Source organism: Nonomuraea sp. IBHARD001 (assembly GCF_056106265.1).
In genome coordinates, this window is the sequence record NZ_JBWBBW010000002.1 from 5315582 (window position 1) to 5371481 (window position 55900).

Annotated in this window: 55 protein-coding genes (2 of these 55 cut by a window edge); 25 read left to right on the forward strand and 30 right to left on the reverse strand. The window is 71.4% G+C overall.

What is annotated here, in order from left to right; all coding sequences use genetic code 11:
* The 3 genes from ACTWNK_RS26285 to ACTWNK_RS26295 all read right to left on the reverse strand — a co-directional run.
* On the reverse strand, positions 1 to 507 hold the 5' portion of the coding sequence (locus ACTWNK_RS26285) for a helix-turn-helix transcriptional regulator (protein ID WP_474307207.1). It extends 471 nt beyond the left edge of the window; 507 of the gene's 978 nt are visible here — the first part of the coding sequence; it begins with the start codon at positions 505 to 507; its stop codon lies off the left edge, out of view.
* Between the two features lie 34 nt (positions 508 to 541).
* Entirely contained in the window at positions 542 to 1309 is a 768-nt protein-coding gene (locus tag ACTWNK_RS26290) for a sulfite exporter TauE/SafE family protein (RefSeq protein ID WP_474307208.1), read from the reverse strand.
* 61 nt (positions 1310 to 1370) lie between these two features.
* A complete protein-coding gene (locus ACTWNK_RS26295) occupies positions 1371 to 2060 on the reverse strand; it encodes a hypothetical protein (protein WP_474307209.1) in 690 nt (229 codons plus the stop codon).
* Between the two features lie 413 nt (positions 2061 to 2473).
* On the opposite strand from ACTWNK_RS26295, the gene ACTWNK_RS26300 reads away from it, so the two are divergent.
* Positions 2474 to 2890, forward strand: coding sequence for a hypothetical protein (locus tag ACTWNK_RS26300; protein ID WP_474307210.1), 417 nt, complete (start codon positions 2474 to 2476; stop codon positions 2888 to 2890).
* Between the two features lie 4 nt (positions 2891 to 2894).
* Here the strand turns inward: ACTWNK_RS26300 and ACTWNK_RS26305 are convergent, their stop codons facing one another.
* Together ACTWNK_RS26305 and ACTWNK_RS26310 are read right to left on the reverse strand one after the other, a co-directional pair.
* Complete coding sequence (locus tag ACTWNK_RS26305) at positions 2895 to 3515, reverse strand: ATP-dependent Clp protease proteolytic subunit (RefSeq protein WP_474307211.1); 621 nt, start codon at positions 3513 to 3515, stop codon at positions 2895 to 2897.
* Complete coding sequence (locus ACTWNK_RS26310; RefSeq protein WP_474307212.1) at positions 3512 to 4087, reverse strand: ATP-dependent Clp protease proteolytic subunit; 576 nt, start codon at positions 4085 to 4087, stop codon at positions 3512 to 3514. Before ACTWNK_RS26310 ends, ACTWNK_RS26305 begins: the two co-directional genes overlap by 4 nt.
* A gap of 153 nt (positions 4088 to 4240) precedes the next feature.
* On the opposite strand from ACTWNK_RS26310, the gene ACTWNK_RS26315 reads away from it, so the two are divergent.
* A complete protein-coding gene (locus tag ACTWNK_RS26315) occupies positions 4241 to 5449 on the forward strand; it encodes a sensor histidine kinase (RefSeq protein WP_474307213.1) in 1209 nt (402 codons plus the stop codon).
* Positions 5446 to 6117 carry a response regulator transcription factor gene (locus ACTWNK_RS26320; RefSeq protein ID WP_474307214.1) on the forward strand — a complete coding sequence of 224 codons (672 nt, stop codon included), beginning with the start codon at positions 5446 to 5448 and terminating at the stop codon, positions 6115 to 6117. The genes ACTWNK_RS26315 and ACTWNK_RS26320 overlap by 4 nt, the downstream gene beginning before the upstream one ends.
* Positions 6118 to 6192: 75 nt before the next feature.
* Here ACTWNK_RS26320 and ACTWNK_RS26325 read toward each other — a convergent pair whose 3' ends face one another.
* Positions 6193 to 7065 (reverse strand): DUF2268 domain-containing putative Zn-dependent protease, encoded by an 873-nt coding sequence (locus ACTWNK_RS26325; RefSeq protein ID WP_474307215.1) that lies wholly within the window; start codon positions 7063 to 7065, stop codon positions 6193 to 6195.
* Positions 7066 to 7141: 76 nt separating this feature from the next.
* Positions 7142 to 7918, reverse strand: a complete 777-nt coding sequence (locus ACTWNK_RS26330) for a hypothetical protein (RefSeq protein WP_474307216.1) — start codon at positions 7916 to 7918, stop codon at positions 7142 to 7144.
* A gap of 56 nt (positions 7919 to 7974) precedes the next feature.
* Here ACTWNK_RS26330 and ACTWNK_RS26335 point away from each other — a divergent pair, with 56 nt between their 5' ends.
* The 8 genes from ACTWNK_RS26335 (at position 7975) to ACTWNK_RS26370 (ending at position 14779) form a co-directional block, all read left to right on the forward strand.
* Positions 7975 to 8979, forward strand: coding sequence for an AAA family ATPase (locus tag ACTWNK_RS26335; protein ID WP_474307217.1), 1005 nt, complete (start codon positions 7975 to 7977; stop codon positions 8977 to 8979).
* Entirely contained in the window at positions 8976 to 9911 is a 936-nt protein-coding gene (locus ACTWNK_RS26340) for a DUF58 domain-containing protein (protein ID WP_474307218.1), read from the forward strand. Before ACTWNK_RS26335 ends, ACTWNK_RS26340 begins: the two co-directional genes overlap by 4 nt.
* On the forward strand, positions 9908 to 10855 hold the full coding sequence (locus ACTWNK_RS26345) for a VWA domain-containing protein (RefSeq protein WP_474307219.1): 948 nt from the start codon (positions 9908 to 9910) through the stop codon (positions 10853 to 10855). The genes ACTWNK_RS26340 and ACTWNK_RS26345 overlap by 4 nt, the downstream gene beginning before the upstream one ends.
* Positions 10856 to 10875: 20 nt before the next feature.
* Positions 10876 to 11469 (forward strand): class I SAM-dependent methyltransferase, encoded by a 594-nt coding sequence (locus ACTWNK_RS26350; RefSeq protein WP_474307220.1) that lies wholly within the window; start codon positions 10876 to 10878, stop codon positions 11467 to 11469.
* Between the two features lie 2 nt (positions 11470 to 11471).
* Positions 11472 to 12011 (forward strand): TrmH family RNA methyltransferase, encoded by a 540-nt coding sequence (locus tag ACTWNK_RS26355; protein ID WP_474307221.1) that lies wholly within the window; start codon positions 11472 to 11474, stop codon positions 12009 to 12011.
* Positions 12012 to 12096: 85 nt separating this feature from the next.
* A complete protein-coding gene (locus ACTWNK_RS26360; protein ID WP_474307222.1) occupies positions 12097 to 12894 on the forward strand; it encodes a glycerophosphodiester phosphodiesterase family protein in 798 nt (265 codons plus the stop codon).
* A gap of 15 nt (positions 12895 to 12909) precedes the next feature.
* Positions 12910 to 14274, forward strand: coding sequence for an MFS transporter (locus ACTWNK_RS26365; protein WP_474307223.1), 1365 nt, complete (start codon positions 12910 to 12912; stop codon positions 14272 to 14274).
* Positions 14275 to 14434: 160 nt separating this feature from the next.
* Positions 14435 to 14779, forward strand: coding sequence for an RNA polymerase-binding protein RbpA (locus tag ACTWNK_RS26370; RefSeq protein WP_474307224.1), 345 nt, complete (start codon positions 14435 to 14437; stop codon positions 14777 to 14779).
* Between the two features lie 85 nt (positions 14780 to 14864).
* Here the strand turns inward: ACTWNK_RS26370 and ACTWNK_RS26375 are convergent, their stop codons facing one another.
* The 4 genes from ACTWNK_RS26375 to ACTWNK_RS26390 all read right to left on the reverse strand — a co-directional run bounded on the left by ACTWNK_RS26375 (position 14865) and on the right by ACTWNK_RS26390 (position 20523).
* Positions 14865 to 15383: an FxsA family protein gene (locus tag ACTWNK_RS26375; protein ID WP_474307225.1), complete on the reverse strand. Its 519-nt coding sequence runs from the start codon at positions 15381 to 15383 to the stop codon at positions 14865 to 14867.
* 83 nt (positions 15384 to 15466) lie between these two features.
* The gene (locus ACTWNK_RS26380; RefSeq protein ID WP_474307226.1) at positions 15467 to 16219 is read right to left on the reverse strand and encodes a polyprenol monophosphomannose synthase; all 753 of its coding nucleotides are present in this window, start codon (positions 16217 to 16219) and stop codon (positions 15467 to 15469) included.
* Positions 16216 to 17784 (reverse strand): apolipoprotein N-acyltransferase, encoded by a 1569-nt coding sequence (lnt, locus tag ACTWNK_RS26385; RefSeq protein WP_474307227.1) that lies wholly within the window; start codon positions 17782 to 17784, stop codon positions 16216 to 16218. Before lnt ends, ACTWNK_RS26380 begins: the two co-directional genes overlap by 4 nt.
* A gap of 528 nt (positions 17785 to 18312) precedes the next feature.
* On the reverse strand, positions 18313 to 20523 hold the full coding sequence (locus ACTWNK_RS26390) for a HelD family protein (protein WP_474307228.1): 2211 nt from the start codon (positions 20521 to 20523) through the stop codon (positions 18313 to 18315).
* Between the two features lie 357 nt (positions 20524 to 20880).
* Here ACTWNK_RS26390 and ACTWNK_RS26395 point away from each other — a divergent pair, with 357 nt between their 5' ends.
* The 6 genes from ACTWNK_RS26395 to ACTWNK_RS26420 all read left to right on the forward strand — a co-directional run bounded on the left by ACTWNK_RS26395 (position 20881) and on the right by ACTWNK_RS26420 (position 27540).
* Positions 20881 to 22080, forward strand: a complete 1200-nt coding sequence (locus ACTWNK_RS26395; protein WP_474307229.1) for an ROK family transcriptional regulator — start codon at positions 20881 to 20883, stop codon at positions 22078 to 22080.
* A gap of 57 nt (positions 22081 to 22137) precedes the next feature.
* On the forward strand, positions 22138 to 23484 hold the full coding sequence (locus ACTWNK_RS26400; RefSeq protein ID WP_474307230.1) for an ABC transporter substrate-binding protein: 1347 nt from the start codon (positions 22138 to 22140) through the stop codon (positions 23482 to 23484).
* A gap of 69 nt (positions 23485 to 23553) precedes the next feature.
* Complete coding sequence (locus ACTWNK_RS26405) at positions 23554 to 24426, forward strand: carbohydrate ABC transporter permease (protein ID WP_474307231.1); 873 nt, start codon at positions 23554 to 23556, stop codon at positions 24424 to 24426.
* A complete protein-coding gene (locus ACTWNK_RS26410; protein WP_474307232.1) occupies positions 24423 to 25313 on the forward strand; it encodes a carbohydrate ABC transporter permease in 891 nt (296 codons plus the stop codon). Before ACTWNK_RS26405 ends, ACTWNK_RS26410 begins: the two co-directional genes overlap by 4 nt.
* Complete coding sequence (locus ACTWNK_RS26415) at positions 25310 to 26569, forward strand: 6-phospho-beta-glucosidase (protein ID WP_474307233.1); 1260 nt, start codon at positions 25310 to 25312, stop codon at positions 26567 to 26569. The genes ACTWNK_RS26410 and ACTWNK_RS26415 overlap by 4 nt, the downstream gene beginning before the upstream one ends.
* On the forward strand, positions 26569 to 27540 hold the full coding sequence (locus tag ACTWNK_RS26420) for an N-acetylglucosamine kinase (protein WP_474307234.1): 972 nt from the start codon (positions 26569 to 26571) through the stop codon (positions 27538 to 27540). The genes ACTWNK_RS26415 and ACTWNK_RS26420 overlap by 1 nt, the downstream gene beginning before the upstream one ends.
* A 127-nt stretch (positions 27541 to 27667) precedes the next feature.
* Here the strand turns inward: ACTWNK_RS26420 and ACTWNK_RS26425 are convergent, their stop codons facing one another.
* The 5 genes from ACTWNK_RS26425 to ACTWNK_RS26445 form a co-directional block, all read right to left on the reverse strand.
* Positions 27668 to 28129: an Lrp/AsnC family transcriptional regulator gene (locus tag ACTWNK_RS26425; RefSeq protein WP_474307235.1), complete on the reverse strand. Its 462-nt coding sequence runs from the start codon at positions 28127 to 28129 to the stop codon at positions 27668 to 27670.
* Positions 28130 to 28153: 24 nt separating this feature from the next.
* Entirely contained in the window at positions 28154 to 28762 is a 609-nt protein-coding gene (locus ACTWNK_RS26430) for a GTP-binding protein (protein ID WP_474307236.1), read from the reverse strand.
* Complete coding sequence (locus ACTWNK_RS26435) at positions 28743 to 29105, reverse strand: DUF742 domain-containing protein (protein ID WP_474307237.1); 363 nt, start codon at positions 29103 to 29105, stop codon at positions 28743 to 28745. The genes ACTWNK_RS26430 and ACTWNK_RS26435 overlap by 20 nt, the downstream gene beginning before the upstream one ends.
* On the reverse strand, positions 29102 to 31126 hold the full coding sequence (locus tag ACTWNK_RS26440; protein WP_474307238.1) for a sensor histidine kinase: 2025 nt from the start codon (positions 31124 to 31126) through the stop codon (positions 29102 to 29104). Before ACTWNK_RS26440 ends, ACTWNK_RS26435 begins: the two co-directional genes overlap by 4 nt.
* Positions 31127 to 31327: 201 nt before the next feature.
* On the reverse strand, positions 31328 to 32266 hold the full coding sequence (locus ACTWNK_RS26445; protein WP_474307239.1) for a zinc-binding dehydrogenase: 939 nt from the start codon (positions 32264 to 32266) through the stop codon (positions 31328 to 31330).
* 128 nt (positions 32267 to 32394) lie between these two features.
* Here ACTWNK_RS26445 and ACTWNK_RS26450 point away from each other — a divergent pair, with 128 nt between their 5' ends.
* Positions 32395 to 33261, forward strand: a complete 867-nt coding sequence (locus ACTWNK_RS26450; protein ID WP_474307240.1) for a LysR family transcriptional regulator — start codon at positions 32395 to 32397, stop codon at positions 33259 to 33261.
* 12 nt (positions 33262 to 33273) lie between these two features.
* Here the strand turns inward: ACTWNK_RS26450 and ACTWNK_RS26455 are convergent, their stop codons facing one another.
* Entirely contained in the window at positions 33274 to 34419 is a 1146-nt protein-coding gene (locus tag ACTWNK_RS26455) for an acyl-CoA dehydrogenase family protein (protein ID WP_474307241.1), read from the reverse strand.
* A gap of 65 nt (positions 34420 to 34484) precedes the next feature.
* Positions 34485 to 35594, reverse strand: a complete 1110-nt coding sequence (locus ACTWNK_RS26460; protein WP_474307242.1) for a M24 family metallopeptidase — start codon at positions 35592 to 35594, stop codon at positions 34485 to 34487.
* Positions 35595 to 35730: 136 nt separating this feature from the next.
* Between ACTWNK_RS26460 and ACTWNK_RS26465 the strand changes: the two genes are divergently transcribed.
* The 5 genes from ACTWNK_RS26465 to ACTWNK_RS26485 all read left to right on the forward strand — a co-directional run bounded on the left by ACTWNK_RS26465 (position 35731) and on the right by ACTWNK_RS26485 (position 42675).
* The gene (locus ACTWNK_RS26465) at positions 35731 to 37014 is read left to right on the forward strand and encodes a PP2C family protein-serine/threonine phosphatase (RefSeq protein WP_474307243.1); all 1284 of its coding nucleotides are present in this window, start codon (positions 35731 to 35733) and stop codon (positions 37012 to 37014) included.
* A gap of 26 nt (positions 37015 to 37040) precedes the next feature.
* On the forward strand, positions 37041 to 37937 hold the full coding sequence (locus ACTWNK_RS26470; RefSeq protein ID WP_474307244.1) for a 5'-3' exonuclease: 897 nt from the start codon (positions 37041 to 37043) through the stop codon (positions 37935 to 37937).
* Between the two features lie 64 nt (positions 37938 to 38001).
* Positions 38002 to 40425, forward strand: a complete 2424-nt coding sequence (locus tag ACTWNK_RS26475) for a LuxR C-terminal-related transcriptional regulator (protein ID WP_474307245.1) — start codon at positions 38002 to 38004, stop codon at positions 40423 to 40425.
* Between the two features lie 71 nt (positions 40426 to 40496).
* Entirely contained in the window at positions 40497 to 41216 is a 720-nt protein-coding gene (locus tag ACTWNK_RS26480; RefSeq protein WP_474307246.1) for an AMP-binding protein, read from the forward strand.
* Positions 41217 to 41226: 10 nt separating this feature from the next.
* A complete protein-coding gene (locus tag ACTWNK_RS26485) occupies positions 41227 to 42675 on the forward strand; it encodes an RNB domain-containing ribonuclease (RefSeq protein ID WP_474307247.1) in 1449 nt (482 codons plus the stop codon).
* A 106-nt stretch (positions 42676 to 42781) separates the two neighbouring features.
* Here the strand turns inward: ACTWNK_RS26485 and ACTWNK_RS26490 are convergent, their stop codons facing one another.
* From ACTWNK_RS26490 to ACTWNK_RS26505, 4 genes are all read right to left on the reverse strand, one after another.
* Positions 42782 to 42952 (reverse strand): hypothetical protein, encoded by a 171-nt coding sequence (locus tag ACTWNK_RS26490; RefSeq protein ID WP_474307248.1) that lies wholly within the window; start codon positions 42950 to 42952, stop codon positions 42782 to 42784.
* A gap of 196 nt (positions 42953 to 43148) precedes the next feature.
* A complete protein-coding gene (locus tag ACTWNK_RS26495) occupies positions 43149 to 43352 on the reverse strand; it encodes a hypothetical protein (RefSeq protein ID WP_474307249.1) in 204 nt (67 codons plus the stop codon).
* 149 nt (positions 43353 to 43501) lie between these two features.
* Entirely contained in the window at positions 43502 to 46231 is a 2730-nt protein-coding gene (locus ACTWNK_RS26500) for a DEAD/DEAH box helicase (RefSeq protein WP_474307250.1), read from the reverse strand.
* Between the two features lie 126 nt (positions 46232 to 46357).
* Complete coding sequence (locus ACTWNK_RS26505) at positions 46358 to 47023, reverse strand: TetR/AcrR family transcriptional regulator (RefSeq protein ID WP_474307251.1); 666 nt, start codon at positions 47021 to 47023, stop codon at positions 46358 to 46360.
* A 53-nt stretch (positions 47024 to 47076) separates the two neighbouring features.
* Here ACTWNK_RS26505 and ACTWNK_RS26510 point away from each other — a divergent pair, with 53 nt between their 5' ends.
* Entirely contained in the window at positions 47077 to 48564 is a 1488-nt protein-coding gene (locus tag ACTWNK_RS26510; RefSeq protein ID WP_474307252.1) for an MFS transporter, read from the forward strand.
* 5 nt (positions 48565 to 48569) lie between these two features.
* Here ACTWNK_RS26510 and ACTWNK_RS26515 read toward each other — a convergent pair whose 3' ends face one another.
* The 5 genes from ACTWNK_RS26515 to ACTWNK_RS26535 all read right to left on the reverse strand — a co-directional run bounded on the left by ACTWNK_RS26515 (position 48570) and on the right by ACTWNK_RS26535 (position 53154).
* A complete protein-coding gene (locus ACTWNK_RS26515; RefSeq protein WP_474307253.1) occupies positions 48570 to 49505 on the reverse strand; it encodes a diacylglycerol/lipid kinase family protein in 936 nt (311 codons plus the stop codon).
* Between the two features lie 17 nt (positions 49506 to 49522).
* Positions 49523 to 50392, reverse strand: a complete 870-nt coding sequence (tatC, locus tag ACTWNK_RS26520) for a twin-arginine translocase subunit TatC (protein WP_474307254.1) — start codon at positions 50390 to 50392, stop codon at positions 49523 to 49525.
* A gap of 26 nt (positions 50393 to 50418) precedes the next feature.
* Positions 50419 to 50775, reverse strand: a complete 357-nt coding sequence (gene tatA, locus ACTWNK_RS26525) for a Sec-independent protein translocase subunit TatA (RefSeq protein ID WP_474307255.1) — start codon at positions 50773 to 50775, stop codon at positions 50419 to 50421.
* 425 nt (positions 50776 to 51200) lie between these two features.
* Positions 51201 to 52157 carry a helix-turn-helix transcriptional regulator gene (locus ACTWNK_RS26530; protein ID WP_474307256.1) on the reverse strand — a complete coding sequence of 319 codons (957 nt, stop codon included), beginning with the start codon at positions 52155 to 52157 and terminating at the stop codon, positions 51201 to 51203.
* A gap of 49 nt (positions 52158 to 52206) precedes the next feature.
* A complete protein-coding gene (locus tag ACTWNK_RS26535) occupies positions 52207 to 53154 on the reverse strand; it encodes a helix-turn-helix transcriptional regulator (protein WP_474307257.1) in 948 nt (315 codons plus the stop codon).
* A 38-nt stretch (positions 53155 to 53192) separates the two neighbouring features.
* On the opposite strand from ACTWNK_RS26535, the gene ACTWNK_RS26540 reads away from it, so the two are divergent.
* Entirely contained in the window at positions 53193 to 54260 is a 1068-nt protein-coding gene (locus tag ACTWNK_RS26540; RefSeq protein ID WP_474307258.1) for a DUF3866 family protein, read from the forward strand.
* Here ACTWNK_RS26540 and ACTWNK_RS26545 read toward each other — a convergent pair.
* The 3 genes from ACTWNK_RS26545 to ACTWNK_RS26555 all read right to left on the reverse strand — a co-directional run.
* Positions 54206 to 54685: a DUF3291 domain-containing protein gene (locus ACTWNK_RS26545; RefSeq protein WP_474307259.1), complete on the reverse strand. Its 480-nt coding sequence runs from the start codon at positions 54683 to 54685 to the stop codon at positions 54206 to 54208. The genes ACTWNK_RS26540 and ACTWNK_RS26545 overlap by 55 nt on opposite strands.
* 12 nt (positions 54686 to 54697) lie before the next feature.
* Positions 54698 to 55339 carry a helix-turn-helix transcriptional regulator gene (locus ACTWNK_RS26550; RefSeq protein ID WP_474307260.1) on the reverse strand — a complete coding sequence of 214 codons (642 nt, stop codon included), beginning with the start codon at positions 55337 to 55339 and terminating at the stop codon, positions 54698 to 54700.
* Between the two features lie 86 nt (positions 55340 to 55425).
* Positions 55426 to 55900 carry the 3' portion of an FKBP-type peptidyl-prolyl cis-trans isomerase gene (locus ACTWNK_RS26555; RefSeq protein ID WP_474307261.1) on the reverse strand. It continues 446 nt past the right edge of the window, so 475 of the gene's 921 nt are visible here — the last part of the coding sequence; its start codon lies off the right edge, out of view; it ends in the stop codon at positions 55426 to 55428.

Consider the following 55900-nt stretch of genomic DNA (forward strand, 5'->3'; position numbering starts at 1 on the left):
CAGGCGCTCGACGACCTGCTGGCCCCAGCGCCTGTAGGTCATCCGCAGCCGCCGCTGGGCCCACACCGCCTCCGACACCTCGCCGAGGTAGGGCACGTCGTCGGCCGCCCGATACCACCCGGGCACGTCCAGGTGGAAGCGTTCGCGCATCCTGGCCGCCTGCGAGCGGGGTTCGGGCGGCAGGGCGGCCAGGATCTTGAGCTCGGCGTTGGCCGCCACATGGCCCAGGCCCATCTCGGCGGCCGGGCCCGGCAGGCCCGCGAGGAACAACGACGAGGCCTCCTCGGCCGTCAGTCCGTTGAGCCTGGTCCGGAACCCGTCGAGCAGTTGGTAGCCGCCCGCCGGGCCCCTGTCGGCATAGACCGGCACTCCGGCGGCCGACAGGGCCTCCATGTCGCGATAGACCGTCCTGACCGACACCTCCAGCTCCGCGGCCAGCTCGGGCGCGGTCATCCGCCCTCTGGCCTGCAGCAGCAGAAGCAAGGACAGCAACCGGCTCGCACGCACCCTGCCATTGTGCCCGCCGTACGGGCCGAGGGTGTCAGCGGCCGGTGAGCTGCTGGTAGCCGAGCCTGGCCACCATCGCCACCACCACACACAGCAGGACGATCCGCACGAACCCGGCGCCCTTGCGCAACGCCATCCGGGCGCCGATCTGCGCTCCGGCGATGTTGCACACCGCCATGCCGAGGCCCAGGGCCCACAGGACGTGTCCCTGCCAGGCGAACACCAGCAGCGCGCCCAGGTTCGTACCCGTGTTGAGCACTTTGGAGGTGGCCGAAGCGTGTACGAAGTCCATGCCGAGCACCGTGGTGAACACGATGATGAGGAAGGTGCCCGTGCCCGGCCCGATCAGCCCGTCGTAGAAGGCCACCACCACGCCGGACAGGGCGATCGCCGTCAGCCGCCTGCTACGCGTGCGCAGTGCGGGCTGCGGCAGCGCGCCGAACGAGGGCCGCACGGTCACGAACACCGCCACGCCGAGCAGCACCGCCATCACCACGGGCCGCAGCACCTGCGCCGACACGGCCGCCGCCGCCGAGGCGCCGAGCCCCGCCGACAGCACCGCGAGCACGCCCGCGGGCAGCGCCACCTCCCGCTCCAGCTTGACGCCTCTGGCGTAGGTGACCGCGGCCGAGGCGGTGCCGAAGATCGACGACAGCTTGTTCGTGGCCATCGCCTGCACCGGAGGCACGCCCGCCACCATCAGGGCGGGCAGCTGCAACAGCCCGCCGCCGCCCACGACCGCGTCGACCCACCCCGCACCCGCCGCCGCCACCAGCAACAGCAGCACCTGCTCCACCGACATCCCAGCCTCCGCCGCCCGAGGCTACCGGCCGCCTTCCCGCGCGCCGACACCGCTCCCCCGGTCAGTCCTGCGTGCCGCTCTGCCGTCCGAGGCGTCGCAGGCCGGCGGCGTTCAGCGCCACGCCCCAGATCAGCACCATCACCGCCCACTGCGCCCAGGCCGGCGCGTCCATCCGCCCGGTCAGCAACAACCGCGCGGAGGCATACGGCGTCAGCCAGCCCCGGACGGACCCGAGCGGACCCAGCACCAGCCACAGGCCGAGCGGCGCCACGATACTGGCCAGCGCCGCGACGGGGAACGAACGCAGCAGCAGCCCCAGCCCGACCCCCGTCAACTGGGCCACGCCCTGCACCAGCACCGCGCCCGCCACGATCGGCCCCACCCGCTCCCAGGCGTCCTGCGCACCCCCACCGGGCGCGAACACCAGCGCGAGCGCCGCCACGGCCGCCCCCACCAACGCGACGAACACCGCCACCACCACCGCCCCTGCGACCGTCGGCCCGAACCGCAGCTCCTCCGGCGCCCGCCGAAGATCATGAGCCAGCACGATCCCGATGAACGGCACGAACACCGACATCAAACTCTGCACCGGCCCCGCCACATCGGCATATGTCACCCCATCCGCCGCCACCACGATCGCCCCCGCCCCCACCACCCCGGCCCCGACCGTCCCCCCGACCAACCACCACCGCCCCACCGTCCCCACAGCCCGCCGCAGCGCCATCCCCACCCCGTCAGTGCTCCGCGCCATGTCCGCACCTCCTCACCCTTCATGATCGCGGAGGCGCACCACGGTGTCATGACCGTCGGTTGATTTCACGACATTTCAGGGGGTGGCCGACATGTCGGGGCACAGCATCGGCGAACACCTCGCGAGACGGCCACTGCGGGGGACGGCGCTCGCATTGCCTCGGGAGGCGGCCATCGCGGATTGCGGCGCTCGCAGCACACTGGGAGGCGGCCATTTCCTGGGCCTGCGCCTCATTGCGCCCGAGCCCAACCCCGCCCACCTCGCCATCCGTCACCAAAGCAATCGCCCCCGCCCCCACAACCCTCGACTTCCCCACCCCCGGCCAAGAAGGCGCAGTGACAAGACGGCATCGAATGGGCTTCGGGTGGGCGAAAGGCCTGAAAGGCGGTGGGGGGATGGGCAGACTGGCGGGCATGTCCGAATGCGACTTCGGGGAGAGCGTCTCGGTCGAGGCCCTCCATCTGGTGGCGGTGCTGCAGAGTCTGGTCGACGCCGCTGCGTTCGCGGTGCCGGGGAGCGGGCTGGAGTTGCGGGAGGCGGCCAGGCAGGTGGCCGAGGTGATCGCGGGGCAGGACCAGGACGCCGCGCAGTGGCAGGTCCCGGCTCAGCCGCTGTGGCTGCTGGCCCACCATGCCGACGCCATGGTGGTCTACGGGCTGGACGAGGAGCAGGAGGCCTCCTATCGCCATCCGGCGGTCCTCGCCCAGCACTGGATCATGCATCAGCTCGACGAGCACGCCCCGCGCACGGCCACCGCGATGCACGCCCGGGTCGCCGCCGAGCTGCGCGATCTCCTGACCGACGCGCCGGGCGGCGAACAGCACCCGTGACGCGTCAGCGCGTCGCGACGAGGGTGCGCTTGCGCCCGGTGTAGACGTCGTCGATCAGCCCGTAGGTCCGCGCCTGCTCGGGAGTGAAGAACCGGTCGCGCTCGATGTCCTTCCTGACCTGCTCGGGAGTACGGCCGGTGTGCCGGCCGAGAATGGTCTCCTGCAGATCGCGCATGCGCAGGATCTCGCCCGCCTGGATCTCCAGGTCGCTCGACGATCCCCGCGTGGCCCCCTGCGTGGCGGGCTGGTGCAGCAGGATCCGCGCATGCGGCAGTGCGGCGCGCTTGCCGGGCGCCCCGGCCGCCAGCAGGACGGCGGCGGCCGAGGAGGCCTCCCCGATGCACACGGTGCCCACCTGCGGCCTGATGAACTGCATCGTGTCGTAGATGGCCGTCATCGCGGTGAACGACCCGCCCGGCGAGTTGATGTAGAGATGCACGTCGGCATCGGGATCGGCCGACTCCAGCGTCAGCAGCTGGGCCATGACGTCATTGGCGCAGGTGTCGTCGATCGGCGTGCCGAGGAAGATGATCCGATCCTCGAACAGCTTGTTGTACGGCGTGCTCTCCTTGACCCCGTAGGAGGTGCGCTCGACGAAGGACGGCAGCACGTAGCGGGAGTTCACGCCGACACCGCCCCGGCACGCGTGATGACACGGTCGACCATGCCGTAGTCGACCGCCTCCTGGGCGGTGAACCAGCGATCCCGGTCGGAGTCGGCCTCGACCCGCTCCAGCGGCTGCCCGGTGTGGAAGGCGGTGCGCTCGGCCAGGATGCGCTTGGTGTAGATCATCTGCTCGGCCTGGATGGCGATGTCGGCCGCCGTGCCGCCGATGCCGCCGATGGGCTGGTGCATCATCACCCGGGCGTGCGGCAGCACGTAACGCTTGCCCGGCGTGCCGGCGCACAGCAGCACCTGCCCCATCGAGGCGGCCATGCCCATCGCCACCGTCGCCACGTCGTTGGGGATGAACTGCATCATGTCGTAAACGGCGAGCCCGGCCGAGACCACGCCGCCCGGCGAATTGATGTACAGGAAAATGTCGCGCTCGGGGTCGGCCGCGGAGAGCAGGAGCAATTCCGCGCAGAGGCGATTGGCGATGTCGTCGTCGACCTCCTTGCCGAGGACCACGATGCGCTCCTTGAGCAGGCGATCGCTGAGTTGTTCCGGGAACTGAACACGCTGGGCGTCCGACATGATGCCCCTTTCCGGAGAACGGTGAAGGCTAAATAACGGCTACCGACGAAGCTACTCCCGGCTTTCGGAATGGCCGACTGCTTTTCACCGTGAGCACATTTCTCGCAAAGCCGAATATGCCCTGCGTGAAATGCGGTGTGGGACAATTGACACATGCGCACGACGTATCGCGGCTGGGCCTGGCTGATTCTCGGCGGCGCCCTGCTGATGCCGTACATGCTGGCCGGGTCGGTCGTCAGCGCCGTCACCGGCGGCGGGACGGCGGTGGGCAACACGCTCGACCCCAGGGTGTTCCTCGCGGTGCTTCCGCTGCTCTGGCTCACGGGGCTGTTCCTGCCGGTGCGCGCGCTGGAGAGCACCGCGGCGGCGGGACTGCTGGGCGCGGTCGTGCCCGCGCCGGGCGACGGGGAGCGCACGTGGGAGGAGCGCAGGCGCACGGCGAGCTGGTTCACGCTGCATCTGGCGCTCGGCGGCGTGCTGAGCGGCACGACGCTGGCGCTGGTGCCGTTCGCCGTGTGGACGTTCACGGTGCCGTTCGTCGGCAGTTCGATGGCGGTGGTGGGGCTGCGGGCCGAGCCGGGCTGGGGGTCGATCGGGTGGCCGCTCGCCGGGCTCACCCTGCTGGCGCTGCTGCAGGCGCTCGCCTGGGTGGTGGTCAGGCTGATGGGCGGGCTCGCCGGGAAGCTGCTCGGCCCCTCCACCCGTGAAAGGCTCGCCGCCGCCGAGGAGCGGGCGCGTGCGCTGGCCGAGCGCAACCGGCTGGCCAGGGAGTTGCACGACTCCGTCGGCCACGCGCTCAGCGTGGTCACCCTGCAGGCCGCTGCCGCCGCCCGCGTGCTGGAGCGCGACCCGCCCACCGCACGGCGCGCGCTGTCGGCCATCGAGGAGGTGGCACGCGCGGCGCTGACCGACCTCGACCACGTGCTCGGCGTCCTGCGCACGGCGGCGGACGAGGCGCCGGGCGAGTCGGGCACCGCGCCGCAGGCCACGCTGGCCGACCTAGGCCCGCTCATCGCCGCCAGCGGCGCCGACGTCGAGACCGACGTGGGCGAGCTCGACGGCGTGCCCGCGGTCGTCTCGCGCGAGGCCTACCGCATCGTCCAGGAGGCGCTCACCAACGCCATCAGGCACGGCGAGGGCCGCATCCAGCTGGCCGCCGCCGTACGCGAGGGCGGTCTGGAGCTCGAGCTGGCCAACGACCGCGCCGCGCCCGCGCAGGCCGGGCCCGGCGGGCGCGACGGGCGCGGTGTGACCGGCATGCGCGAGCGGGCGGCGCTGCTGGGCGGCACGGTCGAGGCGGGACCGTGCGGAGCGGGCCGATGGCGGGTACGGGTGCGGGTGCCGCTACGGTCGGGATCATGAGCGAGGAGACCGGGAGCACGGGCGAGGGACGGCACGTGCGCGTGGTGATCGCCGACGACGAGGATCTGATCAGGACGGGACTGCGCATCATCCTGGAGTCGGAGCCCGGCATCACCGTCGTCGGCGAGGCGGCCGACGGGGCCGCCGTGCTGCCCGTGGTGCGCAGGCAGCGGCCCGACGTCGTGCTCATGGACGTCCGCATGCCCGCGATGGACGGCATCGAGGCCACCCGGCTGCTGGTGGCGCTTCCCGAGCCGCCCAAGGTGCTGGTGGTGACCACGTTCGAGAACGACGACCACGTCTACGACGCGCTACGGGCGGGCGCCGACGGGTTCCTGCTGAAGCGCACGCGACCGGACGAGCTGATCTCGGCCGTACGCCTGGTGGCCAGGGGCGACTCGCTGCTGTTCCCCTCGGCGATCAGGGCGCTGGCCGCCCGCAGGCCGATCGCGCAGGCACCGGGCATCGCCAGGCTGACCGCACGCGAGGGCGACGTGCTGCGGCTGATGAGCAGGGGTCTGTCCAACGGCGAGATCGCCGCCGAACTGGTGGTCAGCGCCGAGACGGTCAAGACGCACGTGGGCAACGTGCTGACCAAGCTCGGCGCACGCGACCGCACCCAGGCCGTGATCGCCGCCTACGAATCGGGCTTCGTCGCCCCGCACTAGACGTACTTGGCCGAGAGCACACCCGCACTAGAGCACACCAGCCCTAAAGCACTCCCGCTCTGGAGCGTTCGCGCACTAGAGCACACCGGCGCTGCGCAGGATCTCCTCGCCCGTCAGCACCGAACTGGCCGCCGCGCTCATCCCGGACGCCGCCAGATGGGCGTCCACGATGCTCAGCCCCACCGCGTAACCCGCCAGGTCGGGGATGCCGCGCGGCTGCCCGCCGAAGCGTGCGGCGGCCGTGTCGCCCAGGACGTAGCCGGGCGTGTGACGCATACCGGCGAGCGACACATCGGCGACGATCTTCGCGTAGGCCTCGTCGAAGGCGGTCCCGGTGACCCTGGCCGACCACGGCCCCATCGCGTCCGGCCCGGACAGCTCCCTGACGAACGCCTCGGCCAGCCCTTCGGCCACCACGTGCTCGCCCACCGTGACCGTGTCCGGGTCCCACTCGACGTTGGCGTACCGCACGTTGTGGTGGAACTCGTGCACGGCGCAGTGCGCGATGCGCGAGATGACGTGCTCGTCCGGCCAGGCCACCAGGTAGAGCCAGCCGGGCGTGCCGCCCATGCCGTAGTAGCCGCCCACGACGTCCATCAGGTAGGAGTCGCCGGGATCGCCCAGGACGAACATCACCTGGAGGCTCGGCGGATGCCGCAGACCGGGCACCTCGGCCGACAGGTACGCGAACGCCTCGCCCAGGCGCAGCCGTACCTGGCCGAGCACGTCCGCCTCCGCCAGCGCGGTCAGGGCGGGCAGGTGGCGCGGGTCGTCGCGGTCGATGCGGAAACCGCCGCCCATGTGGTGCAGGTCGACGATGTCGCCGGGCAGGCGCACGGCCTCCGCCATCGGCGCCAGCATGCGCCCGAGCGCGCCGGGCCGTTCGGCCGCCGGGCCCCTGAGCAGCTCGGCCATCGCCGAGACCGTGTCGTGCACGATGAACTCCATGCCGCGAACGCTAGGCACTCACGTCGCGTGAGGGTCAAGAAGCGCACCGGAGCGGCCGACCAGGCCGAGGCGCGGCTCAGAGCGGGTCGCCCTCGCCCGGCTCCTCGCCGCCCTCGCCCGGGGTGGGCGCGCCGCTGTCCTGCTCGGTCGGCTCCTCCGACGGGATGGGCTCGGGCTCAGGCTCGGGTTCGGGCTCGGTCGGCACGGGCGGCGGGGTCGGCACGAACTCGGTGGCCGGCAGCGGCAGCGGCGTCTCGGTCTGCTCGTCGGCGCCGCGGAACAGCAGCAGCACGATGAGCGTGCCGATCAGCAGCAGCGCCGCCAGCACGGCCGCCGCGACCAGCACGGCCTTCTGCGTCTCGGTCAGCGGTCTCGGCCTGGCCCGCACGGGCACGGCGGGCGCACGGTCGCCCAGCCAGTACGGCACGAAGTCGGGGCCGTGCGCCTCGCCGATGAGCGTGCCGCCGACCAGCACGGGTTCGAGGAACCGCTCGGCCCCCTGAGTGCCCGGCGCGTAGGCGGTCGCCACCCAGGGCGCCGCGCCGAGGTCCATGGCCAGGACGCCCGGCGTGCCGTCGAGCACGGCGGCGCGCCCCCTGGCCCGGTCCATCCAGCTGCGCAGGCCGGAGCGCTGCCCGCCTGCCGCCTCCCTGATCCCGGTGACGAACCGGTCGCGAGCGGCGGGGTCGAGGGCGGCTCCCCGGGTCAGCACCGCCAGCGAGACGGCCCTGTGGTCGGGCGCCTGCGCCAGGTAGACCAGACCTCCGGGCGCGGTGTGCAACCTCGCCTGCACCACGAAGGGCCCCAGCCTGGGCGGATCGCCATACTGCAGCGGACTTGCCACATCAGCCATGAAAACACACGCGCGGTGCCGTGCGCGCATCCGACGCGTTTGATGGAATGTCCCCCATGAGTGTCGCCGAAGAGTTGCCGGCCCCCGACGACGCGACCGTGCTGCGTCACACGCTCGACGAGGTGCGCCGGGTCATCGTGGGGCAGGACCACATGGTCGAGCGTCTGGTCCTCGCGCTCATGGCCAGGGGCCACTGCCTGCTGGAGGGCGTGCCGGGTGTGGCCAAGACGCTGGCCGCCTCGACGCTGGCCACCGTGGTCGGGGGCACGTTCGCACGCATCCAGTTCACACCCGACCTGGTGCCGAGCGACATCGTCGGCACGCGTGTCTTCCATCCCTCCAGCGAGAAGTTCGACGTCGAACTCGGTCCGGTCTTCGTCAACTTCCTGCTCGCCGACGAGATCAACAGGGCTCCCGCCAAGGTGCAGTCGGCGCTGCTGGAGGTGATGGCCGAGCGGCAGGTCACGCTCGCCGGTGTCACCCATCCGCTGCCCAGGCCCTTCATCGTGCTGGCCACCCAGAACCCGATCGAGTCCGAGGGCGTCTACCCGCTGCCCGAGGTGCAGCGCGACCGCTTCCTGTTCCGGGTGCGGGTGCCGCATCCCAGTGCGCACGAGGAGCTGGAGATCCTGCACCGGATGAGCGTCACGCCGCCGGTGCCGCGCCGCGTGCTCGACCCCGACCGGCTGATGGCGCTGCAGAACGCGGCCGAGCAGGTCTCGGTGCACCAGCTGGTCGCCGACTATGTCGTCCGCCTGGTGATGGCCACCCGGGCTCCGGCCGAGTACGGCCTGGCCGATCTGGCCGACACGATCGAGATCGGCGTCAGTCCCCGTGCGACGCTCGGGCTGGTGGCGGCGGGACGGGCGCTGGCGCTGCTGCGCGGGCGCGACTACCTGCTGCCCGACGACGTGCGCGACGTGGCGGTCGACGTGATGGGCCACCGGATCATGCTCACGTTCGACGCGCTGGCCGACGGCGTCGACCCCGACACGGTCGTGCGTCAGGTGCTGGCCGTGGTCCCGCCGCCGCTCGTGGTGTGGAACCAGGCCAGGTCGTGACCGGCACGGCGGAGACCGCGCTGCGCAAGCTGGAGCTCACGGTCCTGCGCCGCCTGGACGGCATGCTGCACGGCGCGCACAACGGCCTGCTGCCGGGCCCCGGCTCCGAGGCGGGCGACAGCCGCGTCTACGTGCCGGGCGAGGACGACGTGCGCCGCATGGACTGGGCGGTCACCGCCCGCACCACCGTCCCGCACGTGCGTGACCTCATCGCCGACAGGGAGCTGGAGACCTGGGCGCTGGCCGACCTGTCGCCGAGCATGGACTTCGGCACGGCCGAGATGGACAAACGCGAACTCGTCGTGGCCGCGATCGGCGCGATCGGCTTCCTGTCCAGCCGGATCGGCGACAGGTTCGGCCTGTTCGTCCTGCACGACGACGCCGTGCACCGCATGCCCGCCCGCACCGGCAGACCGGCCCTGTACGGCCTGCTGCACTCGCTGACCGACGCGCCGCGCGGCTCGGCCGTACCTGGGGCGCCCGATCTGGCCGAGGCGATCGAGGTGATGGCGGTCTCGCGCAGGCGGCGCGGGATGCGGGTGGTCGTGTCGGACTTCATCGACGCGGCGCCCTCGCTCGACCCTTCGGCCGAGCGGCCGTGGGAGCGGCCGATCAGGCGGCTGGCGGCCAGGCACCAGGTGCTGGCCGTCGAGGTGATCGACCCGCGCGAGCTGGAACTCCCGGACATCGGCACGATCGCGTTCAGCGACCCGGAAACGGGAAGGACTCGTCAGGTGCACCTTTCCCGCAGGCTACGCGACGACTACGCCGAGGCCGCCGCGCTGCAACGTGAGGGCACCAGGGCGGCGCTGCGCCGGGCCGGGGTGGCCCACCTCGTGCTGCGCACCGACCGCGACTGGGTGTTCGACGTGGCGCAGTTCGTGCTGCGTCAGCGCCGCACCGCCCATCTGACCCACCGGAGGGGCACGTGACCTTTCTCGCCCCCGGCTGGCTGTGGCTGCTGGTGCTGCTCCCGGCGCTCGTCGCGGTGTACGTCGCCGCCCAGTTCGCGCGCCGCCGCTACACCGTGCGCTTCACCAACCTGCCGCTGCTGACGCTGGTGGCGCCCGAGGGACCGGGCTGGCGCAGGCACGTGCCGCCCGCGCTGTTCCTCGTCATGATGAGCCTGCTGGTCGTCGGCGCGGCCAAACCGGCCGACGAGGTACGCGTGCCGCGCGACCGGGCGACCATCATGATCGCCTTGGACGTGTCGCTGTCGATGGAGGCCGACGACGTCTCGCCCAACCGCCTGGCCGCGGCCAAGGACGCGGCCCAGCGCTTCACCCGTGACCTGCCCGAGCGCTTCAACGTGGGGCTGGTGGCGTTCGCCAGGTCGGCCAATGTGGTCGTCTCGCCGACCACCGACCACCAGGCCGTGGTCAGCGCCATCGGCGCGCTGTCGACGCGGGCGGGCACGGCGATCGGCGAGGCGGTCTTCAGCTCGATCGACTCGGTGCGCTCCTTCGACCAGCGCGCGGTCACCGACCCGCCGCCCGCCGCCGTGGTGCTGCTGTCCGACGGCGACAACACCTCCGGCCGCTCGGTCAGCGAGGCCATCGGCGCGGCGACCGAGTCGCGGGTGCCGGTCTCGACCATCGCCTACGGCACCCAGGAGGGCACGGTGATGATCGACGGCAAGCCGGTGCAGGTGCCGGTGAACAAGACGACGCTGCAGACGCTCTCCGACGGCACGGGCGGCCGGGCCTACGCCGCCGAGTCCGGCAACGAGCTGCGTGAGGTCTACGAGCAGATCGGCACGTCGCTGGGGTTCAGGACGGTGAGCCAGGAGATCACCCAGTGGTTCATCGTGGCCGCGGTGCTCGTCGGCGTGGCGGTCGCGGCGGCGGGCCTGCTGCTGGGCGTCCGCATCCCCTGACCACGGTAACGTCTTCCCACGTGGCCCACTACTTCGAGGAGCAGCCCGCCGCGGCGAGCAGACCGGGCTCGGTCAACCTGGTGCTGCCCGACCTGCATCTGCGGCTCGACACCGACAGCGGCGTGTTCTCGCCGGGACAGATCGACCTCGGCACCAGGATCCTGCTGGAGAGCGTGCCCGCTCCCCCGCCGGAGGGCGACCTGCTCGACCTGGGCTGCGGCTACGGTCCCATCGCGCTGACGATGGCCGCGCGGGCGCCGGGCGCGACCGTGTGGGCGGTCGACGTCAACAGGCGCAGTGTGGAGCTCACCGAGCGCAACGCCGAGGCCGCCGGGCTGCACGGCGTGCGGGCCTGTCATGTCGACGACGTGCCCGACGACGTGCGTTTCGCCGCCATCTGGTCCAATCCGGCGATCCGCATCGGCAAGCCGGCCATGCACGCGATGCTCACCCGGTGGCTGTCCAGGCTTGAGCCGGGCGCCGCCGCGCACCTGGTCGTGCAGAAGCACCTGGGCTCCGACTCGTTGCAGCGCTGGCTGACCGAGCAGGGCTGGCCCACCACCCGTCACACCTCCCGTGCCGCCTACCGCATCCTGAAAGCGATCCGAACGTGAACATGAGAAGGCAGCTGCGCCCGACCGACGTCAAGCGCCTCAACCGCACCTGGCGCCGCAACACCGGCAACAGGATCGCGCTCATCGTCGAGTCGGTCACCGGCCCCTTCAACATCGGCTCGATCTTCCGCAGCGCCGCGGCGTTCGGCGTCGACGAGATCTGGCTCGCAGGCAACGCCACCCCGCCGACCAATCCCAAGGCGGGCAAGACCGCGCTCGGCACCGAGCGGCTGGTGACCTGGCACGAGGCCGTGCCCGCGCTGGAGGCGGTCGCCTCGGCCAAGGCCGACGGCTACGCGGTCGTGGCGATCGAGCTGACCGGCGACGCGGTGCCGCTGCACGAGGCGCGCCTGGACCGCGACGTGTGCCTGGTGGTCGGCAGCGAGGACCACGGCTGCTCGCCCGCGCTGCTGGAGGCGGCCGACGCGGTCGGCTACATCCCGCAGGTCGGCAAGGTGGGGTCGTTCAACGTCTCGGTCGCGGCGGCCATCGCACTGGCCGAGGCCAGGCGGCAGGAATGGGCCAGGGCACAGGATTCATGACACGGTGGAATCTGACCGATTCGTGACCCAAACGTTCACCACGCCGCCATGACGAGGCGGACGGACAAGAGGCATACTCACGCTCGTGTACAGCCGATTCGCCTTCCTCGACCACCCCGGGCCGCTGGCCTTCGCCCACCGCGGAGGAGCCGCGGAAGGACGCGAGAACACCCTCGCCGCCTTCGAGCGCGCGGTCGGGCTCGGCTACACCTATCTGGAGACCGACGCGCAGGCCACCTCCGACGGTGTGCTCGTCGCCTTCCACGACCACACGCTCGACCGGGTCACCGACAGGCGCGGGCGCATCGCCGAACTGCCCTACCGTGAGGTCAGCAGGGCCCGCATCGGCGGCTCGGAGGAGATCCCGCTGCTGGAGGACCTGCTCGGCGCCTGGCCCGACGTGCGCTTCAACATCGACGTCAAGGAGGCGGGCGTCATCGGCCCGCTGGCCGAGGCGGTCAGGCGCACCTCGGCCTACGACCGGATCTGCCTGACCTCCTTCTCCGACCTGCGGCTGATCAGGGCGCGTGCGGCGATGGGCCGCGAGGTCTGTTCGGCGCTCGGCCCGCGCGGCGTCGCCGCCCTGCGCGCCGCCGCGGCGACGTCCGGCTACGGCCGGATGATGGGCCGCCTGGCCCGCGCGGGCGTGCCGTGCGCGCAGGTGCCGGTGGGCTTCAGGGGCCTTCGCGTCACCACCCGTTCCCTGGTACGCACCGCGCACGCGCTCGGCATGCAGGTGCACGTGTGGACGGTCAACGACCCGGCCCGTATGAACACGCTGCTCGACCTCGGCGTCGACGGCATCATGACCGACAACATCTCCGGCCTGCGCGACGTCCTCGCAGCCCGCGACCAGTGGCATCCCGGCACACTCGCCGCCTGACAGGAGCCCCCCTCCATGACAGTCCCCGCACCCCCTGCGGTCTTCGACGAATCCCCCGAGGCCAGGCGTCGCGAGCAGCGCGGCTGGTACTGGTACGACTGGGCCAACTCCGCCTTCCCCACGACGGTCCTGACGGTCTTCCTCGGGCCCTACCTGACCGACATCGCGGAGAAGGCGGCTGCGGGCGCGGCCTACGTGCCGGTCTTCGGCATCGACGTGCGGCCGAGCGCCTACTACTCCTTCGTGGTCGGCGCGGCGGCGATCCTGCAGATCCTGGTGATGCCGATCGCGGGCGCGCTGGCCGACCACACCGGGCGCAAGCGCGAGCTGATGGGCGCGTTCGCCTTCCTCGGCGCGCTGGCCACGGTCTGCTTCTGGTTCGTCGGCGACGGGCGCTACCTGCTGGGCGGGGTGCTGTTCCTGGTCGCCAACATCGGGTTCGCCTGCGCGTTCGTCATCTACAACTCCTTCCTGCCCGACATCTCGACCGCCGACGAGCGCGACCGGGTCTCGGCGATGGGCTGGGGGTTCGGCTATCTGGGCGGCGGGCTGCTGCTGGCCGTACACCTGGGGCTCTTCCTCAACGCCGAGGCGCTGGGCCTTGAGGGGGGAACGGCGGTGCGGATCGCGCTGGCGTCGGCCGGGTTGTGGTGGGGCGGGTTCACGCTGATCCCGATGATGCGGCTGCGCAACAGGCACGCGCGTGCGCGCAGGAGCGAGACGGCCGGGCAGGCGGTCAGCGGGTCGTTCAGGCAGCTGTGGCGCACGCTCAAGGACCTGCGGCGCTATCCGCTGACGCTCGGGTTCCTGGTGGCCTATCTCATCTACAACGACGGCGTGCAGACCGTCATCTCCTTCTCGGCCACCTATGCCGACAAGGAGCTCGGGCTCGACCAGACGGTGCGCATCGGGGCCATCCTCATGGTGCAGTTCGTCGCGTTCGGCGGGGCGCTGCTGCTGGGGCGGCTGGCGCGCAGTCTGGGCGCCAAGCGGGTGGTGCTGGGCGCGCTGGTCGGGTGGACGGCCGTGGTCGCGGTGGCGTACTTCCTGCCGAAGGGGTCGGCGCTGCCGTTCTTCGCGCTGGGCTTCGCGATCGCGATCGTCATGGGCGGCACCCAGGCGCTGTCGCGCTCGCTGTTCTCGCACGTGATCCCCAAGGGCAAGGAGGCGGAGTACTACAGCCTCTACGAGATCAGCGACAAGGGCTCGACCTTCCTCGGCTCGTTCACCCTCGGCCTGGCGCTGCAGCTGACCGACAGCTACCGGCTCGGCATCATCTCACTGGTGATCTTCTTCGTGGTCGGCGGCGTGCTGCTCGCCATGATCAACCTGCCGAAGGCCATCCGCGCGGCGGGCAACGACGTGCCCGAACGCCTCTGAGGCCCGGCCCGCGCGGCGCTCCATGCGAGATCGTGACACGCGACGTCGGGAAAGCGCGATTGGATCACCACTTGGGTGGGAATCCCTTCACGGTATCAAGCGTTAGACACCGTGGGAGACAGACCCCTCACAATGGGGGCCCTGTAGGAGGCATTTAGACATGGGCGAGCGCGCGCTTCGCGGTACCCGACTCGGGGCAACCAGCTACGAGAACGACCGTAACACGGATCTGGCTCCGCGCCAGGAGGTGTCCTACACCTGCTCAAAGGGTCATCGCTTCGAGGTGCCACTTGCCGCGGAGGCCGAGATCCCGGCGACATGGGAGTGCCGCATGTGCGGTGCGACCGCGGTACGCCTGGACGGCGAACAGCCTGAGGCCAAGAAGGCCAAGCCGGCCAGGACACACTGGGACATGCTTCTCGAACGGCGATCGATCGAGGATCTGGAAGAAGTCCTGAACGAGAGGCTTGCGATTCTGCGCGCACAACGCCGCAAGAGCGCCTGACCTCTGACACCACGTCGAAAGCCCCCGGCCACTACGGCCGGGGGCTTTCGACGTCCAGGCACCGGACGTCCAAGCAGCGCGCGTCTCAGGCGTCGCGGTCCTCGCGGATCACCTCGCCGGTCACGACCTTGCCCGCGCCCGGGTGCGCCCGCTCGCCCTGCGCCTGCTCGGGCCCCTGCCCCTGTACGGAGAACGGCGGCATGGCGCCCAGACCGGAGTAGGGCGAGGCGGCGGCCATCGCCTTCAGCCGCCTGGCGAAGAACCACGAGCCGAGGCTGCGCACCAGCGGCCTGGTGAACGGCAGCAGGAACAGCAGGCCCGCGACGTCGCCGACGAAGCCGGGCACGGCCAGCAGCGCGCCGCCCGCCATGATCAGCCCGGCGTCGCCGAGCTCCCTGTCGGGCATCCGGCCCTCGTTGAGCGCGCCCTGGAGGTTGCGCCAGGCCCTGCGGCCCTCACGCCGCATGATCCAGCCGCCGAGCAGGGCGCCGCCGAGCAGCAGCGCCACCGTCGGCCACGCGCCGATCGCGCCGCCCACCTGGATGATCACCCAGATCTCCAGCACCGGGACGGCCAGGAAGGCCAGGAATAGCAGGAGCCGCATCACATGTCCTCGTTCAACCGCGTCAGCCGTACACCCTGTCCAACGTACGGCACGGCCAGGACGTTCCGGTGATCATCGGGCTCTCAGCGCGCGCCCTTGTTGCGGCTCCTCGTGGGCAGGCCGGTGACGCCCCACATCGTGATGCGCCACAGCGCCTCGGCCATGATGGCCCTGCTCATCTTGCTGGCGCCGATCGTGCGCTCGACGAACGTGATGGGCACCTCGGTGATGCGCAGGCCGTGCCTGGCCGTACGCAGGGTGAGGTCGATCTGGAAGCAGTAGCCCTGCGACTCGACGTCGGACAGGCCGATCTTCTCCAGCGCCGAGGCGCGGTAGGCGCGAAAGCCCGCGGTGGCGTCGCGCACGGGCAGGCCGAGCATGATCCTGGTGTAGAGGTTGGCGCCCCTGGACAGCAGCTCGCGCCTGCCAGGCCAGTTGACGACCTTGCCGCCCGGCACCCAGCGCGAGCCGATCACCAGGTCCGAGCCCTCCGACAGGGCCTGCAGCAGCTTGGGCAGCTCCTCGGGCTGGTGCGAGCCGTCGGCGTCGATCTCCACCATGACGTCGTAGCCCTGGCCGAGCCCCCAGCGGAAGCCCGCGATGTAGGCCGTGCCGAGTCCCTGCTTGCCCTCGCGGTGCAGCACGTGCACGTGCTCGTCGGCCGCCGCGATCTCGTCGGCCGCCCGGCCGGTGCCGTCGGGGCTGTTGTCGTCCGCCACCAGGATGTGCGCCTCGGGCACGGCCGCCCGCAACCGCTCGACGATCAGCGGCAGGTTCTCACGCTCGTTGTAGGTGGGGACGATGACGAGCACCCGGCCCAGCATCCGCTCCGTCATCGATCGCTCCTCGTCCTCCTGCGCCGCCACCAGGCCAGAGCCACGGCGCCCGCGCCCACCGATATCAATGCCCACTCGGGAGCCGCCCCCACCTGGGTGGCGATGGTGGAGCGGGTGCGGACGGGGACCTTCACGACCGTCATGTCGGCCACGCGTTCCTTCGTCTGCCAGGAGACCTTACCGTCCGGAGTCACGAAAGCCGAGATCCCTGTCGTGGCGGCTGTCACGACGGCCCTGTTGTGCTCGACGGCGCGCAGTTTGGACATGGCCAGCTGCTGGGGAGGCAGGTTCGACAATGCGTAACTGGCGTTGTTCGTCTGCACCACCAGCGGCGTGCCGCCGGCCCTGACCGTGCCGCGTACGACGCCGTCGAAGGCGACCTCGTAGCAGTTGACCGCGCCGACCGTGACCGGGCCCAGCTTCAGGTCGCCGTCGCGTGTCCCGGCCACCGACTGCCTGCCGACCAGGTTGGCCCGCTCGAACAGGGCCAGCACGATCTCCTTGAACGGCGTGAACTCGCCGAACGGCACGAGCTGCTGCTTGTCGTAGTAGGCGCCTGGGCCCGTCACCGGGTCCCACACCAGGCTGCGTGTCGCGCGGTGCTCGGCGCCGACGGCCACGACCGCGCCGACGAGCGTGGGCACGCCGACGTCCTTGACCGAGTCGTCGATCAGGGCACGGGCGAACTCACTGCGGTAGGGGTCGATGTCGGTGGAGTTCTCGGGCAGCACGACCAGGTCGGGTCTGGGCAGCCTGCCCTCGCGCACGGCCTTGGCCATGGCCTTGGTGGTGTCGGTGTGGTTCCTGAGCACGACGGCGGGCTCGTCGCCGAACGGGTACATGCCCTCGCCCGGCACGTTGCCCTGGACGATGCCCACATTGACCGTGCGCCCCTCGTCGCCCGGCCTGGGCAGGGCGAACGTCAGCAGCGGCACCGCGACCACGCCGAGCAGCGGCAGCGCGACCACCCTGGCTCCCGGCAGCCCGCCCGCGGCCCCGACCCGTGCGGCCGCGACCACCAGCAGCCCGCCGGTCAGCGCGACGGCGAAACTCACCAGCGGCGCGCCGCCGAGCGCCGCGTAGCCGGTGAAGGGCGACTCCCCCTGGCTGAAGGCGACCCGGGCCCACGGGAACCCGCCGACGGGGAACACGCCTCGCGCCCACTCCATGGCGACCCACAGCGCGGCCCCCCAGAGGGGCCACAGAGGCAGCCGGGACACCAGGGCGACCCCGGCAGCCAGAACGGCGTAGAAGAGGCTCTCGATCGCCACCAGGCCCAGCCAGGCGTCAACACCGATCGGCGTCACCCAGTGCAACGTCGGCAGCAGGAAGACCAACCCGGACAGATAGCCGAGCCACAGGGCCCTGCGCACGCGCACCCCGACGACGGCCCCGAAGAACAGCGCGAGCCCGAACGGCGCGCACCACCACCAGTCGAGCGGCGGGAAGGCCAGGAACAGCAGCACGCCGCCCACGGCTCCCGCGACGGCACGCGCCACCGCGCCCCGGGCCCGTGCGGGGCGGCCCGGCCCGGCGACCGGCTCGGCGGCCGGCACACCCGTCATCTCCTGCACCACTGCCGCGCCTCGTTCCTGTGTGCCGCACGCCCGGCGCCCCTGCTGGGTGCGCGCCCGTTCAAACGTACCGCCAAGGACACGGCGGGGTGGCCCCGCGGCAGACGGATGCCGCGGGACCACCCGGCGCATGCGGTGGTCCGCGCACGGGAACGGGAAGAGGGCCCGGAAACCCTTCGGACCGGACCCGTCTCGTCGGCGGCGAGCGCGGAGTTCCGTTGTCTACTGGGCATCCGGGCCCGTCCCGGGTCCAACCCCCCGCCCGGTTGGGGTGCCCCGACTCGACGGACCGACGGCCCTGCACCTGGCTGTAAGGACGAAGTCACGCTCCGTCACGGACGCAGGATCCGACGATGTCAGAGACGGCCAACCGGCCAAGTCCCATGCTGGACTGGGCAGCAAACTACCGACTCAAGCTCAGATGTCAACCGTGTCCCGATCAGCGGAAACCTCAAGTTTTCGCAGCTAGGACATGCTCGGCGAGCCACCTCAATGCCGCCATGTGAGGTGATGTCCCCATCAGGAGATACGGGGCTCCAGGCGCTGCAACCCCGGTGGGAGCGGGGCTTCGTGCACCACGCCGAGCCGCTGGGTGGCCCGGGTCAGCGCGACGTAAAGATCGTTGGCGCCGCGCGGCGACTCGCCGACGATCGCCTCCGGCTCTGCCACGATCACCGAGTCGAACTCGAGCCCCTTGGCGTCGGTGACGCCCATCACGGCCACCGGCGCGTCCAGCGTGTCGGAGGCGGGCCGCTCGCCGCCCCCGAGCACCGACACGCCGTCGATCTCGGCCGCGACCGCCGCGCCGATCTCCGCGATCCTGGCGACCGGCGCCAGCACGACGAGCTTGCCGCCCTCGCCGGCCTCCGCCTTGACCAGTGCGGGCAGCGCGGCCAGCGGGGCCGACCACGGCACCGCGCCGCTCTCGCGCACCGACGTCGGCGCCTGCAGCGAGGGGTCGATGGTGGCCAGCACGTCGGCGGCCACGGCCATGAGCTCGACCGGTGTGCGGTAGTTGACCGTCAGCCGCTCCTGCCGCCAGCGCCCGGCCACGTACGGGTCGAGCACCTGGCCCCACGAGCGCGCCCCGCCGACCGCGCCGGTCTGCGCGATGTCGCCGACGATGGTCATCGACCGGTTCGGGCAGCGCCGCATCACCGAGCGCCAGGCCATGGCCGACAGCTCCTGCGCCTCGTCCACGATGACGTGCGCGTAGGCCCACGAGCGGTCGGCCGCGGCGCGCTCGGCCGTGGTGAGGTACGGCTCGTCGCCCCGGTGCCGTTCGGCCAGCCGTTCGGCGTCCATCACGTCCGACAGGCCGGTGAGCTCCAGGACCTCCTTGGCGTACTTGATCTCGTAGTCGCGTTCCTGCTCGGCCAGCGCCCTGGCGGCGGCGAGCTCCTCCTCGGCCTGCAGGGCGGTGGCGCGCAGCACCTGCTCGTCGATGTCGCCGAGCAGTTCGGCGGCCTCGTCGAGCAGCGGCACGTCCGACTCGGTCCACTTCGCCGAGGGCGCGCGCCGCAGCAGGTCGCGCTCGGCCTGCGTGAGGTCCTGCCCGGCCTGGGCCAGGCGCTCGGGCGAGGCGTAGAGGCCGGCCAGCAGGCGCTGCGGCGTCAGGTAGGGCCACAGCCGGTTGAGCGCGGTCTTGACCGAGGGCTCGGTGCGCAGCTCCTCGCGCAGGTCGGCGAGCTCGTCCTCGTCGATCATGCCGCGGCCGAGCTTCTTGGCCGCCTGGCGGGCCAGCGCGTTGAGTATCGACCTGACGAAGATCGAACGGGCCTGGTTGTGCGGGCGCTTGGCCCTGACGGCCTTGTTCTTGGCGCCTTCGAGCATGTTCCTGTCGACGGTCAGCGCGTAGCGGCCGAGCTTGATCTCGATCGCCTGGCGCGGCACCCGCTGCCAGTCGCGTACGGCCCTGGCCACGACGTCGGCCATGCGCGCGTCGCCCTTGAGCGCGGCGACGGCGGGGGTGTCCCTGGCGGTGGCGACCAGGCCGGGCATCAGCTCGCCGACGGTGGCCAGCAGCACGTCGGTCTCGCCGAGCGAGGGCAGCACCTGCTCGATGTAGCGCAGGAAGGTCAGATTGGGCCCGACGATGAGGATGCCCCGGCGCTCCAGCTTCTGCCGGTGGGTGTAGAGCAGGTAGGCGGCACGGTGCAGGGCGACCACGGTCTTGCCGGTGCCGGGCCCGCCCTGGACCACGAGCACGCCGTTCAGGTCGGCCCGGATGACGCGGTCCTGCTCGGCCTGGATGGTGGCGACGATGTCGCGCATGCGGCCGGTGCGGTTCTCGTCGAGCGCGGCCAGCAGGGCGGCCTCGCCGTTGAGCGTGGCGCGGTCGTCGTCGGTCAGGCCCTCCACGTCAAGCAGGTCGTCGTCGACGCCGACCACGACCCGGCCCTTGGTCTGCAGGTGGCGGCGGCGCGTCACCCCCATGTGGGTGGCGGGTGTCGCGCGGTAGAACGGCTGGGCCACGGGCGCGCGCCAGTCGATGAGGAGGCGCTCCTGCTCGTCGTCGGAGATGCCCAGCTTGCCGATGTAGAGCGAGATGCGGTCCTCGGCGAGGTCGAGCCTGCCGAACACCAGGCCGCGCTCGACGGCCCACAGCCTGGCCAGCCTGGCGGCGTACATGCCGGCGAAGGAGTCGCGCTCGGACCTGTTCTGCTGGGTGCCGACGGCGCCCTGCGCCAGGACGTCCTTCAGCTGCTTCTGGGTACGCTCGCGCAGCACGTCCAGGCGGGCATAGAGCCTGGAGACGTAGTCTTGCTCTTTTGCCAGCTCGGTTTGACGAGTGGCGGTCGTTCCATTAGTCTCGGTATTAATGGGACGCTCCGGGCCATTTAGCTAGTTGTCACGACAAATCACTACACTAGCAGCTCCGTCGAGCCACTCACATCTTCCATCGCGACCACACCGGCACACGTGTCGCCACGGCACGGTCACAGCTTGGTTTCCTTCGCCTTCCCCCCTTGACCAAGGCGGGGACGACTCCGTACGTTCTCCCCAAGTTAGGAAAGTTTCCTAACTCCGAAGAGCCTCCCGACGTGCGGGAGCGTGATTCGGATGAGGCTGGGGGGCATCACTGAGATGAGCGTACCGACACCGGGCACGCCGAGCCTGCTGCGGGCCATCAACGACAAGGCCGCGCTGCAGGCGCTGCTCGACCGCGGGCCGCTCACCCGCCCCGAGATCGGCACCCTCACCGGGCTGTCCAAGCCCACCGCCTCCCAACTGCTGGCCCGCCTGCAGGAGGCCGGGCTCGTCGTCCTCGACGGCATCCGCGAGGGACTGCCCGGGCGCACCGCCGAGGTCTACCGCATCAATCCGCACGCCGCGTACGTGGCGGGGCTCGACGTCACACCCTCTCGCATCCTCGCCTCCGTCGCCGACATCACCGGCGCGGTGGTCGGCGAGCACCGGCACAACACACCGGGCCGCGCGGGCGGCGACGTGGTGGCGAAGGTGCGCGCCGCGCTCGAAGGCGCGTGCGGGCAGGCGGGCATCGGCCTGGACTCGCTGCGCAGGGCCGTCATCGGCATCCCCGGCGCGCTCGACCCGCAGACCGGCAGGCTCGGCTACGCCACGCCGCCCATCCCCGGCTGGCACATCCCGCACCTGGTGCCCACCCTGCGCGACGGCCTCGGCGTGTCCGTCGACGTCGAGAACGACGTCAACCTCGTCGCCCTGGCCGAACTCGCCGGCGGCATCGCGCACGGCCACCCCGACTTCGTGCTGCTGTGGGCCGACGAGGGCATCGGCTCGGCCGTCGTGCTCGGCGGCAGGCTGCACCGGGGCGCGACCGGAGGCGCGGGCGAGGTCGGCTACATGCCGACGCCGGGCGCGCCGACGGCCAGGGACACCGGCAGGCACGCCGACCACGGCTTCCAGAGCCTGGCGGGCGGCCCGACCGTGCGCACGCTGCTGCGCTCCTACGGCATCCGCGGCGCCAACCCGGCCACCGCACTGCACAACGCGGTCAAGGCAGCCGAGTCCGGCGGCCAGGAGGCGGCCGAGGGCCTGCGCGAGGTCGCCAAGCGCCTGGCCACCGGCCTGGCCGCCATCACCGCCGTCCTCGACCCCGAACTCGTCGTGCTGAGCGGCGCCATGCTGCTGGCCGGCGGCACCTCCCTGTGCGAACTCGTCGAACACGAACTGCACGCGCTCACCATCCCGCGGCCCAAGCTGCGGCTGTCCAGCGTCGAGGGCAACCCCGTCCTCGCCGGAGCGCTCGACCTCGCTCTCGACACCACCCGCGACGAGGTCTTCAGCTCCACCGTTCCCGCCTGATCCCCCGCTCCCCCTCCTGAGAACCCATCTCAACCCCCTTTGCTAGGAGGCACCCCCGTGCACCGACGGTTCATCCCCATGGCCGCCGCCGGGCTCATGGCCCTCGCGCTGACCGCCTGTACGGCGGGCAAGCAGGCCGCGCCCTCACTCGGCGCGCCCAAGCCCTCGGGCGCCGCCTCACAGGCGCTGCCCGCCGCGACCATCGAGTTCTGGCACGGCGTCGTGGCCGAGAGCGAGATCAAGGCCTTCGAGGACGCCATCAAGGGCTTCGAGGCCAAGTTCCCCCAGATCAAGGTCAAGCTCACCAAGGGCGTGCAGGACGACCAGATCACCGCGGCCGTCCGCGGCGGCAAGGCCCCCGACGTGGCCGCCTCCTTCACCACCGACAACGTCGCCCAGTGGTGCAAGAGCGGCGTCTTCCAGGACCTCAACGCCGTGATCAAGGCCGACGGCATCGACCTGTCGATCCTGCCCGCCGCCGCACGCGCCTACACCGAGTTCGAGGGCAAGCGCTGTGCGATGCCGCTGCTGGCCGACGCCTACGGCCTGTACTACAACAAGGCCCTGATGAAGGGCAACGAGCCGCCCAAGACGCTCACCGAGCTGACCGAGCTGACCAAGAAGCTCACGGTCAGGAACCCCGACGGCTCGATCAAGGTCGCCGGTTTCATCCCCAGCTTCCAGTACTACGAGAACTCCCCCTCCCACCTCGGCCCGATGACCGGCGCCAAGTGGTACAACGAGGACGGCACCTCCGCCATCGGCTCGGACCCCGCCTGGAAGCAGCTGCTCACCTGGCAGAAGGACCTCGTCGACTGGTACGGCTACGCCAACCTCGACAAGTTCCGCAAGAGCCTGGGCGACGAGTGGGGCGCCGACCACCCGTTCTTCAAGGGCAAGGTCGCCATGGTCCTGGACGGCGAGTGGCGCAACGCCATGATCGCCGCCGACTCCAAGGCCAAGGACCTGGACTACGGCACGGCCCCGCTGCCGGTCGCCGACGACAAGCCCGACCTGTACGGCTCCGGCTTCACCGCGGGCACCGTGATCGCCGTGCCCAAGGGCTCGAAGAACCCGCAGCACGCCTGGGAGTTCGTCAAGTACCTCACCACCGACACCGACAGCCTGGTGGGCCTGTCCAACGTGCTGCGCAACGTGCCGACGACCCAGGCGGCCATGGAGTCGCCCGCGCTGGCCGCCGACCCGCAGTTCAAGACCTTCCTCGACATCTTCGCCCACCCGAAGACCAGCACGCTGCCCGCGACCGTGAACAGCGTGTTCAACCAGGACGTCTTCTCCACCTTCCTCACCTCGTGGGAGAAGGGCGGTGTCAAGGACCTCGACGCCGGTCTCGCCGACGTCGACAAGCGCATCAACGACAAGCTGAAGCTGTCCGGGGGCTGATCGGCGATGGCTGCCACCCACGCGGCGCCGCGATGGCGGCGCCGCGAGGGCCTCCGTGCCCTCGTCTGGATGTCGCCGTGGCTGCTCGGCTTCGGCGTCTTCTTCCTCTACCCGCTGCTGGCGACCGTCTACTTCTCCTTCCACCGCTACGACCTGTTCGAGCTGGAGTTCATCGGCCTGGACAACTACGCGTACATGCTGAAGGACGACCGGGTCTGGATCTCGGCCAGGAACACGCTGTGGCTGGTGGCGTTCATGGTCCCGGCCCAGCTGGTGTTCGCCCTGGCGCTGGCCCAGCTGGTGACCAGGCTCAAGGCCGGGGTCGGGCTGTTCCGCACGATCTTCTACCTGCCCTCGCTGGTGCCGATGGTGGCCGGGACCGTGGCGTTCGTGTTCCTGATGAACCCGGCGACCGGGCCGTGGAACCAGCTGCTCGCGGCCGTGGGCATCACCGGGCCTGACTGGTTCGGCGACCCCTCGTGGTCGAAGCCCTCGCTGACGCTGCTGGGCATGTGGGGCATCGGCAACACGATGGTCATCTTCCTGGCGGCGCTGCTGGACGTGCCCAAGCACCTGTACGAGGCCGCGGCCATCGACGGGGCGGGCGCCTGGCGGCAGTTCCGCAGCATCACGCTGCCGACGATCTCGCCGGTGCTGATGTTCTCGGCGGTGACCGGCGTCATCTACGCCCTGCAGTACTTCACCCAGGCGATGATCGCCTCAAGGGTGGCGTCGGGCGCGACCGACTCGGCGGGCACCACGTTCACGCCCGGCTATCCGGAGATGTCGTTGCTGACGCTTCCGCAGTGGCTCTTCCACGCCGGGTTCCGCGACTACTCCATGGGGTACGCGTGCGTGCTCGCGCTGCTGCTCTTCGGCGCGTCGATGATCTTCACCCTGATCCTGCTGCGGCAGTTCAGGAAGGTCGAGGAGGCCTCGTGACCGTCACCGCACCCGCGCGGCCCCAGGCCGCCCCGCGACCGGCCCTCACCGTACGCCGCCATCGCCTGCGCGCCCGGCTGTCGTGGCTGGCCACGCACGCGATCGCGGTCGCGGTCGCGCTGATGTTCCTCGGGCCGCTGGTGTTCGTGGCGCTGACCGCGTTGATGACCGACGAGCAGGCGCTGACCAGCAGCCTGTGGCCCGAGACGTGGCAGTGGAGCAACTTCGCCGACATCTTCGTCAGGTCGCCGCTGCTGACCTGGACGCTCAACAGCTTCATGTACGCCGGGCTCGGCACCGCCTTCATGCTGCTGTCGTCGGTGCCGGTGGCCTACGCGCTGGCCAGGTTCCGCTTCCGCGGGCGCAAGGCGGCCTTCCTCATGGTCATCACCATGATGATGCTGCCGCCGCAGGTCATCGCGGTGCCGGTCTACCTCATCTGGGCCAGGGCCGACCTCACCGGCACGCTGTGGCCGCTGATCCTGCCCATGCTGTGCGGCGACGCGTTCTCCATCTTCCTGCTGCGCCAGTTCCTGGTCACGATCCCGAAGGAGTACACCGAGGCGGCCAGGGTGGACGGCTGCTCGGACTTCACCACCCTCGTCCGGGTCGTGCTGCCGATGGCCAGGCCCGCCATCGCGGCAGTCGCTTTGTTCCAGTTCTTCTATTGCTGGAATGATTACTACGGTCCCCTGCTGTACGCCCAGATCAACGAACAGAACTGGACCCTGTCCATCGGTCTGGCGTCCTTCAAGGCCCTGCACAGCGTGCAGTGGAACCTCACCATGGCGGCGACCCTGCTCGTCATGGCCCCAGTGATCATCGTGTTCTTCTTCGCCCAGAAGGTTTTCATCGAGGGCGTGACTTTGACAGGAGTGAAGGGTTGAAACTCGCCGTTATCGGGGGCGGCTCGACATACACGCCGGAGCTGATCGATGGCTTCGCCAGGCTGCGGGACGAGCTTCCGCTGACCGAGATCACCTTGATCGACCCCAACGAGGAGCGGCTCGCCCTCATCGCGGGCATGGCCACCAGGATGCTGGCGCACGCCGGCAGCCCGGCTGCGGTCAGCACCACGACGAGCGTCGAGGAGGGCGTCGCGGGCGCCGCCGCGGTGCTGCTGCAACTGCGCGTGGGCGGCCAGGCCGCACGCAACGTGGACGAGACGCTGCCGCTGGAGTGCGGCTGCGTCGGCCAGGAGACCACCGGCGCCGGCGGTCTGGCCAAGGCGTTGCGCACGGTCCCCGTGGTCCTCGACATCGCCGAGAAGATCCGCGAGCACGCCCCCGACGCCTGGATCGTCGACTTCACCAACCCGGTCGGCATCGTCACCAAGGCGCTGCTGGACGCGGGGCACCGGGCGATCGGCCTGTGCAACGTGGCGATCGGCTTCCAGCGCAGGTTCGCCAAGCACCTGGGCGTCGAGCCGGGCCGCGTCGAACTCGGCCATGTCGGGCTGAACCACCTGACCTGGGAGCGCTCCGTTCTCGTCGACGGCGAGGACGTGCTGCCCAGGCTCATCGCCGAGCACGGCCAGGAGATCGCCGACGACATCGGCCTGCCGCTGTCGCTGGTCGAGCGCCTGGGCGTGGTGCCCTCCTACTACCTGCGGTACTTCTACGCCCACGACATCGTGGTGGAGGAGCAGCGCAGCAAGCCGTCGAGGGCGGCCGAGGTGGCGGCGATGGAGGCCCAGCTCCTGGAGATCTACGCCGATCCCACGGTCGAGACCAAGCCCGCCCTGCTGGACAAGCGCGGCGGCGCCTACTACTCCGAGGCCGCCGTCGCGCTCATCGCCTCCCTGCTCGGCGACCGCGGCGACGTGCAGGTGGTCAATGTGCGCAACAACGGCACGCTGCCCTTCCTCGCCGACGACGCCGTGATCGAGGTGCCCGCGACCATCACCGCGACGGGAGCGGTCCCACTGCCCGTCGCGCCGGTCGAACCCCTGTACGCCGGGCTCATCGCGCACGTCACCGCGTACGAGAGCCTGGCTCTGGACGCGGCTGTGCACGGCGGCGCCGACCGGGTGCGCAACGCCCTGCTGGCCCACCCGCTCGTCGGGCAGGACGCGATCGGCGACGAGCTGACCAGGCTGCTGCTCGAGGCCAACCGCGCCTACCTGCCCTGGACGGTGTCATAGTGCGCACCGTGCTCGCGGTCGACGGCGGCAACAGCAAGACCGCCGTCGCCCTGGTGGCCGAGGACGGCTCGGTCCTGGCCACCGGCCGCGCGGGCGCCTTCACGCCGCAGAGCTCCGGCGTCGGCGCGGCCGTCGACGTCGTGACCGAGGCCGTACGGCGGGCGCTGGGGCAGGACACGGCGCCGCCGTACGCCGACCTGGTGGCCGCCTACGTGGCGGGCGCCGACCTGCCGGTCGAGGAGGAGGCGCTGCGCGACGAGATGCTCGCGCGCGGGCTCGGCGGCGACGTCCTGGTGGCCAACGACACGTTCGCGCTGCTGCGCGCGGGCGCGTCGGGGCCGAGCGGCGTGGCCGTGGTGTGCGGCGCCGGGATCAACGCGGTCGGCGTCTCGCCCACGGGCGAGGTGGCCCGCTTCCCCGCGCTCGGCCGGATCAGCGGCGACTGGGGCGGCGGCATCGGCCTGGGCGAGGAGGCGCTGTGGCACGCGGTGCGCGCCGAGGACGGGCGCGGTCCGGCCACGGTGCTGGCCGAGGTGGTCAAGGCGCACTTCGGCACGCCGACGGTCGAGGCGTTCGTGCTCGACCTGCACTTCGGCGAGCAGGACCCGGTCAGGCTCGCCGAGCTGACCCGCCCGCTGTTCGCCGCGGCGGCCGACGGCGACGAGGTGGCCGTCTCGCTGCTGCGGCGGCTGGCCGACGAGGTGACGGTGCTGGCCGAGGTGGCGCTGCGCCGCCTGGACCTGCTCGACACGCCGACCGAGGTGGTGCTGGGCGGCGGCGTGCTGACCGCGCGCGACCCGCTGCTGATGAGCATGCTCGACACCGCCTTCGCCGCCAGGGCGCCCAGGGCCAAGCTGGTGGTGGCGGACGTGCCGCCGATCGTGGGCGCCGCGCTCAACGGGCTGGACCGGCTCGGCGCGGGCGAGGAGGCCAGGGCCAGGCTGCGGGCCGCGTTCGACGGCGGCCGCTAGGGCGGCACGCGGGACGGGCGCGGCGGCGACACGCGCGGAGGCGGGGCCGGTCGGACCGGCCCCGCCTCCGCGCGTTCACCCGCCTTGCGGCGTCACTGCCCCTTGCGGGGTCACTGCTTCCTACGGGTCACTGCTCCTTGCCCGGCTCCTCGATCCTCGGCGCCCGGTGCTCGTAGGGGGTGCTCAGCACGACCGTGGTGCGGGTGGAGACGTTGGCCACCTCCCTGATCTGCTGCAGCACCTCCTCCAGCCCGATCGGCGAGGCGACGCGGACCTTGAGGATGTAGCTCTCGTCGCCCGCGACGCTGTGGCACGCCTCGATCGCACTCAGGTGCGCGAGCCTGTCGGGCGCGTCGTCCGGCGCGGCGGGATCGATCGGCTTGATCGACACGAACGCGGTCATCGGCAGCCCGATCGCGTCGTAGTCGACGTGGGCCGCGTAACCCCGCAGCACCCCGCGCTTCTCCAGCCGCCTGACCCTCTGGTGGACGGCGGAAACCGACAGGCCCGTCTCTCTGGCCAGATCGGTGAAGCTCATCCGGCCGTCGGCGGCCAGCAGCGTGACGATCCGGCGATCGATCTCCTCCATCCGATCAAAGGTAGCGGTACATGGTCACGGCATGGTCCCGACCGCGACCTCGTCCTGGCCGCGCGCCCGCATCTCCATCGCATGCCCGACCAGCGAGATCAGGACCTCCTTGGTCGAGTCGCGCCTGCGCGCGTCGCACAACATGATCGGGATGTGGGTCTCCAGGCCGAGCGCCATCCGCACCTCGTCGAGGGCGAACTCCTCGGCCCCCTCGAAGCAGTTGACCGCCACCACGAACGGCGTGCCGCGCCGCTCGAAGTAGTCGACCGAGGGAAAGCAGTCGGCGAGCCTGCGGGTGTCTGCCAACACGACCGCGCCGAGCGCGCCCATCGCCAGCTCGTCCCACACGAACCAGAACCGCTCCTGGCCCGGCGTCCCGAACAGGTAGAGCATGTAGTCCTTGTTGACCGTGATTCTGCCGAAGTCCATCGCCACGGTCGTGGTCATCTTCGCCTCGACGCCCGACATGTCGTCGACGCCGAGGCTGCGCACTGTCATCAGCTCCTCGGTGCGCAGTGGCCGGGTCTCGGACACGGCACCGACCATCGTGGTCTTGCCCGCGCCGAAACCGCCGGCGATCAGAATCTTGATCGCGGTGGGCAGCCGCCGCGGATCAGAGCGACCGAAGTCCATCGAGCACCGCCCTGTACATGTTCTCGTCTTGACCGTCCACTTCAGGCCGGGGTTCGCGCACCGTCACGAACCCCTTGTCAAGCAGGTCGCCCAGCAGCACCCTGACCGTGCCCGCAGGCAGGTCGAGCTCCGCGGCCAGCTCGGCGACCGATGTCGGGCGCGGGCACAGCCGCACGAGTGCGGCATGCTCCGGCTCGAACCCAGCCTCCCCACCCGGAACCTGCCGCAGCGCCACGACCAGGGTGATGAGGTCGAAGGTGCCGCGGGTCGGCTGGGTGCGCCCGCGCGTCATGACGAACGGCCGGACGATCTCGGGATCGACCCACTCCTCCTCGTTCGTCATGGGCCGTCCTCCGTTCGGCCACGTTCGGTCCCGCGCTGGAAGGCGCCCATGATGTCGCGGATCTCCTCGGGGGAGCGGTCACGGCTCTCGATGGCCGTCTGCGTCCCCTCTCCGCGCAACTCGGGCACCAGGTTGGTCTGGGGGACGCGCAGCGGCAGGCCGCCGGGGGTGAACCCGGCCGTCGGCTCGACGCGTCGTACGCTGACCGCTTGCTCTCGCGGCAGCTCGTCGGCTTCCCTGTTCGCTTCTTCGGCGACCTCCTGTTCCTCGGCCGCGGGCGCGGCCACGACATGGGTGCTGACCAGCTCGGCGGGCACCCGCACCACGACGGTCGTGCCGCCGTACGGCGAGGCGCCGAGTTCGACGCGCACGCCGTGCCTTTCGGCGAGCCTGGCCACGACGTACAGTCCGAGCCTGGCCGCGCCGCCGAGTGTGATCTCGTGCGGCGCCGACAGGCGTTCGTTGGCCTCCTTGAGGTCCTCGGGCGACATGCCGAGGCCCCTGTCCTCGATCTCGAACGCGAAGCCGTCGGCGACCAGGTCGCCCGTCACCTGCACCATCGTGTACGGCGGCGAGAAGGAGACGGCGTTCTCGATGAGCTCGGCGAGCAGGTGCACGACATCGCCGACGGCCCTGCCCTCGAGCTGGACCTCTCCCATCGGCGAGAGCGTGACGCGCGTGTAGTCCTCGACCTCGGCCAGCGAGCCGCGCACGACGTCGATCATCGGCACCGGCCTGCGCCAGGTACGGCCGGGCGAGGCGCCCGACAGCACGATGAGGTTCTCGGCGTTGCGCCGCATCCGGGTGGCCAGGTGGTCGAGCCTGAACAGGTCGCGCAGTTCCTGGGGGTCGTGCTCGCGGCGCTCCATGGCGTCGAGCACGGTGAGCTGGCGCTGCACGAGCGACTGCGAGCGCCTGGCCAGGCTGAGCAGGATCTCGCGGATGCCGCGCCGCAGCTCGGCCTGTTCGACGGCGACCCTGACCGCGGTCTCGCGCACGGTGTTGAAGGCGTCGCCGACCGCGCCGATCTGGCCGTCGCCGAAGGCCAGCGGCGGCGCCTCGGCCGCCACGTCGACGTGCTCGCCCCGGCCGAGCCGTTCGACGACGTCGGGCAGGCGCTGGTCCGACAGTTCGTGCGCCGCGGTCTTGAGCGTGTCGAGCTGGGCGAGCATGGTGCGCGCCGTGGTGATGGAGGCGACGGCCGCCGCGCCGACGGCCAGCAGTCCGAGGCCGACGGCCAGCACCAGCCTGAACACGATCGCGTCGCCTTCGGGCGCCTGGCGCGCGGCGCCGAGCGCCCTGGCCACGCGCAGGTCCTCGTCGAGGCGGGCCATGGCGGGCCTGGCCGCGGCGGCCCACTGGGAGGAGCTGGCGACGCCGTCGGCGGTGAGGTCTTCGAGCACCTGGAGCCTGGCCAGCTCGTAGCTGCTGGCCACCGGCAGGTCGAACATGGCCTGGCGCCGCGCGCCGACGGCCTGGGCGAAGGTGAACCTGCCCGCCTCGCCCTCGATGCCGGCCGCCACCAGCGCGTCCTCGGCCGACAGCAGCTCCCGCGCCCTGCTGTGGGCCACGACGTTGCGCGCGCTGTCGGCATCGAGCGTCGGCACGGCCTCCTGGGCGCGGTGCAGGGCCGCGACGGCCTTGCCGATGGCCCAGGTCCTGGTCGGCAGCCCACGGGCCACCACAGCCGCGTCCAGGGCGCCCAGCGCCTCGGCCACCCGCCTTTGCAGATCGGGTTCGGCGGCGAGCTGGGTGAACTCCTTGGTCGCCGACTGCCGGAAGGCGGCGATGGCGGCGTCGGTGGCCACGCGCCTGGCCGAGTCGGCGGGCGCCTTGCGCTCGTGCTGCAGCGCGAGGATGACACGGCCCGCGGGAACCGCCACATCGCGGTCGAGGCTGCTTGCGGCGTGCAGGTCGAGGCCGTCGCGCACGGTCACCCACACAGCGAGTGCCCAGAGCGCGACCAGAGACAGCAGCAGCGCTGCGACCTTGGTCCGCACGCGGGAGTCGCGCAAACGCATGGGCATCCGTCCCGGCGAAGTTCTTGAGGAACCCGCTGCACAGTAGCAATGCCACCAAACTCCCTCAAGACAACATTCGCCCCCCGAATATCTGCCTGTCCTACTTTGTGGGCTTATGTAGCTCTTTTCGGGTCGAATATATTCGCGCGCCGGACGGGAAAAGCGCCCCATGCGAAACAGCGGCCCCACGCGTCCCCGCCGTCATGGCCGCAGCACCAGCTTGCCCGTCGTACGGCGAGCGGTGAGATCGGCCAGCGCGCGGCCCGCGTCGCCCAGGTCGTACTCGCCTCCCACGATCGGCCGCAGCCTGCCGTCGAGCGTCAGCTCCAGCAGCTCCCGCAGCGGGGCGAGCGCGCCCGGCGTGCCCATGAGCGGGCCGAGCCAGAACCCGGCCACCGCGATGTTGCGCTCGGTGAGCAGATCGGGCGAGACGGGCTCGGGGGCGGCGCCCGACGACGTGCCGTAGGCGATCAGCCTGCCGAACGGCGCCAGCGCGCCCAGCGCCGCGTCGAACACCTTGCCGCCGACCGCGTCGAGCACCACGTCGGCCCCCGCTCCCCCGTTGGCCGCCAGCACGCGCTCGGCGTATCCCGCCGCCTCGCCGTCCACGGCCGCGTGCGCGCCGAGCTCGACGGCCAGGGCGCGTTTGGCCTCGTCCGAGGCCGTGGCGACGACCCGGCCCGCGCCGTACACCCTGGCCAGTTGGACCGCCAGGTGGCCGACGCCGCCCGCGCCCGCGTTGACCACGACGCTCTCGCCCGTCGTCAGGCGCGCGGCCGTGCGCAGCAGGTGCCAGGCCGTCAGGCCCTGCACCAGCAGGGCCAGCGCCTGGCCCGCGCCGACCTCGCCGGGCACCTCGACGGCACCCGCCCGGCTCAGCAGCGCCCTGGAGGCGTAGCCGCCCTGGGTGAAGCCCATCAGCCTGCGCCCGTCCGCCGTGCGCCCGATCACCTCCGAGCCGGGCACGAACGGCAGTTCGGGGCGCCGGTAGGAGCCCTTGAGGCGCTCGGCGTCGGCGAAGTTCACCCCGGCCGCCTCCACCTCGACGAGCACGGTGTCCTCGCCCGCCACCGGGTCCGGCGCCTCGGTCTGCTCCAGGACCTCGGGACCGCCCAGCCGCAATGCCCGCACCACACGCATGTCACGACCTCCGCCTTCGCGATTGCTGCTTCGGCAACCACCCTAGGAAGGCACGCGTCCCGGCATAACGGGCCCGCGTCAATGGCTGGAGCCACTTGCATGAATGCCGTTCATATAAGTTGAGCGGTATGAGCGGTGACGACCTGACGCCGGGCGAGCTGCGCGTGCTCGTCGCCGTCGAGCGCGAGCGCGCCTTCTCCGCGGCGGCCGTGCGGCTCGGCCTGACCCAGTCGGCCGTCTCGCACGCCGTGCGCGCGGCCGAGCGCAAGATCGGCGCGGTGCTGTTCGACAGGGGCAGGCACGGCGCGCGGCCCACACCCGCGGGCGAGGCGGCCGTCGGGCACGCGCGGGGCGTGCTGCGGCTGCTCGACCTGCTGAAGGCCGAGGCGCTCGGCGCGGCGGGCGGGCACGGCGTCGGCTCGATCAGGGTGGCGGCGTTCCGGAGCGCGGCCTTCCACCTGCTGCCGGGCGTGCTGTCGAGGTTCGGCGTGCGCAGGCCGAAGGTCACCGTCGACGTGCGCGTCGTGCAGGACCTCGGGCCGGGCATCGCGGGCGAGGTACGCGCCGGGCGGGCCGACGTGGGGATCGTGTCGCTGCCCGTGCGGGTGGAGGGGCTGGTCGTCAGGGAGTTGTTCGCCGAGCCGTACGTGCTGGCGCATCCGGCCGGGCATCCCGACCCGCGCGCGCTGCCGATGATCGACTGGCACGAGAACTGCTCGAAGGAGACGCAGCGCTGGCTCAGGAGCCAGGACTGGATCCCGCCTGGCGACATGACGGTCGAGGACGACGGCGTCGTGATGTCGATGGTCGGCCACGGGCTCGGCGCGGCGATCGTGCCGCTGCTGTCGGTCGCCGGCGCGCCCGCGAAGGTCGCCACCGCCGCGCTCGGCGCCGATCCGCCGCTGCGCCGCGTCGGCTACGTGACGACGGCCGAGCTCGCCCGCTCGGCCGTCGTACGCGACCTGATCACCGAGTTGCGCGCCGGGGTCGGCTGAGGCGCGGGGGTCTCAGCCCTTGGCCAGGGCCCTGCTGATCACCACGCGCTGGATCTGGTTGGTGCCCTCGACGATCTGCAGCACCTTGGCCTCGCGCATGTAGCGCTCGACGGGGAAGTCCTCCACATAGCCGTAGCCGCCGAGCACCTGCACCGCGTCCGTGGTGACCTTCATGCACGCGTCGGTGGCGAACAGCTTGGCCATCGCCGCCTGCGTGCCGTACGGGCGACCGGCGTCGCGCAGCCTGGCGGCGTCGAGGTAGAGCGCCCTGGCCGCGGCGATCTGGGTGGCCATGTCGGCCAGCATGAAGCCCACGCCCTGGAAGTCGACGATGCGCGTGCCGAACTGCTGCCGCTCCTTGGCGTAGGCCGTGGCCGCTTCGAGGGCGGCCTGGGCGACGCCCACCGCGCAGGCGGCGATGCCGAGCCTGCCGCCGTCGAGCGCCGCCATCGCGATCCGGAAGCCCTCGCCCTCGGCCCCGATCAGGGCGTCGGGCGCCAGCCGTACCTCGTCGAAGCGCACCTGGGCCGTCGGGGAGGAGCGCATGCCCATCTTGTGCTCGGGCAGGCCGAACGACACGCCCGGGGTGCCCGCGGGCACGTGCAGGCAGGAGATGCCGCGTGTGCCCTCGGCGCCGGTGCGGGCCATGAGCATGTAGAAGTCGGCGGCGCCGCCGTGTGTGATCCACGCCTTGACGCCGTCGACGGTGTAGCCGTCGGGACCGGGCACGGCCTTGGTGGCGAGCGCGGCGGCGTCCGAGCCCGACTGCGGCTCCGAAAGACAGTACGCGCCCAGCAGGTCGCCGCCGAGCATCGCCGGGAGCAGGGCCTGCTTCTGCTCGGGCGTGCCGTAGGCGGCCACCGGGAAGCACGACAGCGTGTGCACCGAGAGCCCGAGGCCGACCGTCAGCCAGCCCTTGGCCAGCTCCTCGATCACCTGGAGGTAGACCTCCTGCGGCTGGGCCGCTCCCCCGTGCTCCTCGGGATAGGGCAGGCCGAGCAGTCCGGAGGCGCCGAGCGTGGCGAAGACCTCGCGGGGGAAACGCGCGGCGGCCTCGTCGGCCGACGCCCGGGGCGCGACCTCCTTGGCCACCAGTTCGCGGACCAGGTCGATGAGGTCGTGCGCTTCGGGGGTGGGAAGGACGCGCTCCACGGTCAATCTCCTGTTCGGCAAGGGTGAAGGGGCGACCGGGATCGCCGGTCACCCCCGCATTGTGGCAGCCGCTAGACGATCACCAGATCCCGGTCGGTGTCGTTGAGCCGCTCGACGCCGTCGGCGGTGCACACGACGATGTCCTCGATCCTGGCGCCGTGCTCGCCCCGCAGGTAGATGCCGGGCTCGACGGAGAAGGCGAAGCCCGGCTCAAGGGGCTCGCGGTTGCCCGAGACGATGTAGGGCTCCTCGTGCGTCTCGATGCCGATGCCGTGGCCGGTGCGGTGGATGAAGTGCTCGCCGTAGCCGCCCTCCGCGATCACCTCACGGGCCGCCGCGTCGATCGACTCGCACGAGACGCCCGGCCGTACGGCCTGGCAGGCGGCGTCCTGGGCACGGCGCAGCACCTCGTAGTAGGCCCGGTAGGCGGCGGGCGGCTCGCCGATGCAGTAGTTGCGCGTGGAGTCCGAGCAGTAGCCGTTGAGCAGCTGCCCGCCGATGTCGACCACGACGGGCTCGCCCGCCTGGATCACGCGGTCGGACAGCTCGTGGTGCGGACTGGCCCCGTTGGGCCCCGAGGCGACGATGACGAAGTCGACCGTCGAGTGGCCCGCGGCCAGGATGGCGTCGTGGATGTCGCGCCCGACCTCGCGCTCGGTGCGCCCGGCGCGCAGGAAACCGGGGACCTGGCGGTGCACGGCGTCGATCGCGGCCCCGGCCTCACGCAGCGCGGCCACCTCGGCGGGCGACTTGCGCATGCGCAGCTCGCGCAGCACGCTTCCGGCCAGCACCTGGGAGGCGCCGGGCATCGCGGCGGCGAACCTCAGCGAGGCCATCGCCCACATCCGGTCGGCGAGCCCGACGCTCGCCACCTCGCCCAGCCGCTCGGCCACCACCTGGTAGGGGTCGTCGGTCTCGTCCCAGGCGACGAACTCGAGGCCGAGCCGCGAGGCGGGCGAGTGCTCGGCCGCGGGCAGCTCAAGGCGTGGCACCATCATGAACGAATCGCCCGAGGCCGGAACGACCAGGCAGGTCAGTCGCTCAAGCGGCAAAGCCTCGTAACCGCTCACATAGCGCAGATCTGGCCCCGGCGTGAGCAGAAGGGCGTCGATACCGGCCTTGGCGGTGGCCTCTTGGACGGCCGCGAGGCGGCTTACCGGATACAAGTCTGTGGACGTCACGCCAGTCAATCTACCCCCGTGCTCTTGTACGAAAAGCTCTCACGACTGGCCGTCGATCGCTACACTCCGTGGAAGCACGATCACGCAAGGTGGGGCAAATGTCCCCGATCCCGTCTCCCTTGAGAGTGAGCCTCCAATGGTCGGCGTCGTGGGCGGCCACCAGCCACCCCTCCCCAGCAAAGACGACCGGCAGCCCGACCGCCCCATGACGGCGGCCGAGCTGATCCAGCGCCTGTGCGAGCAACTGGACCAGCGCGAGGCCACCAGCCGCGACTCCGAGCTGCTGGCCGTGCAACTGGCCCACGCCCAGCGCCTGGGCAACATGGGATGGGCGGAGTGGAATCTGCACACCGGCGAGGCCAACTGGTCCGACCACGTCTACGTGATCTTCGGCCGTGACCCCGGCCAGGGCCCGATCAGCCTGCCCGAGCTGGCCGCCCACGTCGAGCCGAGCGACCTGGCCGCACTCGACCAGCTGCTGTGGAGCGTCGTGCAGGGCGTCGAGCCGGTCCAGGCCGAGTTCCGCATCAGGCGCAGGGGCGAGCAGCGCAACCTGCGCGCCGTGCTCGAACCCGTGCTCGGCCCCAGCGGCCCCACCGGTGTGCACGGCGTCGTCCAGGACATCACCGGCAGGCGCCGCGCCGAGCGCATCATGTCGGAGTCGCGCCGCCAGCTCCTGGAGGCCCGCGAGCGCTCGGCCGAGGAGCGTCGCGTCATGCTGGCCCTGCGCGAGGCCATCCTGCCCGAGCCGGGCGGCTGCATGGACCTGCCGCGCACCCGCATCGCCGTGCGCTACGTGCCCGCCGAGAAGACCGCCAACCTCGGCGGCGACTGGTACGAAGCGGCGGCGCTGCCCGACGGCCGGGTCCTGCTGGCCATCGGCGACGTCTCGGGGCACGGTCTGCCCGCGATCGCCCACATGGCCCAGCTGCGGCACGCCCTCATCGGCCTGACCATGTCGGGCGAGGGCGCCGACCGGCTGCTGAGCTGGCTCAACGACCTGGTCCTGCACCGCCTCGACGAGACCACGGCCACCGCCGTCGTCGGCCACCTCGACACCGCCAGCGGCGTCTTCACCTGGGGCCAGGCCGGGCACCTCGCGCCGATCCTGGTGCGCGACGGCGTCGCCAGCCAGCTCAAGCCGCCCTCCGGCATCCTGCTCGGCGCGACCAACGAGGAGTCCTACCAGCTGGCCAGCGTCCAGCTGCACAGCGGCGACCTGCTGCTCCTGTACACCGACGGCCTCGTCGAACGGCGCACGCGCGACATCGACGAGGGCCTGCGACTGGCCATGGCCGCCGCCTGCGAGGTGCCGCGCTACGACCTCGACGCGGGCCTCGACCGGCTGCTGACCTCCATCGGCGGCCCCAACCCCGAGGACGACGCGTGCCTGCTCGCGGTGGGCATGCTCGGGCGCTGAGCCGCCGCTGCTGACAGACTGGGCCCGTGCGCCTTCTACTCGACACGCCATCGCTGTACTTCCGGGCCTTCTACGGCATCCCGGAGTCGATGACCGCACCCGACGGCATGCCCGTCAACGCCGTGCGCGGCCTCATCGACATGATCGCCACCCTGATCCGCGAGCACGGCCCGGCCGAGGTCGCCGCCTGCATGGACGCCGACTGGCGTCCCGCCTTCCGGGTCGCGGCCATCCCGACCTACAAGGCGCACCGCGTCGCGCACGGCGACACCGAGGAGGTGCCCGACACGCTGCTCCCGCAGATCCCGGTCATCGAGCAGGTGCTCGACGCGATCGGCCTGGCCAGGGTCGAGTCGGCGGGCTACGAGGCCGACGACGTCATCGGCACGCTCACCGCGCGGGCCACCGGCCCGGTCGACATCATCACCGGCGACCGCGACCTGTTCCAGCTCGTCGACGACGAGCGCGGTGTCCGCGTGCTCTACACCCAGCGCGGCATCCGCAACCTGCAGACGATCGACGAGGCCGCCGTCACCGCCAAGTACGGCATTCCCGGCCGTGGCTACGCCGACTTCGCCACCCTGCGCGGCGACCCCAGCGACGGCCTGCCCGGCGTCGCGGGGGTCGGCGAGAAGACCGCCGCCGCGCTCATCACGCGCTTCGGCTCGCTCCCGGCCCTGCTGCAGGCGCTCGACGCGGGCACGACCGAGGGCTTCCCCGCGGGGGCGCGCACCAAGCTGACCTCGGCACGCGACTACCTGCGGGTCGCGCCCGCCGTGGTCCAGGTCGCATCGGACGCGCCGCTGCCCGACGTCGACCTGACGCTGCCCACGAGCCCGCGTGATCCGGAGGAACTGCTGCGCCTGTCGGACCGCTACGGTCTCGACAGCCCGCTGAACCGGTTGCTCAAGGCGATTGGCTGAGAAAATGGCGTCGAGAATGTCACACTCTGGGTAGCAGCTTCGTCACCCTGTCCCGAGAGGTGCCATGTCCGCACTCCCCGTGGAACCGAACTCCTTCATCGGCCGCCAATCCGACGTCGAGGAGCTGGTGAACCTGGTGGAGGCGGCTCGCGCCGTGACGCTGTGCGGCACCGGCGGCATCGGCAAGACCCGGCTCGCCCTCCAGGTGGCCCGCGAGGTGACGCCGATCTTCAGCGACGGGGTCTGGCTGGTGGAGCTGGCCGACCTGGAGTCGGGCGAGCGGCTGGCCGAGCGGGTGGCCGCCGCCCTGCACGTGCCCGCCGTCCTGCGCGCCGACGGCTCCAGCGCCACCACCGTCGAGGCCGTCGTCGCCGCGGTGGCCGCCGGGCGGCACCTGCTGGTGTTCGACAACTGCGAGCACGTCATCGACGCCGCCGCCGCGCTGTGCTCCTCCCTGCTGTCGGCCTGTCCCCATCTGACCGTGCTGGCCACCAGCCGCGAGCCGCTGCGGGTGCCCGGCGAGACGCTGTGGCGGGTGCCGCCGCTGTCGCTGGCCGCACCGGCGGACGGGCAGAGCGAGGCCATGCGGCTGTTCGTCGAGCGTGCGCTGTCGGCCGATCCCATGACGCGCTGGAGCGAGGCCGACGACGCCGCCGTCGCCGCGCTCTGCGCCGACCTGGAGGGCATACCGCTGGCCATCGAGTTGGCCGCGGCGATGACCAGGGTGCTGTCGGTCGAGCAGATCACCGCCAGGCTGTCGGACCGCTTCAAGCTGCTCAGCAGCGGCGCCCGCACCGCGCCCGAACGCCAGCGCACCCTGCTGGCCACCGTCGAGTGGAGCCACCGCACCCTCAGCCGCGAGGCCCAGGTGCTGCTCAGCCACCTCACCACGTTCAGGGGCGGCTGGACGCTCGAACTCGCCGAGGCCGTCGCCCCCTCCGACGAACTCGACGCGGGCCAGGTGCTCACCGCCATCACCGAACTCGTCGACAAGTCGCTGGTCCTGGCCGAGGGCAAGGTCGGCGGCCAGATCCGCTACCGCATGCTGGAGACCGTACGCGACTACGCCTGGAGGCGGCTGGCCGAGGGCGGCACCGAGCAGGCGCTGCGCGAGCGGCACCTGGAGTGCATCCGCGTCATGATGGCCCAGGCCGTCGCCCTGGTCGAGACGCAGAGCAGGCAGAACCGCTCGAAGATGCACCGCGCCTGGTCGGTCATCGAGGCGATGCGCCCCAACGTCTACGCCGCCCTGCACTACGCCACCGAGTCCGGCCAGATCGAGACCGCGTTGCGCATCTGCGCCGACGCCCAGTGGGGCATCATCGCCTCCGGCCACTACGAGGAGTACGTCGTCGTGACCGACAGGCTCTTCCTGGAGGCCGAAGGCGTGCCGGGCGAGCTCGTCGGGCGGGTCAAGGCGATCAGGTCGGTGCTCGCGCTGTTCTCGGGCGACCTCGGCACCGCGATCGAGTTCGGCGGCCAGGCCCTGGAGGCCACCAGGGGGCTCGACGCCGAGGGCGAGGTGACCGCCGCCGTCACGCTGGCCATGCTCGGCCACGGCGACGAGACGCTCCTGGAACGTGCCGACGAGGTCGCCGCCGCATCGGGCCGCGCCTATCTGCAGGCGTACGTGGCCTACGGCCGAGGCGGGATCGCGTTCGGCGCGGGGTTGCTGCGTGAGGCACAACGCCACTTCGAGCACGCGATCGTGCTGCAGGACGAGGCCAACGACTGGGGCATCGCACTGGCGGCCATCGGCCTGGCCGAGGTGGCCAAGGCGCGCAACGACCTGACGGCGGCGCTGGCCCACTACGAGCGCGCCCAGCGGCTCCTGCACGACGACGAGTACCCCATCGACTACCGCGGCGAGCGCATCCGCTGCCTGATCGGCCTGGGCTGCCTCATGATCGAGTTCGACGAGTTCGAGAGCGCCAAGTCCAGGCTCGCCGAAGGCCTCGCCCTCAGCCACGGGCTCGGCCAGCGGGCGTTCGCCATCGACCTGGTCGAGGCCTCGGCCCTGCTGGCCGGAAAGCAGGGCGACCACCGCCGGGCCGTACGCCTGGCGGGCTCGGCCACCGCACTGCGCGAGCGCATGGGAGGCGCGCACGCGCTGGGGGTGGGGGCCAGGGCCGAGGAGGTGCTCGAACCGGCCAGGCGCAAGCTGGGGCCGCCCGAGGTCGCCCTGCTGTGGCGTGAGGGGCTGGCGCTGCCGTGGGCCAAGACGGTCGACTACGTGCTGTCGGGCCAGCTGCCGCCCGCGCCCGCCGCCTCGCCGACCCTGTCGGTGGCCAAGCCGACCAGCACACTGACCATGCGCGAGCACGAGATCGCCCTGCTCATCGCCAGTGGCCTGTCCAACAAGTCGCTGGCCGACGAGCTGGTCATCAGCCCGGCCACGGTGGCGCGGCACGTCTCCAACATCCTGGCCAAGCTCGGCTTCTCCTCCAGGGCGCAGATCGCCGCCTGGGTGGCCGAGCAGCGGCCCTGACAGGGGCTACATACGTTTCTACACACATCAGCCGATGCAGCCGCTTCGCCGACTGCCCTACCTTTCAGGCCATGACCGCCAGCGTGTACGACGAGGTGTTCGGGGCGGCGCGGGGACTCGGCGAGCGCCCCGCGCTCATCGACGAGGGCAGGGTGCTGGGCTACCGGCATCTGGCCGAGCAGGTGGAGCGCATCGCGAGCGGACTGCTGCGCCGGGGGGCGAGACCCGGCCAGGTGGTCGGCGTGCTCGTCGGCGCCACCTGGGCGCAGACGCTGGCCGTACACGCCGTGATGGCGGCCGGTGGGGTGGCCGCGCCGCTGGATCCGCTGATGCCGCCCTCGCGGCTCGGGCAGTTGCTCTACGACTGGGACGCGCGTGCGGTGTTCACCACGCCGGACCTCGCGGCCAGTGCGGTGCTGGCGGCCGACGCCTCCCGGGTGCGGCAGGTGATCGCGTTCGGGCCCGCGCTCGACACCGTAGACGTCGCCGAGTTGCTCGTGCTGAACCCCACGGCGCTGCCCGCCGTCGCGCCGGGCCCGGCGCTGGTGCTGCAGGACGGGGTGTCGCTCAGCCATGCCGACGTGCTCGCCCGCATGGCCGACCTCGCCGCCGCGACCGGGATCAGCGGCGACGACCTGGTGCTGGCCTGCCCCGCGCCCGACGGCGGCGACGGGCTGATCACCCTGGTGGCGCTCGCACTCAGCAAGGGCGCGCTGGTCGTACGGGCCAGCGACGCCGCCACCGTGCTCGCGCCGTCGGGTGCGCCCCCCGGCAGGCTCGTGTCGAGATAGGTTGATCCGCGTGTCACACACGAGCATCCGCGTATCCGGCGATTTCCACCCGCGCCTCGCCGACGGCTTCGAGCGGATCAGGCGCGAGATGAAGCTGCCTGAGGAGTTCCCCGAGACGGTGCTCGACGAGGCCGCCCTCGTCGCCTCCGAGCCCGGCGGCGCCGAGCGCAAGGACCACTCCGAACTGCCGTTCGTCACCATCGACCCGCCCGGCTCCATGGACCTGGACCAGGCGCTGTACATCGAGCCGCTGCCGGTGCGCGGCGGCACCGGCTCCGGCTATCGCGTCTGGTACGCCATCGCCGACGTCGGCGCCTACGTCAGGCCAGGCGGTGCGATCGACGCCGAGGCGCACCTGCGGGGCGAGAGCGTCTACCTGCCCGACGGCAAGGTGCCGCTGCACCCGCAGAGCCTGTCGGAGGGCGCGGCCAGCCTGCTGCCCGGCGTCGACAGGACGGCGGCCCTCTGGCGGATCGACCTGGACGCCGAAGGGCGCACCGTCGGCGTCGACGTGCAGCGCGCGACCGTGCGCAGCAGGGAACGGCTCGACTACGCCTACGTGCAGGCCGCGATCGACACCGGCACCGCGGACGGCACCCTGCGGCTGCTGGCCGAGGTCGGCGAGCTGCGCCTGGCCCTCGAACGCGAGCGGGGCGGCGTCACCCTGCCCACGCCCGACCAGGAGGTCGTGCCCGACGGCGACTCCTACCGGCTGGAGTTCCGCATCCCGCTGCCCGCCGAGGCGTGGAACGCGCAGATCTCGCTGCTGACCGGCATGGCTGCGGCGCAGATGATGCTCGACGCCGAGATCGGCGTGCTGCGCGTGCTTCCCGCGCCGCAGCCGGGCGATCTGGCGAAGGTGCGCAGGATCGCCGCGGCGCTCGGTGTGGCCTGGCCTGAACAGGCCAGCTATGGAGAGGTCGTGCACGGTCTCGATCCGCGCACTCCCGCGCACGCCGCGTTCCTGCACGAGTCGAAGGTGCTGCTGCGCGGGTCGGGCTATGTGGCGTTCAACGGCGCGCCGCCCAAGCTCGCCGACCACGCCGCCGTCGCCGCGCCGTACGCCCATGTGACCGCGCCGCTGCGCCGCCTGGTCGACCGCTATGCCACCGAGGTGTGCCTGGCCGTCGCGGCGGGCGAGCCCGTGCCCGACGACATCCAGGAGGCGCTCGGCGCGCTGCCCGAGACGATGGCGCAGACCGGGCGGCGTGCGGGCTCGGTCGAGCGGGCGAGCGTCGACTTGGTGGAGGCGTTCGTGCTGCGCGAGCACATCGGGCAGTCGTTCGACGCCGTGGTCATCGACACCGACGAGAGCAGGCCGGGCGGTCAGGTCCAGCTCACCGACCCCGCTGTCGTGGCCCGCTGCGACGGCGAGCGGCTGCCGCTGGGCGAGCGCGTCACGGTCAAGCTCACCAAGGCGGACCCGGCCACGCGCGAGGTGCGTTTCAGCCTGATCTGAGGGCTTCTCGCAGGGCCTCGAACGGTGAGACGGCCGCGCCCGGGGTGGGAGGGGCGCGGCCGTCCACGGCGGGAGGCGTCAGGTGCGTCGTTCCGGGTTCAGCGGGTCACTTCTTCAGCGGGGTCCAGGACGCGCCGACGCCGAGCAGGTGCAGGGCGACGCACAGCAGTCCGGCGGTTCCCAGTGTGGTCACGGTGACCACACTGCCGACCGCCACACCCGCGATCTCGAAGATCAGGGCGAGAACGAAGAGGAGTACGGCGAGCAGAGCGAACATCCCTACCTCCTGGCGGGCGACCGGACCCCGCTCTCCGCGGTCGGGGGCGGCCGCTCGCGGAATGTCCGGTGGGGAAAGGGCTTGCGACATGGGGATGTCCGTTACGTCCACCCGGGAAACTGGCCCCGAGGTGACGTTGGGTGAACCTCCCAGCACCACACCTTGACCGGGCGGTCAGTTTGGAGCCGCGCGCCGCCTACTTGCCGTACTTGGCGTGGACCGACTGGCGTGACATGCCCAGCGCGTCGCCGATCTGCTCCCACGTCCAGCCGAGCTCACGCGCCGTGGCCACCGACACCGCCTCGACCTGCTCGGCGAGCCGATGCAACGCGCCCACCGCCCTCAGGCTGACGGCGGGATCGGCGCTGGAGATGCGGCTGGCGAGCTCACCTGGATCCATGCGTGTCAGTCTGAACTGACACGCACGGAAAGGCAAGACGACGCAGGTCAGGGGCTGCGCGTAAGGGTCTGCGCGTATGGGGCTGCGCATCAGCGCCTCACTCCAGTCCCTCACCCCAGCGCCTCACGCCAACGCCTCACCCCAACGCCTCAGGTCAGCGATGAGTAGGCGACGACTCCCCTGCGCATCGAGTCCATCGCCTTGCCCGCCGTGGCCTTGATCTTGCTGCCGGGCGGGGCCGCGTTGCCGAGCTGGCCCAGGAGGTCCATCAGCTGCTTGACCCAGCGGACGAAGTCGCCCGCCGCCAGCTCCGTGCCGTTGACGCCGTCCATCAGCACGGCGTCCAGGCTGTGGCCCTTGGTCCAGCGGAAGGCGGCCCAGGCGAACGCCAGATCGGGCTCACGGATGATGTTGAGCCCGTTGTCGCTCTCGATGCCCTCGAGCTCGCCCCACAGACGCACCATCGCGCTCAGCGTGTCCTGCGCACGACCGGCGGGGATCTTCGGCCGTCGCGCGTCGTCGGACTGGCGCGACTCGAACACCAGCGACGACACGCACGCGGCGAGCTCCGCCGGGTCGAGCTCCTCCCACAGCCCGGCCCGCAGGCACTCGGCCGTCAGCAGGTCAAGCTCGGTGTAGAGCCGTCCGAGACGACGCCCCTCCTCGGTCACCGTCTCCCCGTCGAGATAGCCGAGCTGGTCCAGCACCCCGCACACCTTGTCGAACGTGCGCGAGATGACATGCGAACGCCCCTCGACCCGGCGGCGCAGCCCCTCGGTCTCACGCAGCAGCTTGTAGTAGCGCTCGGCCCAGCGGGCGTGGTCCTCGCGCTCGTCGCAGCCGTGGCACGGGTGCTGGCGGATCTGCCTGCGCAACTCGGTGACCTCGTCGTCCTCGACGGCATGGTCGCGGGCGCGCTGCGGCTTGCCCAGATCGCGGTCGCCGACCTTGGCCAGCAGCGTCGAGATCAGGTTGGCGCGTTCCTTGGGCGAACGGCCGTTGAAGTTCTTCGGGATCCTCAGCTGGTCGATCGGCTCGACGGGGACGGGGAAGTCGCCCGGGTCGAGCTTCTTGACCTGCTTGCCGATCGTCAGCACCAGCGGGTGCGGGCCGTCGCCGCGCGAGTTGAGCCCGGGGTCCAGCACGATCGCCAGCCCGGCCCTGCGCCCGCCGGGCACCCGGATGACGTCGCCGGGCTTGAGCGCCTCCAGCGAGCGCAGTGCGGCCAGCCGCCTGGCCGTGCCCCGCTGCTTGGACAGTTCGCCCTCACGGTCGGAAAGGCGCCTGCGCAATGCGGCATAGGCCGGGAAGTCGCCCAGATGGCAGGTCATGGAGTCGGAGTACCCGGCCAGCGCCTCCTCCGACCTGCGCAGCTGCTTGGCCAGACCCACGACGGCCCGATCGGCCTGGAACTGCGCGAACGACGCCTCCAGCAGCGTCTTGGCCCGCTCGCGCCCGAACTGCCCGACCAGGTTGACCGCCATGTTGTACGACGGCTGGAAGCTGGAGCGCAAGGGATAGGTACGGGTGCCGGCCAGGCCCGCGACGGCGACCGGGTCCATGCCGGGCTGCCACACCACGACGGCGTGCCCCTCGACGTCGATGCCGCGCCGTCCGGCCCGGCCGGTCAGCTGGGTGTACTCGCCGGGCGTGAGGTCGGCGTGCATCTCGCCGTTCCACTTGTCCAGCTTCTCGATCACCACACTGCGGGCGGGCATGTTGATGCCGAGCGCCAGCGTCTCGGTGGCGAACACCGCCTTGACCAGGCCCCGCGTGAACAGCTCCTCCACGACCTCCTTGAAGGCCGGCAGCATGCCCGCGTGGTGCGCGGCCAGGCCGCGCTCCAGGCAGTCGCGCCACTCCAGGAAGCCGAGCACCGCCAGGTCCTCGTCAGGCAGGTGCGCCGTGCGCTCGTCGACGATCATGCGGATCTCGTGGCGCTCGCGCTCGTTGGTCAGCCTGATGCCCGCGTGCAGGCACTGCATGACGGCCGCGTCGCATCCGGCGCGGGAGAAGATGAACGTGATCGCGGGCAGCAGGCCCTCGCTGTCGAGCTTCTCGATCACGTCGGCCCTGTTGGGCGGGCGCGAGCGCTGCGGCCTGCCGTACCCTCGTCTGCCTCTGCCTCCGGCCAGGCGCTCCTCGTCGCGTGCGATGCGCATGAGGGCCGGGTTGATGTGGCCGCGCTGGTCGAAGTCCTCGGTGACGAACAGGTCGTAGATGCGGTTGCCGACCAGCATGTGCTGCCACAGCGGCACGGGGCGGTGCTCGTCGACGATCACCGTGGTGTCGCCGCGTACCTCGCCGAGCCACTCGCCGAACTCCTCGGCGTTGCTCACCGTCGCCGACAGCGCCACCAGGCGCACCGACTCGGGCAGATGGATGATGACCTCTTCCCAGACCGCGCCGCGGAAGCGGTCGGCCAGGTAGTGCACCTCGTCCATCACGACGAAGCCGAGCCCGGCCAGCGTCGCCGAGCCCGCGTAGAGCATGTTGCGCAGCACCTCCGTGGTCATGACCACGATCGGCGCCTCGCCGTTGACGCTGTTGTCGCCCGTCAGCAGGCCGACCTTGGCGGTGCCGTACCTTTTGACGAGGTCGTTGTACTTCTGGTTGGACAGCGCCTTGATGGGGGTGGTGTAGAAGCACTTCCTGCCCTGTTCGAGTGCGATGTGCACGGCGAACTCGCCGACCACCGTCTTGCCCGAACCCGTGGGCGCCGCCACCAGGACGCCGTCGCCCGCCTCCAGCGCCCGGCAGGCGTCGAGCTGGAAGTCGTCCAGCTCGAACTCGTACAGGCCCCGGAACGAGCCGAGCGCGGCTCCGTCGTCTGCGATCTTCTCCCGGAAGGCCGCGTAGCGTTCCGCTGGCGTCGTCATACCTGTCACCCTACCGAAATCGGCTTTCCGGTCCGGCCCGCCGGCCATGCGATCTGAACCTGCCGTCCGGGCGCGGTTCGCACACCGCAGGATGATAGCCGCAGGGCGGCCCCGCACGGGCTCCGGTCAGGCCAGGTAGTCGCCCAGGCCGTGCTCCAGGAGGTCGAAGCCCACCTCGGCGGCCTTGATCGCCTCCGGGAGCGCCTCGGCCGCGCTCTGGCCGCGGTGGATGCGCGTGGTGTTCTGCGTCTGCAGGGTGCGCCACAGGCCGTAGATCTGGCCGGCCGCGAACGGTGCTCTCGGGTCGCCCGGATTGCGCTCGATCATGGCCTGGGTCAGCAGCGCCTCGGTCCTGACGTGCAGCATCAGGATGCGCGCCATCAGCGAGGGCGTGTCCCTGAACAGCTGCAGCAGTCTGCGGAAGTCCGGGCTGTCGTCCAGGCCGGTCTCCGGGGCGTGGCGCCGCAACCGGGCGAGGAACTCCCTGCGCGCCCCCGCGACCACCGACTCGCCCGGTCCTCGCCCGGTGACGATCCCGGTGAGATCGGCGAAATCGCGCTCCAGCAGGCTGACGACGATGTCCTCCTTGGTGGGGAAGTAGTTGAACACCGTCATCTTCGACACCTGAACCCGCGCGGCGATCTCCATCACCGACACGTCGGCGAACCCGCGCTCGGTGAACAACTTCATCGCCGTGTCGCGAATCGCCTGCCTGGTCCGCTGCTTCTTGCGCTCCCTCAGCCCGTCGTCGGGCGCGCCGCCCTCCCCCGCTGCCCACCCGTGCTCGGCCACACCCCCATCCTATCGGATTTGACTCGGTCGAATTTTCGACCCAGTCTATTCACATGACCGATCGCCGGAAAGCGACCGCCATGGCGGGCATCATGCTCACCCTGCTTCTCGCCGTCCTCGACCAGAACATCGTGGCGACCGCCGCCTGGTCCGTCGTCGGCGACCTCGACCCGGCCCACGGCCTGGAGCGCCTGCCGTGGCTGGCCACCGCCTACACCCTGGCCGCCACGGCATGCCTCCCCCTGTACGGCAAGCTGTGCGACGTCCATGGGGCCAAGCGCGTCTATCTGGGCGCCGTCGCGCTCTTTCTCGCCGGTTCGGCGCTGTGCGGCCTGGCGCAGGACATGGGGCAGCTCATCGCCTTCCGCGCGGTCCAGGGGCTGGGCGGCGGCGGGCTGATGTCGGTCACCCTGGTCGTGGCCGCCCATCTGACGCCGCCGGGCAAGCGGGCGGGCCCGGGAGGCGCGGGAGGGGTGCTCGCCGGTGTCGGGATGGTCGCCGGGCCGCTGCTCGGCGGGCTGTTCGCCGACCATCTGCACTGGCGGTGGATCTTCCTGATCAACCTGCCGATCGGCCTGTTCGTGCTGGCCACCGCGGCCGTGTCGATCCGGCTCGGCGACGGGGGCGCGCGGCGGCGCATCGACTACCTCGGCGCCGGGCTGGTGGCCGGGGCGGCGTGCGTCCTGCTCCTGCTCGTGGAGTGGGGCGGCAACCGTTATGCGTGGGGTTCGCCGGTCATGGCGTGGATGATCGCACTGACCTGCGGCCTGTCGGCGGCCTTCCTGTGGCGTCAGCGCACCGCCGCCGAGCCCATCCTGCCCCGCGAGTTGCTGCGCGAGCGCACGCTCAGGATCGCGCTGCCGCTGCAGCTGCTGATGGGGTTCGGCATGGTCGGCGGCGTGTTCTACACCGTCACGTTCCTGCGTGCCGCGCTCGGCGTGGCCGGCACCGACGCCGGGCTGCACCTGCTGCCGATGGCGCTGGGCATGGCGGTGGCGGGCACGGTGTCCGGCGTGCTGGTCGGCAGGGGGCGCAGCGTCAAGGCGTTCCTGGTGGCGGGCACGTTCGTCGTGGCCGTCGCGATGCTGCTGCTCAGCCGCGTCTCGGCCGTCACCTCGCCGGTCGTGCTCGGGGTCGATCTGCTGGTGCTCGGGGCCGGGTTCGGCATGACGCTGGGGGTGGGCATCATGCTCGTGCAGAATGCCGTGCCCGTCGAGCGCCTGGGGGTGGCCACGACCGCGATCCGGTTCAGCCAGACGCTCGGCATGGCGTTCGGCACGGCGGTGTTCGGCATCCTGCTCACGCGGGTGGCCGAAGGCCGTCTGCCCGACGGGGTGGGGGTCGCCTCGCTCAACAGGGTCGCGACCCTGGCTCCCTCGTTACGGCCCGCCGTGGTCGAGGCGCTGGTCGCGGGGATCGACGCGGTCTATCTGGCCGCCGCCGTCGTCATGCTCGCCGCCCTCGCGCTGGCTGGGGCGCTCAAGGTCGATCGGCCGTCGCAGGCCGATCCGCCCACTCCGGTGCCGGCTTCGGCGGGGTGACGCCTTTACAAAGTAGATCCATTCAGTAGGCGCAGGGCGCCCGGGACGATCTCGCAGGTCACCGGCACCGGGCCGATGCGCTCGCCGTCGGCGTATGTCACGACGTCGGGCGCTTCGAGGGTGATGCGGCGCGCTCTCATCATGCGGACCGACGGGTTCGAGACGTGGGTGCCTCGGTAGACACGAGGGAAGGTCCGCAGGAAGTCCAGCGTGGGCACCGATTCGAGCATCATCACATCGAGCAGGCCGTCGGCGGGATCGGCGTCCGGGCACACCTTCATGCCGGCGCCGTACGAACGGGTGTTGGCCACGGCGACCAGCATGGCCTCACGTTCGATGACCTGGTCGTCGTCGAGGGTGATGCGGAACGGGATCGGCTCGAACGAGCGCAGTTCCTGCACGACCGCTCGCATGTACTTTCCCCGGCCAGGGGGCCAGGTCAGGCGGTTGGCCCGCTCGTTCACCCTGGAGTCGAAGCCGCAGCACACGACTCCGGCGAACCACTCCCCCTCGGCGTCGCGGCCGGGCGGGCCGATCCGGGCGGCGTCCATCGGGCGTGCGGCGCCGCGTGCGATCGTGTCGGCGGCCCGGAGCAGGTCCTTCGGGATGCCCACCGCGCTCGCGATGTCGTTGCCCGTGCCCGCCGGGATGATGCCCAACGCGACCTCGGTCCCTGCCACCGCCTGTACGGCCAGATGGACCAGGCCGTCGCCACCGAACGCGACGAGGGCGTCGGGGCGTTCGGCGACCGCGGTGCAGGCACGTTCCAGGGCGTCGGCCGGGGTGTCGCCGACGACGACCGAGACCGAGGCGCCACCCTGACGCAGGCGGCGTACGACGGGGTCGAGGAAGCGCAGGGTACGGCCGCCGCGCGCCGTCGGGTTGACGAGGAGCACCAGCTCAAGCGGCCTGGTGCCCGGCGTGTCGTACTCAGAGGTCACACCTGGGAACGTATCGCCTATGGGGTGGCGTCGGTGTCCTTCGTCCCCAAATCGAGAGGCGAGGCCTCGTCGTCCGACAGGTTCGCGTAGTCCTCGTCCTTGGGCAGGCGGCGCTCGCGCAGGTACATGATGAGCTCGGCGACGCCGAACAGAATGATCATGGGAGCCGCGAGTGCCATCATCGTGAGCGGGTCGCCGCCCGGCGTGACGATGGCGCCGAACACGAACATCAGGAAGATGACCATGCGGCGGTGCTTCTTCACCGTCGCGTGCGGCAGCACCCCGATGAGGTTGAGGAAGACCAGCAGCAGCGGCAGCTCGAACGACACGCCGAAGATGATGAGCATGATCAGCACATAGCTGAGGTACTCGTCGATCTGGATGACCGCGACGGTGTCGCTGGGCGCGAACCCGAGCAGGATGGCCAGGCTGGTGTCCATGATGAAGTACGCCAGCGCCGCACCGAGCATGAACAGCGGCACCGCGATCGCCAGGAAGCCGATCGAGTAGCGCTTCTCGTTGCGGTAGAGGGCGGGTGTGACGAACGCCCAGATCTGGTACAGCCACACGGGTGAGGAGGCCACGATGCCCACCATGGCCGCGACCTTCAGCGTCACGAAGAACGACTGGAAGATGCCGCCGTAGGTGAGGCTGCACTGCCCGGCCCTCAGCTCGTGCGCCTGCGGGGTCTCGCAGAAGGGCGCCTTGAGGAAGGACCAGACCGGGTCGAAGAAGATGAACCCGATGACAATGCCGACGATCACCGCGAGCATGCCGATGAGCAACCGGTTGCGCAGCTCGCGCAGGTGCTCGATCAGCGGCATCCGCCCCTCGGTGTCGTTGACCGGGGCGGAGCCGTTCTTGCTCGACCGTTTCAGCAGCGCCATTCGGCAGTCCTCGGGTGCGGGGGGTTTCAGACCTGCTTGTTAGCCTGCGCGGTGGCGCGAAGCTTGGCCGCCTGCTCCTCGAGCTGGCGGGCCTGCTCCTCGGGCGAGGGCGCCGGAGCCGCGACCACGGGAGCCGCCGCGGGCAGCTGCGTGACCGGCTGCTGAACGGGCTGCGCCGTCTGCGCCGCCGGAGCCGGGGCGGCCTGCTGGACCACGGTGGCCGTGGCCTTGTCGTCCTCGTCACGCATCTGGGTCGTCTCCGACTTGAAGATACGCAGCGAACGACCGATCGCCCGAGCGGTGTCAGGCAGCTTCTTCGCGCCGAACAGCAGGACGAGAACGCCCGCGATGATCAGAAGCTCAGGAACTCCGAGTTGCGACATGAAACATCCTTAACCGAGCGAGGTGCAATCTCAGGCACGATCGTACGCTGCCGGGAGCGCAGACTCATCCCCTGGAGGTGTTGTTCGCACCGATTTGGGCGTGCTTTCTTTTCTCCGTGGGTCAGATTCCGATGACACCCTGGGTGAGATCAGCGCCCGCGCCCGCTCGAGCTCCCGCCCCAGCATCCGCGCCGCCACCAGCACCCGAACCCCCGCGACAGCCAACGCCCCAAGCCCTGCGACCCCGAGCCCGACCGCCACGTAGATCCACGTCATACGCCCGAGCCTAGTGCAGGAATCACCGATTTCCTGTGCGATCCGCCCTAGCAGTTCGCCCACTGGGGGATGTTCGCCCCACGGGGGGACATGCGGAGAGGGGTTGTGGGCAGCCCCGCCACCCGGAAACGCCTACCCAAAACCTCAGCTCAGTACAACGCCAGCGCCCGCTCCGCCTCCGCCCGTACCTTGCTCACCATCGCCTCAGGTGCGACGACCCGCCCGGTGTCCCCGAGTCGCAGGGCCAGCTTCACGATCCACGTCTCGTCGCGAGCGCGCAGGGTCACGCGCAGCCGCCCCTCCCCCAGCTCCTCCAGCAGCTCGCACGGGTAGTACTCGGCCACCCAGCGCCCGGCCGCGCTCACCTCGAGGGAGACCAGCTCGTCGGTGGGTGAGGGCCGGAAGACGCCCTGGGTGACGTCGATGGGCTCGGCGTCGGCGGGTGGGTCGGCCTCGATGTCGAGCAGGTGGAGGCTCTGGACGCGGTCGAGGCGGAACAGGCGCATGGCCTCGGCGCGGTAGCACCAGCCTTCGAGGTAGCTGCGGCCGTCGGCGACGACGACGCGGGTGGGGTCGACCTCACGCGGCGTGACCTCGTCGCGTCCGGGCACGTAGTACGTCAGCGACAACCGGCGACGCCGCCGCAACGCCTCCTTGACCAGCGGAAGGGCGTCCGGAGCGGCGTCGACGTCGACGGCCACCTGGGTGGAGACGGCCGAGGCGCCCTCGCAGGCGGCCTGCTCCAGCTTGGCGACCACGCGGGGAAGGGCGTCGCCGTGGCCGAGTTCGGCCAGTTCGGGGGTGGCGGCGAGCATGCGCAGGGCCACCAGCAGGGCGCTGGCCTCGTCGACGCCCAGGCGCAACGGCCGGGCGATCGTCTCGGCGTTGTCGATGATGATCTCGCCGCCGTCCCACGAGACGTCGATGAGGTCGCCGGGCGTGTGGCCGGGCAGCCCGCACATCCACACGAGCTGCAGGTCGTCGATGAGCTGCTTCTCGCTCAGCCCGAAGACCTCCGCCACCTCCCCCACCTGCGCACCGGGATGCGACATCAGGTACGGCACCAGCGCGAGCAATCTGGGCAGCCGATCGGCCGTGGAACTCACAACGCCTCCCCCATGACAGCCTCCCCCATGACAATGGCCTGGACGTGCATCAGCCCAGCACTCCCTTCAACCGCCCGACGACCGCCTCACGGGCGTCGGGCGGCCCGGCCACCACGACGTCGGAGCCGAGGCTGGCGATCCATCCGGCGAAGCGGTCGACGTCGGTGAAGGGCACCTGGAGCTCGTCCCAGCCGTCGGCGCCTTCGCCGGCCTCGCGGGCGAGCTGCCGCAGGCCCTCGCCCGTGCCCCGCCGTACGCGGAGGGTGGCCAGGCGTTCCTGCGCGGCCTCCTCGGGGTAGCCGACCATGGAGCGCAGGTCGACGCCGGGCGGGACCTCGACGACGCCGGGGCGGCCGACGGGCTGGACCTCGCCGGTGACGCGGCTGAGCCGGAAGACGCGGGGGGCGTCGCGGTCGCGGTCGTGGCCTGCGAGGTACCAGCGGCCACGGCGGCTGATGACGCCCCAGGGCTCGACGGTGCGGGTGCGTACGCTCTCGCTGGCCGCGCCCCGGTAGTCGAAGCGCACGACACGCCGGTCGCGTACGGCCTCCCACAGGGCGGGGAAGGCGGCGTCCCTGGTGTCGACGCGCAGCTCGAGCGCGCCGCCTGGCGTCTCGTCGGTGGCGACGCCCCCGGCCCGCAGCTTGAGCAGGGCGCCGGAGGCGGCCTCGGCGAGGCTGGCGCGCTGCCAGACCTGGGCGGCCAGGCCGAGCACGGCGGCCTCGTCGGCCTCCAGTGTGATCTCGGGCAGCTCGTAGGACTCGCGGTCGATCCGGTAGCCGGGCTCCTCCTCCCACGGGTCGCGCTGGACCAGGATCGGGATGCCGATCTCACGAAGTTCGTTCTTGTCGCGCTCGAACATGCGCTGGAAGGCCTCGTCGCCCTCGCGGTCGTATCCGGGTACGGCCTGGCGGATCTGCTCGGCCGACAGCGGGCGTCGGGTGGCGAGCAGGCAGATCACAAGATTCAGCAACCGCTCGGTCTTACGGCGCGACATCTGCCTCTCTCCTCCTGAAACGACGCTACCCTGCCCCAGTGATCAGATGGCGCAAGGGTGAGGTGCTGCGGATCCGGCGCGAGTGGCCGGGGGCGGTGGAGCTGGACGTCGCCGTCCCCGAAGGGGAGTGCCGGGCGCTGGCCTACCCACCTCTGGTCGGCCGCCCGGAACCCGGCGATGAGGTGCTGCTCAACACGACGGCACTCGCAATGGGTCTCGGTACGGGAGGTTACGCCATGGTGGTGGCCGTCCCGAACCGTTTACCCGAAGATCCGCACGACCCTGGGCACCTGGTTAAAGCACGATATACCCCGTTGCAGGCCACTGTGCTCGGTGCGGACGAGCAGGACTCCCCTTTCCACGATCTGCTGCGCGAGGCCGACTCGCTCGACGGCATGCCTGTCGTGGTCGCCGACCTGCACTCGGCGCTGCCGCCGATCCTGCTCGGCCTGCTGGCCGACCGGCCGGGCGTCAGGGTCGCCTACGTGATGCTGGACGGCGGCGCGCTGCCCGCGTGGTTCTCGATGGCCTGCGCCAGGCTCAAGGAGCTGGGCCTGCTGGCGGGCGTGGTGACGGTGGGCCAGTCGTTCGGCGGCGACGTCGAGGCGGTGACCACGCACACGGGCCTGCTGGCGTGCAGGCACGTGCTGGCCGCCGATGTGGCGATCGTCACCCAGGGGCCCGGCAATCTGGGCACGGGCACCCGATGGGGCTTTTCCGGGGTGTCGGCGGGCGAGGCGGTCAACGCGGCTGCGGTGCTGGAGGGCAGGCCGGTCGCGGCCCTGCGGGTCAGCGAGGGCGACAAACGCGAGCGCCACATCGGCGTGTCCCATCATTCGCTGACCGCGTACGGCAGGGTGGCCCTGTCGCCGGCCAGGGTCGCGGTGCCCGAACTGCCGGGCGAGTTCGGCGAGCGCGTACGCGACCAGGCCGAGCTGCTGGCCGTACGGCATGAGCTGGTTTCGGTGCCGTTGGACGGGCTGGCCGAGGCGCTTGCGGCCTCGCCGGTGCGGTTGTCGACGATGGGCAGGGGGCTGGCCGAGGACCTGCCCTACTTCCTGGCCTCGGCGGCGGCCGGAAGGCTGGCGGCCTCGCTGCTGGAGTAGGAGTCCTTGAACGTGAACGCCTCGGGACCCGGACCCTCGGTCCTGAGGCGCTCCAGCCGCGCCATGCCCTCGGCCAGCGGCGGCGTGCTGCCTTCGGGGACCCACCACATGACCGTGTACGGCGTGACGGCGTGGTGGAACCACTCTCTGCGCCTGCGCAGCACCTCCAGGTGCGGTGAGCGGTAGACGAAGTTCCACAGGCTCTCCAGCGACTCCCACACCGAGTAGTTGATCACCAGATGGTCGCCGAAGTCGTGCTGGACGGTGGCCTCGGGGTCGTCGGGGTCCTCGATGAGCCGCCAGACGAACCCGGGCGCGGCGTCGGCCAGGGCGTTGACGGGGGCCATGGCCGCGACGAAGGCGGCCAGTTCGGGTGCGTCGAGCGGGGCGCGCAGATGGGCGACGTTCAGCTGGGCGAGATGCATGGCTCCATTATGTCAATTTTCATTTGTTTTAGAAAGCGAGACGCAGCACTCCCCCGGTCTGGGGTCCAGCGCGGCCCGTCCGGGATCCTCTCCGGCCCCTTCGAGCAGGCCCTGGCACAACGCCAGGTTCATCGAGCAGACCAGCACCGGATGCTCGCGCGAGAGCGCGTGGAAGGGGCAGTTGCGGAACCTGATCCGCTCGCCCTCGGCGTAGGGCTCGTAGCCGCGCTCGCCGAGCAGCCCGGCCAGGTCGCCGCCGCCCTTGGCCAGCCGCCTACCGGCCCGGCGCGCGGCCTCCTCGGCCCGTTCGTCCGCGCCGAGCAGGTCGACCACCTCGGCCAGCACCACGGCCAGCGTCGTGTGGTCGCGCGGCGGCAGGCTCACCGTCAGCTCGGCCGCCGACCTGCGGTAGACCTTCGACGGACGGCCGCTGCCCGGCCCCGTGCGCTCGCCCAGCCGCCGGAAGCCGCTCTCCAGCAGCCCGGCCTCGACCAGCTTGTCCAGGTGGAAGGCGGCCAGCGTGCGCGAGACGCCCACCGCCTCGGCCGCCTCCGCCCTGCCCACGTCGCGCCCCTGGCCCGCCACGTGATCGTAGAGGCCGCGCCGTACCGGATCGTGCAGCTGGGCCAGGGCGTCGAGATCGTCACCGCTCACAGCGGCGAGTCTAGGTCCAGCGTCCGAAGGCGCGAAAACGCCCGGCGACGGGTGTCGTCGCCGGGCGTCACACCTGCCGTGACGGGTCAGTACGCGGCGAGCACGTCCACGACGAACACCAGCGTGTCGGTGCCCTTGATGTCGCCCTGGCCCTTGTCGCCGTAGCCCAGCGCGGGCGGGATGCTCAGCAGGATGCGGCTGCCGACGGCCGCGCCCTCCAGGCCCTGCTCCCAGCCCTTGATGACCTTGCCGGTGCCGAGCTCCTGGACGGTGAAGGGCTCGCCGCCGCGGGTCCAGCTGGAGTCGAACTCCTTGTCGGTGCCCCAGATCTTGCCGGTGTACTGCACCACGACGTTCTGGCCCTTCTTCACCGCGGGGCCGCTGCCCTTGAGCACGACCTTGTTGACGAAGTCCTTGGGCGCCTTCTCGGTGGTCTTGGTGCTGACCACGGGCGCGGCGTCGCCGCCGGGGTTGGTCACCGTGACGCCCTTGAGGGCCGGGTCGACGGGAGTGCCGGTCGCCGCCTTGGGCAGCTTGGAGACCAGGTCGAACACGAACACG

Coding starts and splice junctions, on each gene's coding strand:
- ACTWNK_RS26290 (WP_474307208.1), bottom strand. CDS start 1,309: ATGTCGGTGGAGCAGGTGCTGCTGTTGCTGGTGGCGGCGGCGGGTGCG.
- ACTWNK_RS26295 (WP_474307209.1), bottom strand. CDS start 2,060: ATGGCGCGGAGCACTGACGGGGTGGGGATGGCGCTGCGGCGGGCTGTG.
- ACTWNK_RS26300 (WP_474307210.1), top strand. CDS start 2,474: ATGTCCGAATGCGACTTCGGGGAGAGCGTCTCGGTCGAGGCCCTCCAT.
- ACTWNK_RS26310 (WP_474307212.1), bottom strand. CDS start 4,087: ATGTCGGACGCCCAGCGTGTTCAGTTCCCGGAACAACTCAGCGATCGC.
- ACTWNK_RS26315 (WP_474307213.1), top strand. CDS start 4,241: ATGCGCACGACGTATCGCGGCTGGGCCTGGCTGATTCTCGGCGGCGCC.
- ACTWNK_RS26320 (WP_474307214.1), top strand. CDS start 5,446: ATGAGCGAGGAGACCGGGAGCACGGGCGAGGGACGGCACGTGCGCGTG.
- ACTWNK_RS26325 (WP_474307215.1), bottom strand. CDS start 7,065: ATGGAGTTCATCGTGCACGACACGGTCTCGGCGATGGCCGAGCTGCTC.
- ACTWNK_RS26330 (WP_474307216.1), bottom strand. CDS start 7,918: ATGGCTGATGTGGCAAGTCCGCTGCAGTATGGCGATCCGCCCAGGCTG.
- ACTWNK_RS26335 (WP_474307217.1), top strand. CDS start 7,975: ATGAGTGTCGCCGAAGAGTTGCCGGCCCCCGACGACGCGACCGTGCTG.
- ACTWNK_RS26355 (WP_474307221.1), top strand. CDS start 11,472: ATGAGAAGGCAGCTGCGCCCGACCGACGTCAAGCGCCTCAACCGCACC.
- ACTWNK_RS26365 (WP_474307223.1), top strand. CDS start 12,910: ATGACAGTCCCCGCACCCCCTGCGGTCTTCGACGAATCCCCCGAGGCC.
- ACTWNK_RS26370 (WP_474307224.1), top strand. CDS start 14,435: ATGGGCGAGCGCGCGCTTCGCGGTACCCGACTCGGGGCAACCAGCTAC.
- ACTWNK_RS26375 (WP_474307225.1), bottom strand. CDS start 15,383: ATGCGGCTCCTGCTATTCCTGGCCTTCCTGGCCGTCCCGGTGCTGGAG.
- ACTWNK_RS26380 (WP_474307226.1), bottom strand. CDS start 16,219: ATGACGGAGCGGATGCTGGGCCGGGTGCTCGTCATCGTCCCCACCTAC.
- lnt (WP_474307227.1), bottom strand. CDS start 17,784: ATGACGGGTGTGCCGGCCGCCGAGCCGGTCGCCGGGCCGGGCCGCCCC.
- ACTWNK_RS26395 (WP_474307229.1), top strand. CDS start 20,881: ATGAGCGTACCGACACCGGGCACGCCGAGCCTGCTGCGGGCCATCAAC.
- ACTWNK_RS26405 (WP_474307231.1), top strand. CDS start 23,554: ATGTCGCCGTGGCTGCTCGGCTTCGGCGTCTTCTTCCTCTACCCGCTG.
- ACTWNK_RS26425 (WP_474307235.1), bottom strand. CDS start 28,129: ATGGAGGAGATCGATCGCCGGATCGTCACGCTGCTGGCCGCCGACGGC.
- ACTWNK_RS26430 (WP_474307236.1), bottom strand. CDS start 28,762: ATGGACTTCGGTCGCTCTGATCCGCGGCGGCTGCCCACCGCGATCAAG.
- ACTWNK_RS26435 (WP_474307237.1), bottom strand. CDS start 29,105: ATGACGAACGAGGAGGAGTGGGTCGATCCCGAGATCGTCCGGCCGTTC.
- ACTWNK_RS26440 (WP_474307238.1), bottom strand. CDS start 31,126: ATGCGTTTGCGCGACTCCCGCGTGCGGACCAAGGTCGCAGCGCTGCTG.
- ACTWNK_RS26445 (WP_474307239.1), bottom strand. CDS start 32,266: ATGCGTGTGGTGCGGGCATTGCGGCTGGGCGGTCCCGAGGTCCTGGAG.
- ACTWNK_RS26450 (WP_474307240.1), top strand. CDS start 32,395: ATGAGCGGTGACGACCTGACGCCGGGCGAGCTGCGCGTGCTCGTCGCC.
- ACTWNK_RS26465 (WP_474307243.1), top strand. CDS start 35,731: ATGGTCGGCGTCGTGGGCGGCCACCAGCCACCCCTCCCCAGCAAAGAC.
- ACTWNK_RS26475 (WP_474307245.1), top strand. CDS start 38,002: ATGTCCGCACTCCCCGTGGAACCGAACTCCTTCATCGGCCGCCAATCC.
- ACTWNK_RS26480 (WP_474307246.1), top strand. CDS start 40,497: ATGACCGCCAGCGTGTACGACGAGGTGTTCGGGGCGGCGCGGGGACTC.
- ACTWNK_RS26490 (WP_474307248.1), bottom strand. CDS start 42,952: ATGTTCGCTCTGCTCGCCGTACTCCTCTTCGTTCTCGCCCTGATCTTC.
- ACTWNK_RS26495 (WP_474307249.1), bottom strand. CDS start 43,352: ATGGATCCAGGTGAGCTCGCCAGCCGCATCTCCAGCGCCGATCCCGCC.
- ACTWNK_RS26500 (WP_474307250.1), bottom strand. CDS start 46,231: ATGACGACGCCAGCGGAACGCTACGCGGCCTTCCGGGAGAAGATCGCA.
- ACTWNK_RS26510 (WP_474307252.1), top strand. CDS start 47,077: ATGACCGATCGCCGGAAAGCGACCGCCATGGCGGGCATCATGCTCACC.
- tatC (WP_474307254.1), bottom strand. CDS start 50,392: ATGGCGCTGCTGAAACGGTCGAGCAAGAACGGCTCCGCCCCGGTCAAC.
- tatA (WP_474307255.1), bottom strand. CDS start 50,775: ATGTCGCAACTCGGAGTTCCTGAGCTTCTGATCATCGCGGGCGTTCTC.
- ACTWNK_RS26535 (WP_474307257.1), bottom strand. CDS start 53,154: ATGTCGCGCCGTAAGACCGAGCGGTTGCTGAATCTTGTGATCTGCCTG.
- ACTWNK_RS26545 (WP_474307259.1), bottom strand. CDS start 54,685: ATGCATCTCGCCCAGCTGAACGTCGCCCATCTGCGCGCCCCGCTCGAC.